General features: G+C 32.6%; 40 protein-coding genes, 2 tRNA genes, 5 pseudogenes and 1 CRISPR repeat array. Of the genes and pseudogenes, 43 read left to right on the top strand and 4 right to left on the bottom strand.

The window, feature by feature from the left end:
- Positions 1 to 424 precede the first annotated feature (424 nt).
- Entirely contained in the window at positions 425 to 970 is a 546-nt protein-coding gene (gene hpf / locus JCM14822_RS09070) for a ribosome hibernation-promoting factor, HPF/YfiA family (protein WP_054741680.1), read from the top strand.
- A 68-nt stretch (positions 971 to 1038) separates the two neighbouring features.
- Here the strand turns inward: hpf and JCM14822_RS09065 are convergent, their stop codons facing one another.
- Both JCM14822_RS09065 and JCM14822_RS09060 read right to left on the bottom strand, forming a co-directional pair.
- Positions 1039 to 2826: an ABC transporter ATP-binding protein gene (locus JCM14822_RS09065; protein ID WP_054741678.1), complete on the bottom strand. Its 1788-nt coding sequence runs from the start codon at positions 2824 to 2826 to the stop codon at positions 1039 to 1041.
- Positions 2823 to 4586, bottom strand: coding sequence for an ABC transporter ATP-binding protein (locus JCM14822_RS09060; protein WP_306307323.1), 1764 nt, complete (start codon positions 4584 to 4586; stop codon positions 2823 to 2825). Before JCM14822_RS09060 ends, JCM14822_RS09065 begins: the two co-directional genes overlap by 4 nt.
- 336 nt (positions 4587 to 4922) lie before the next feature.
- On the opposite strand from JCM14822_RS09060, the pseudogene secA reads away from it, so the two are divergent.
- The 6 genes and pseudogenes from secA (at position 4923) to JCM14822_RS09030 (ending at position 13991) form a co-directional block, all read left to right on the top strand.
- Positions 4923 to 7492, top strand: a pseudogene (gene secA / locus JCM14822_RS09055) (preprotein translocase subunit SecA).
- Between the two features lie 356 nt (positions 7493 to 7848).
- Positions 7849 to 8208: a hypothetical protein gene (locus JCM14822_RS09050; protein WP_054741674.1), complete on the top strand. Its 360-nt coding sequence runs from the start codon at positions 7849 to 7851 to the stop codon at positions 8206 to 8208.
- 390 nt (positions 8209 to 8598) lie between these two features.
- A tRNA-Met gene (locus tag JCM14822_RS09045) sits at positions 8599 to 8672 on the top strand.
- Between the two features lie 6 nt (positions 8673 to 8678).
- Positions 8679 to 8751, top strand: a tRNA-Val gene (locus tag JCM14822_RS09040).
- A 439-nt stretch (positions 8752 to 9190) separates the two neighbouring features.
- On the top strand, positions 9191 to 13639 hold the full coding sequence (locus JCM14822_RS09035; RefSeq protein ID WP_054741672.1) for a stalk domain-containing protein: 4449 nt from the start codon (positions 9191 to 9193) through the stop codon (positions 13637 to 13639).
- Between the two features lie 100 nt (positions 13640 to 13739).
- Positions 13740 to 13991 (top strand): aromatic acid exporter family protein, encoded by a 252-nt coding sequence (locus JCM14822_RS09030; RefSeq protein ID WP_054741671.1) that lies wholly within the window; start codon positions 13740 to 13742, stop codon positions 13989 to 13991.
- Between the two features lie 25 nt (positions 13992 to 14016).
- Positions 14017 to 14976: direct repeats of the CRISPR family, unit length 29 nt; unit sequence CTTTACATATCACTTAGTTAATATATAAC.
- A 330-nt stretch (positions 14977 to 15306) separates the two neighbouring features.
- Here the strand turns inward: JCM14822_RS09030 and JCM14822_RS09025 are convergent.
- The gene (locus tag JCM14822_RS09025) at positions 15307 to 16503 is read right to left on the bottom strand and encodes an RNA-guided endonuclease InsQ/TnpB family protein (protein WP_054741669.1); all 1197 of its coding nucleotides are present in this window, start codon (positions 16501 to 16503) and stop codon (positions 15307 to 15309) included.
- A 626-nt stretch (positions 16504 to 17129) separates the two neighbouring features.
- Positions 17130 to 17396 carry a transposase gene (locus JCM14822_RS09020; protein WP_054741667.1) on the bottom strand — a complete coding sequence of 89 codons (267 nt, stop codon included), beginning with the start codon at positions 17394 to 17396 and terminating at the stop codon, positions 17130 to 17132.
- Positions 17397 to 17706: 310 nt separating this feature from the next.
- On the opposite strand from JCM14822_RS09020, the gene JCM14822_RS09015 reads away from it, so the two are divergent.
- The 36 genes and pseudogenes from JCM14822_RS09015 to JCM14822_RS08850 all read left to right on the top strand — a co-directional run bounded on the left by JCM14822_RS09015 (position 17707) and on the right by JCM14822_RS08850 (position 53985).
- The gene (locus JCM14822_RS09015; protein WP_054741665.1) at positions 17707 to 20076 is read left to right on the top strand and encodes a SpoIIE family protein phosphatase; all 2370 of its coding nucleotides are present in this window, start codon (positions 17707 to 17709) and stop codon (positions 20074 to 20076) included.
- A 361-nt stretch (positions 20077 to 20437) separates the two neighbouring features.
- A pseudogene (gene tnpB, locus JCM14822_RS24965) lies at positions 20438 to 20524 on the top strand (IS66 family insertion sequence element accessory protein TnpB); the annotation flags it as partial.
- Positions 20525 to 20603: 79 nt separating this feature from the next.
- The gene (locus JCM14822_RS09010) at positions 20604 to 20990 is read left to right on the top strand and encodes an IS66 family transposase (protein WP_054741663.1); all 387 of its coding nucleotides are present in this window, start codon (positions 20604 to 20606) and stop codon (positions 20988 to 20990) included.
- Positions 20991 to 21157: 167 nt separating this feature from the next.
- A pseudogene (locus JCM14822_RS24960) lies at positions 21158 to 21274 on the top strand (IS66 family transposase); the annotation flags it as partial.
- A gap of 108 nt (positions 21275 to 21382) precedes the next feature.
- Positions 21383 to 21520: a hypothetical protein gene (locus JCM14822_RS24955; RefSeq protein ID WP_172674801.1), complete on the top strand. Its 138-nt coding sequence runs from the start codon at positions 21383 to 21385 to the stop codon at positions 21518 to 21520.
- 627 nt (positions 21521 to 22147) lie between these two features.
- The gene (gene tilS / locus JCM14822_RS09005) at positions 22148 to 23536 is read left to right on the top strand and encodes a tRNA lysidine(34) synthetase TilS (RefSeq protein WP_054741661.1); all 1389 of its coding nucleotides are present in this window, start codon (positions 22148 to 22150) and stop codon (positions 23534 to 23536) included.
- An 11-nt stretch (positions 23537 to 23547) separates the two neighbouring features.
- Complete coding sequence (gene hpt / locus JCM14822_RS09000; RefSeq protein WP_054741659.1) at positions 23548 to 24066, top strand: hypoxanthine phosphoribosyltransferase; 519 nt, start codon at positions 23548 to 23550, stop codon at positions 24064 to 24066.
- Between the two features lie 90 nt (positions 24067 to 24156).
- A pseudogene (gene ftsH, locus JCM14822_RS24505) lies at positions 24157 to 26051 on the top strand (ATP-dependent zinc metalloprotease FtsH).
- Between the two features lie 127 nt (positions 26052 to 26178).
- Positions 26179 to 27156, top strand: coding sequence for a biotin--[acetyl-CoA-carboxylase] ligase (locus tag JCM14822_RS08990; protein ID WP_054741657.1), 978 nt, complete (start codon positions 26179 to 26181; stop codon positions 27154 to 27156).
- Positions 27157 to 27266: 110 nt separating this feature from the next.
- A complete protein-coding gene (locus JCM14822_RS08985; protein ID WP_054741655.1) occupies positions 27267 to 27707 on the top strand; it encodes a DUF6145 family protein in 441 nt (146 codons plus the stop codon).
- Positions 27708 to 27865: 158 nt separating this feature from the next.
- Entirely contained in the window at positions 27866 to 28513 is a 648-nt protein-coding gene (locus JCM14822_RS08980; RefSeq protein WP_054741653.1) for an ECF transporter S component, read from the top strand.
- Entirely contained in the window at positions 28514 to 29725 is a 1212-nt protein-coding gene (coaBC, locus tag JCM14822_RS08975) for a bifunctional phosphopantothenoylcysteine decarboxylase/phosphopantothenate--cysteine ligase CoaBC (protein ID WP_054741651.1), read from the top strand.
- Positions 29726 to 29825: 100 nt separating this feature from the next.
- Positions 29826 to 30596, top strand: coding sequence for a type III pantothenate kinase (locus tag JCM14822_RS20205; protein ID WP_054741649.1), 771 nt, complete (start codon positions 29826 to 29828; stop codon positions 30594 to 30596).
- A 12-nt stretch (positions 30597 to 30608) separates the two neighbouring features.
- On the top strand, positions 30609 to 31583 hold the full coding sequence (gene dusB, locus JCM14822_RS20200; RefSeq protein WP_054741647.1) for a tRNA dihydrouridine synthase DusB: 975 nt from the start codon (positions 30609 to 30611) through the stop codon (positions 31581 to 31583).
- A 276-nt stretch (positions 31584 to 31859) separates the two neighbouring features.
- Complete coding sequence (gene greA, locus JCM14822_RS08960; RefSeq protein WP_054741645.1) at positions 31860 to 32333, top strand: transcription elongation factor GreA; 474 nt, start codon at positions 31860 to 31862, stop codon at positions 32331 to 32333.
- A 31-nt stretch (positions 32334 to 32364) separates the two neighbouring features.
- On the top strand, positions 32365 to 33888 hold the full coding sequence (lysS, locus tag JCM14822_RS08955; RefSeq protein WP_054741643.1) for a lysine--tRNA ligase: 1524 nt from the start codon (positions 32365 to 32367) through the stop codon (positions 33886 to 33888).
- A gap of 99 nt (positions 33889 to 33987) precedes the next feature.
- Complete coding sequence (locus JCM14822_RS08950; protein WP_054741641.1) at positions 33988 to 34566, top strand: rhomboid family intramembrane serine protease; 579 nt, start codon at positions 33988 to 33990, stop codon at positions 34564 to 34566.
- A gap of 218 nt (positions 34567 to 34784) precedes the next feature.
- Complete coding sequence (locus JCM14822_RS08945) at positions 34785 to 36002, top strand: putative glycoside hydrolase (protein ID WP_054741639.1); 1218 nt, start codon at positions 34785 to 34787, stop codon at positions 36000 to 36002.
- Positions 36003 to 36017: 15 nt separating this feature from the next.
- Entirely contained in the window at positions 36018 to 36434 is a 417-nt protein-coding gene (locus JCM14822_RS08940) for a hypothetical protein (protein ID WP_054741637.1), read from the top strand.
- A complete protein-coding gene (locus JCM14822_RS08935; protein ID WP_054741635.1) occupies positions 36421 to 37428 on the top strand; it encodes a hypothetical protein in 1008 nt (335 codons plus the stop codon). Before JCM14822_RS08940 ends, JCM14822_RS08935 begins: the two co-directional genes overlap by 14 nt.
- 159 nt (positions 37429 to 37587) lie before the next feature.
- Positions 37588 to 38460 (top strand): diadenylate cyclase CdaA, encoded by an 873-nt coding sequence (gene cdaA, locus JCM14822_RS08930; RefSeq protein WP_157047697.1) that lies wholly within the window; start codon positions 37588 to 37590, stop codon positions 38458 to 38460.
- Positions 38453 to 39460 (top strand): CdaR family protein, encoded by a 1008-nt coding sequence (locus tag JCM14822_RS08925; RefSeq protein WP_054741631.1) that lies wholly within the window; start codon positions 38453 to 38455, stop codon positions 39458 to 39460. Before cdaA ends, JCM14822_RS08925 begins: the two co-directional genes overlap by 8 nt.
- Positions 39442 to 39834 (top strand): YbbR-like domain-containing protein, encoded by a 393-nt coding sequence (locus tag JCM14822_RS08920; RefSeq protein WP_054741629.1) that lies wholly within the window; start codon positions 39442 to 39444, stop codon positions 39832 to 39834. Before JCM14822_RS08925 ends, JCM14822_RS08920 begins: the two co-directional genes overlap by 19 nt.
- Before the next feature lie 190 nt (positions 39835 to 40024).
- Positions 40025 to 41029, top strand: coding sequence for a LacI family DNA-binding transcriptional regulator (locus JCM14822_RS08915; RefSeq protein ID WP_054741628.1), 1005 nt, complete (start codon positions 40025 to 40027; stop codon positions 41027 to 41029).
- 363 nt (positions 41030 to 41392) lie between these two features.
- Positions 41393 to 42757, top strand: coding sequence for an ABC transporter substrate-binding protein (locus JCM14822_RS08910; RefSeq protein WP_054741626.1), 1365 nt, complete (start codon positions 41393 to 41395; stop codon positions 42755 to 42757).
- A gap of 181 nt (positions 42758 to 42938) precedes the next feature.
- Positions 42939 to 43865: a carbohydrate ABC transporter permease gene (locus JCM14822_RS08905; protein WP_054741624.1), complete on the top strand. Its 927-nt coding sequence runs from the start codon at positions 42939 to 42941 to the stop codon at positions 43863 to 43865.
- Positions 43858 to 44706 (top strand): carbohydrate ABC transporter permease, encoded by an 849-nt coding sequence (locus JCM14822_RS08900; protein WP_054741622.1) that lies wholly within the window; start codon positions 43858 to 43860, stop codon positions 44704 to 44706. The genes JCM14822_RS08905 and JCM14822_RS08900 overlap by 8 nt, the downstream gene beginning before the upstream one ends.
- Positions 44707 to 44723: 17 nt before the next feature.
- Positions 44724 to 45803 carry an SGNH/GDSL hydrolase family protein gene (locus tag JCM14822_RS08895; RefSeq protein WP_054741620.1) on the top strand — a complete coding sequence of 360 codons (1080 nt, stop codon included), beginning with the start codon at positions 44724 to 44726 and terminating at the stop codon, positions 45801 to 45803.
- 79 nt (positions 45804 to 45882) lie between these two features.
- The gene (locus JCM14822_RS08890; RefSeq protein WP_054741618.1) at positions 45883 to 46905 is read left to right on the top strand and encodes a glycoside hydrolase family 130 protein; all 1023 of its coding nucleotides are present in this window, start codon (positions 45883 to 45885) and stop codon (positions 46903 to 46905) included.
- 43 nt (positions 46906 to 46948) lie between these two features.
- On the top strand, positions 46949 to 48151 hold the full coding sequence (locus tag JCM14822_RS08885) for an AGE family epimerase/isomerase (protein ID WP_083461351.1): 1203 nt from the start codon (positions 46949 to 46951) through the stop codon (positions 48149 to 48151).
- Entirely contained in the window at positions 48144 to 49313 is a 1170-nt protein-coding gene (locus JCM14822_RS08880) for a glycoside hydrolase family 130 protein (RefSeq protein ID WP_054741616.1), read from the top strand. Before JCM14822_RS08885 ends, JCM14822_RS08880 begins: the two co-directional genes overlap by 8 nt.
- Before the next feature lie 123 nt (positions 49314 to 49436).
- A pseudogene (locus tag JCM14822_RS08875) lies at positions 49437 to 49790 on the top strand (MFS transporter); the annotation flags it as partial.
- 449 nt (positions 49791 to 50239) lie between these two features.
- Positions 50240 to 51199, top strand: a complete 960-nt coding sequence (locus JCM14822_RS08865; protein WP_054741611.1) for an ROK family protein — start codon at positions 50240 to 50242, stop codon at positions 51197 to 51199.
- Positions 51200 to 51282: 83 nt separating this feature from the next.
- Complete coding sequence (glmM, locus tag JCM14822_RS08860) at positions 51283 to 52632, top strand: phosphoglucosamine mutase (protein WP_054741609.1); 1350 nt, start codon at positions 51283 to 51285, stop codon at positions 52630 to 52632.
- Between the two features lie 181 nt (positions 52633 to 52813).
- Positions 52814 to 53398 (top strand): hypothetical protein, encoded by a 585-nt coding sequence (locus tag JCM14822_RS08855; protein WP_054741607.1) that lies wholly within the window; start codon positions 52814 to 52816, stop codon positions 53396 to 53398.
- Positions 53311 to 53985 (top strand): hypothetical protein, encoded by a 675-nt coding sequence (locus JCM14822_RS08850; protein WP_054741605.1) that lies wholly within the window; start codon positions 53311 to 53313, stop codon positions 53983 to 53985. The genes JCM14822_RS08855 and JCM14822_RS08850 overlap by 88 nt, the downstream gene beginning before the upstream one ends.
- Positions 53986 to 54120 lie beyond the last annotated feature (135 nt).

Raw genomic sequence — 54120 nt, 5'->3', positions numbered from 1 at the left:
TTTTAAGAAAAAATGTAAAATCAATAAAAGTCAATATAGCCTCAAGTTTAGTAAGGGTTTCAATTCGTAAAATTCGTCTAAAGTAATTAAAGATTGTTGCCGATACATATTTAACAGTTTACTCCTTTCGATGTGGATTATTTGCTTAAAATGTATATCGAATCGGGGGAGGCTGTTTTTTATATGCAATATAAACATTGTAAAATCAAGGGATAAAAATTATGAAATTATCTCAAATAAAATAAAAAATATTTTTAAATATAAAAGAAGGAAAATTACAAAAGACGTCGAATATATATAATATACCCAGTTACTTTAGAAGAAGTAAAAGCAGTATTTAAGCAACAGGGAGCCACTGGGTTACACTTACAGCATTGTAGATAGATAGGTAAGTGATGGCGAGTGGTTGAAAGGAGAGATACATATGAAATACAATATTATCGGAAAAAATATTGAAGTTACAGATGCATTAGAAAGTGCAGTTGTAGAAAAATTAGAAAAACTTGATAAATACTTTAATGATAGTGTTGAAGCCCAAGTAACTCTTATTGTAGAAAAACTTAGTCATATTATTGAAATTACAATTCCATTTAATGGAACTGTATTAAGAGCTGAAGTAGAAGGCAAAAATATGTATAACATTATGGATGATGCAGTAGCTGTTATCGAGAAACAAGTTAACAAATTCAAACATAAATTAAAAAATAAACATAGAAATGGTATTAGCCAATTTACACCAGACTTCCTTCGTGAAGAAGTAGAAGAAAATGATTCTGCAGAACTTAAAATTAATCGTAAAAAGAAATTTGCAATCAAACCAATGGATGCAGAAGAAGCTGTACTTCAAATGGAACTTGTAGGACACAATTTCTTCGTATACTTAGATGCAGAGACAGAAGAAGTAAATGTAGTTTACAAGAGAAAAAATGGTACATACGGATTAATCGAGCCAGTGCTTGATGAAGAATAAGAAATGTAAGGCTGTAGCATAAAAGTGCTACAGCCTTTTTTGATGTCCTAAAATATAAAAAATATCATTTAAGCAAATTGGCTATTATAAAGGTTTGCATAAAGACCGCTTTCGGCAAGCAATTCTTCATGTGTACCTTTTTCTATAATAGTGCCTTGCTTCATAACTAAAATCATATCCGCATTTTTGATTGTAGAGAGTCTATGGGCAATGACGAAACTAGTGCGCCCTTCCATAAGACGATTCATAGCCTTTTGAATATGTCCTTCTGTACGTGTATCTACATTGCTAGTAGCTTCATCTAAGATAAGGATAGTAGGATTAGCTAATATGGCACGGGCAATTGTGAGGAGCTGCTTTTGCCCTTGTGAGATATTAGAACCTTCTTCGTTAATTAAAGTATCATAACCATCTGGCAATGTTTCAATAAACTGATCCGCAAAAGCAGCTTTAGCAGCTGCTTTGATTTCTTCTAAACTAGCATTTTCTTTGGAGTAACCAATATTATCTTTGATGCTGCCTTTAAAGAGCCAAGTATCTTGAAGTACCATACCAAATAGGTTACGTAAATCACCACGTCTAAGTTTAGTAATATCTATACCATCTATATTAATGCTGCCATCTTGAATTTCATAAAAGCGCATGAGTAGATTAATAAGGGTGGTTTTACCTGCTCCAGTAGGTCCTACTACAGCTACTGTTTGTCCAGCATGAGCTATGAAAGAAATGTTTTGCATAAGTGGTTTATTTGGATCATAGCCAAATTTAACATGATCGAAGCTAACTTGTCCTTTAGGATTTGAGATAGAGTCAGGAGCGACCTCTTCAGGAACTTCATTTTCTGCATCGAGTATTTCAAAGACACGTTCAGCAGAAGCTACAGTTGATTGAAGAATGTTGGCGATGTTAGCAACTTGATTAATAGGTTGCATAAATTGTCTTGTATATTGGATAAAGGCTTGGATATCCCCTACAGAAATCTTGCCACTTATAACATATTGTCCCCCAAGTACAGCAATGAAAACATAACCTAAATTACTTGCAAGGCTCATAATAGGCATAATAAGTCCTGAAACAAATTGGGCTTTGACACTGACTTCATAAAGAGAGTCGTTAAGTTCAGTGAATTTACGCATGCTTTGATTTTCTTGATTAAAGGCTTTGATAACTGTATGCCCTGTATAAGCTTCTTCCACATGTCCATTAAGAAGTCCTAGCTGTGTTTGCTGGTTTAAAAAGTAGCTTTGAGAACGTTTGATAATAGGACGGCTTAATACAGCGCCTAATGGTAAAGTAATGAGTACGATTAAAGTAAGCACAGGATTAATAGTGAGCATCATTACAATAACGCCAATAATAGTAATAACGGAAGTAATAATCTGTGTTAAGCTTTGTTGCAGTGTGGTACTAATATTATCAATATCATTGGTAACACGGCTTAGTAAATCTCCTGTAGAATGTCCGTCAATATATTTAAGTGGCAGTTTACTAAGTTTGTGATCTACTTCTTTTCTTAAATTAAACACGGTTTGTTGGGCTACATCCGCCATAACGTATTGGGCAAAGTAAGAGAAAAGTGCACTTAAAATATAAAAGGCAGTAAGCCAAAGCAAGGTGTTTATAATGCTATTAAAATCAAAGGTACCAGTAGCTACACCTGCAAAAAGGAATGTTGTCACACGTCCTACGAATTTAGGTGCAATAACTGAAAAGATTGTACTAATAATATTTAAAAGAATAACTGCAAAAAGTTGTTTGCTTTTAGGGCCAAGATAGCTTAAAAGACGTAATAAGGAGCCCTTAAAATCTTTAGCTTTAGCAACGCTGCCATGAGATTTATTACCAGACTTCATCATAAGGCATGACCTCCTTCTAGCTCTTTTTTAGAAAGTTGAGATTCTGCAATCTCTCTATAAGTCTTACAATTTTTAAGAAGTTCTTTATGTGTTCCCTTGCCAACAATTGTATGATCATCTAGGACTAAAATGGTATTAGCATGCATAATAGAGGTAATACGTTGCCCAACAATGATTACAGCAGAATTGGTTACATCAGCAGCAAGAGCTTTGCGAAGCTGTGAGTCTGTTTTGAAGTCAAGGGCAGAAAAGCTATCGTCAAAAAGATAAAACTCTGCATTTTTCATAAGGGCTCTTGCAATAGCAAGGCGTTGCCTTTGACCACCAGATACATTGGTACCACCTTGAGTAATAGGACTATGGGTGCCTTCTGGCATACTTGAGACAAAGTCGATACCTTGAGCAGTTGTTAATGCTTTAGTCAATTCATCTTCTGTAGCATTTTCTTTACCAAAAGCTAAATTACTTGCGACAGAGCCGCTAAATAAGAAATTCTTTTGAGGCACATAGCCTATTTTTTTTCTTAAATCTGTAAGAGAATAGTCTTTAATATCTAAGCTATCTATTAAAATGCGCCCAGAGGTAATATCATAAAACCTAGGAATTAGATTAAGGAGTGTACTTTTACCTGAACCAGTTCCACCAATAATGGCTAAAGTTTCACCAGGACCTACATCAAAAGAAATATGACTTAAAATAGGTTTTTGGCTTCCAGGGTAAGTAAAGGAAACATCTTCAAAACGAAGATGGGCGCGAGTAAGTGATGAAGGCGTAGAGATATCAGAAGGAGCTACCTTGTCTGTTATGCTGTTTAAAATACCTAGAACTTCAGAGATACGATTAGCAGAAGCTAAGGCTCTTGGAATGAGTACAAAAATCATGGTGAGCATAACAAGGGAAAACATAATCTGCATGACATATTGAATAAAAGCTATAAGGGAACCTACTTCTAATAAGCCATTGCTGACTTTCCTGCTACCAAACCATAAAATAGCTACAGTTGTGAGGTTTAAGACAATCATAATACCAGGCATTAAGATTGCCATAAGTTTATTAACACCAATGGCATTATTGGTTAAGTCAAGGCTGGCTTCTTTAAAGCGTTCTTCTTCATATTTGGTTTTATTAAAGGCACGAATAACGCGGATACCAGTTAGGTTTTCACGTAAAATTAAGTTTACTTTATCAAGTTTTGTTTGAATTTGATTATAAAGGGGCACTGTCTTGCGGCCTATGACAAAGATAACAAGAGCTAAAACGGGCACAGAGACAAGAAGTGTAAGAGATAAACTGGCGTTTGTAGAAATAGCCATTACAATGCCGCCTATAGCCATAAGTGGTGCGATAATCATAAGCCTTAAGGACATAACGACTAACTGCTGCACTTGATATACATCATTGGTAGTCCTTGTAATAAGTGAAGAAGTACCGAGATTATTAAATTCACCTAAAGAGAAGCTTTCTATCTTTTCAAAAAGAGCATGTCTAAGATCTCTGCCTACGGACATGGCTACTTTAGATGAGGTATACATTGCGCCCATTCCTACAGCAGAAGTGAGAATTGCTGCAAAAATCATATAGACACCGATACGTAAGATATAATTCATATTGCCAGCAGTGATGCCGTTATCAATAATATTAGACAAGAACCTAGGCAAAGAGAGGTTACCGATTGTTTGACATAAAAGTAGTAAGCAAGTTATGACAATAAGTACGGTATAGGGTTTAAGAAAATGTAAGAGTTTACGCAAAGAGGTCACCACCTATTAAATATGAGTTAAATAATTTTAATTTACATAGGAATTATTTTTGCCATATTTAATAGGAATATCCATAATATATAGAAATAAGGAGCCTGTTATGTTATAAAAAGTAGCATGTTCCAAAAACTATCTGAAACAATTGAAAAATAATAGAATTTTAAATATAATAGAATGGCTATAATTGGCTAGGTAGTCAGGTTGTAAAAATGTATAATATTTGGTATACTTAGAGCTAACATTTATTATAAATTTACAACATTTTTATAATATAAATTTAGAGCTAAACAGAGCTAGGCATAAATGCATTTAAATATATAAAAGAGGGTGAAAAATTTGAAACTAATCGATAGAATTTTTGGGACTCACTCAGAAAGAGAACTCAAAAGAATTGAACCAATCGTACAAAAAGTTGAGTCTTATGATGAAGCCATGACAAAACTTACAGATGCACAGCTTCAAGCAAAAACACAAGAATTCAAAAATCGTCTTGCAAATGGTGAAACATTAGATGATATTCTACCAGAAGCTTACGCTGTATGTAGAGAAGGTGCATGGCGTGTGCTTGGTAAAAAACATTTCCGCGTACAAATTATGGGTGGTATTGTGCTGCATAATGGGCGTATTGCAGAGATGAGAACAGGGGAAGGTAAAACTTTAACAGAAACATTGCCAGTTTACCTTAACGCACTTTCAGGCAATGGTGTACACGTAGTAACAGTTAATGATTATCTTGCACAACGTGATGCTGAGGAAATGGGTGAACTCTATAGATGGCTTGGACTTACAGTTGGTTGTATCTTAAGCCAAATGGATAATGCAACAAGAAGAGAAGCCTACAACTGCGATATTACTTATGGTACAAATAATGAGTTTGGTTTTGATTACCTTCGTGATAATATGGTGCTTTATGCTGAAGAAATGGTACAAAGAGAACTTTCATATGCTGTAATCGATGAGGTTGATTCTGTTCTTATTGATGAGGCGCGTACACCTCTTATTATTTCAGGACAAGGGTCTAAATCAACTCATCTGTACAAAGCAGCAGATATTTTTGCTCGCCGTTTAACAAAAGGTAGACTTCTTGGGGAAGAAACAGCTATGTCTACATTAATGCGTGAAGAAATCGAAGAAGAGGGCGATTACGTAGTAGATGAAAAACAAAAAACTGTTACTTTAACACAAGATGGTATTAGAAAAGCAGAACAATACTTTGGACTTGAAAACTTAGCTGATCCAGAAAATATGGAAATCCAACACCATATTAATATTGCACTTAAAGCACATAGCTTAATGCACAGAGAAAAAGATTATATCGTAGATGAAAAAGGTGAAATCGTAATCGTAGATGAATTCACAGGTCGTTTAATGGATGGACGTCGTTATTCTGATGGTCTCCACCAAGCGATTGAAGCTAAAGAAGGCGTAGAAGTACGTAAAGAAAGTCAAACACTTGCAACAATTACTTTCCAAAACTACTTCAACAAATATGCTAAAAAAGCAGGTATGACAGGTACAGCTCAAACAGAAGAGTCTGAGTTTAGAGATATTTATGGAATGGATGTTATCGTAATTCCTACAAATAGACCAGTTCAACGTATTGACCATGCAGATGTGGTATACAAAACAGAAGCTGCTAAATTCAAAGCTGTTATTGAAGATATCAAAGAATCTAATGCAAAAGGACAACCAGTATTAGTTGGTACAGTTACAATTGATACATCAGAACTTTTAAGTAAATTACTTAAAAGAGAAGGTGTAAAACACCAAGTACTTAATGCGAAATACCATGCACAAGAAGCTGAAATTATCGCACTTGCAGGTAAAAAAGGTGCAGTAACAATTGCTACAAACATGGCTGGTCGTGGTACTGATATTAAACTTGAAGAAGGCGTACAAGAATTAGGCGGTCTTAAAATCATTGGTACAGAACGTCATGAATCAAGACGTATCGATAATCAGCTTCGTGGACGTTCAGGACGTCAAGGAGACCCAGGGGAATCAAGATTCTATCTTGCACTTGAAGATGACTTAATGAGACTCTTTACACCTGAAAGTACACTTAAAATGTTCGATGCAATTGGTCTTCCAGATGATGAACCAATTGAACATAGAATACTTACAAAAGCTATTGAAAGAGCTCAAACAAAAGTTGAAGGAAATAACTACGGTGTACGTAAACACTTGCTAGAATACGATAAAATCATGAATGAACAAAGAGAAATCATTTATGGTGAACGTTACAAAGTTCTTAAAAATGAAAATCTTGGTGGCAAAATTAGAGATATGGCAAAAGAAGTTATCTCTAATGTAGTAGACAATGCAACTAATGGTATTGAATACGCTGAAGAATGGAATTTAACAAGTATGATGGAACATCTTCGTTCAATCATTCCAATTGAAAATATAAGTTATACAAAAGAAGAACAAGAAAGACTTACAGTAGAAAAATTAAAAGAAGATTTAAATGCGGCAGCAGATAAAATCTATGATGAAAAAGAAGCAGAATTTGGCGATGAACTTCGTGAAATTGAACGTGTAATCCTTCTTAAAGTAATCGATCAAAAATGGATGGATCATTTAGATAATATGGATCAAATGAAACAAGGTATTAATCTTCAAGCATATGGTCAAAGAGATCCACTTGTAGAATATCGTTTCTTAAGTTTTGATATCTTCGAAGAAATGGTACACAACATTCAAGAAGAAACAGTTAAAGCACTTTACCATATTAGAAAAGTAAGTGATAAAGAACTTAAGCGTGAAAGAGTTGCAGAGCCAGTAGCTATAAACCATACAGATGAAAGCTTAGGAGCAAAACCAGTCGTTAAAAAAGAAAAAATCGGCAGAATGATGATTGTCCATGTGGCAGTGGTAAAAAATACAAAGACTGCTGTGGTAAATAAATAGAAGAAATAATGAGAGTCTAAGCTTGAGACTCTCATTATTTTTTTATGACTAATTATAGTATGGAAGTAATATCTTCCGATGAAGTGGTATAGAAATGTAGTGAAGCTAGGGTAGCGAGTGATGAATCTAGTATAACATGTATTAAAGTGGGGTATAGGATGTATTTTAAGTAATTGTGAGATTGTGTTTTTAGTTATATTATGCAATGGTGTTTATGCATGTTGTATAGAAAATAGAACATGTTTTGTGAACAAGATAGAAAAATAAATAAAAATCATAAATATGGACGGGTAGTACGTATACTAATAGTAAATTATAGGAAAAGGTGGTATTGAGATTGGAGGTATATTTTATGCAAGAAATTAAAAACTTATTTGAGAGAATTTTTGCACCTTGGCAAATTACTATTGAAGATAAAGAGTTATTTGTGGGTAACAGAAGGACTATTGCAGATTGTAATAATTGGCGTATTAAGTGGGTTGTAGGGAATAATGATAAAGGAAATTATTTAGAGTATTATGCAATTAATTCAACAAGGGGTCATTTACATGGGCGTATTTATGAAAATGGAAAAGAAGAAAAGTTAGAGGTACTCAAAGAATACATAGTGTATTCACCAACAATTCCTGGAGATCGTGAGAAAAGTGCACAGGAATTTGAAATCTATAATAAAAGACTTATTAAGTATTTAGAGGAGAAGGGACTTTTTTAAAAGTCTGCTTTCAAAGAATAAATGAGGTCACATGGAATGGGTGACCTCATTTATTCTTTGAGATAATAATGCCGCATGGTACTATAAGATTTCTTAGGAAGTTATCCAAGGAATTTGATATATTACCACTTAATAGGGTGAGGAATCGCTAAAGTATGACAGATAACATAAAACGGTATATAAATAAACATTCAATGTATGAAGGTTATTATTTATAAGGTCTTATGTTACAAACTTAGTATGAGATAAAACTCTAAAACTCATACAAGGAAAAATTTGAGTGACATAAAAATAAAAAACTTGTAAAAAAATAAAAAAGTACTTGCATTATGACAAGTAACAGGATATAATATATATGTGCTTGAAGCACGGAATGAAAATGAATAATATGGCGGAATAGCTCAGTTGGCTAGAGCACACGGTTCATACCCGTGGTGTCGGGGGTTCAAATCCCTCTTCCGCTACTATATGGTCGCTTAGCTCAGCTGGGAGAGCACCTGCCTTACAAGCAGGGGGTCATAGGTTCGAGCCCTATAGCGACCACTTTAAGAAGGTCCTGTCAAATGACAGGGCCTTTTGTTATGTTATAATTTTTTTTCAAAAATGAATAGAGATAAAAATGGAATTTGATATATGATAAAATTACATAAAGATATAAAAAGAATTTTATATAAAATATAAAATTTAAATTTGGTGTTTATTATGAAAAGGTTTAGAAATTGAAATAAAAAAACAATAAATTTAATAAATATTAAATATAATTATAAAAAGTGTTTTGAATTATAAAAATTATTATATAATTTAAAGAAGTTAAATTATGAATTATATTAGCCAATAAATTAAAATAAGATGTAAAAGTTCTGTAGTTAAGTAGTGAAAATCGAAGCAAGCATAAATAAATTATGAAAGTAAGATTGACTTAAGGAGGAAATAGCATGAGCAAAAGTATGAGAAAAAAGTAGCAGGTGTACTTGGAACAGCAATGATTGTAGGGAGTATGCCACTTTCAGCAAGTGTAATAGATGAAAGAAGTGCAGAAAATACTGAGGCAATGTACATTAATAAAATAGTGGCTCAAACAACAAGTAGCAGCCAAATAGAAGTGCAAGAGGGAAAGGTAAAGGTATTTAACGCAAGTAAATTAGAAAAAGATAATGCTTTAAAATCAGACTTACAATGTGGAGAATTTGTTCTTAAAGCAACATCAGAGAAAACGGTTACAATTGATGATAATGAGCAAATGAGTGAATATCATCAAAGCTTAACAAAACGCGTTAAACTTGGAGGGGCAGGAGATAAAACATTCCGAAGCTTAGCGTTTAGTGTAGAGGGACCGGCTTATGTTACTTTATATGCCCTAAGTAGTGGTAATGATGATAGACCTATTTGCATTTATGATGCAGAAGGAAATGAAGTTGCTAGGATGATAGCCTTAGGTAGCTCAAATATTTCTGATAAGGACAAAAAACTTCCAGCTCAAACTGCTTCTTTAGAAGAAGGTGGTACATATTATATTTATTCTCCTAAGAGTGTCAATTTATATTATGCAAGTATTGTAGAAGGTGAAACAAAGGAAGTTACTACTGAAGGCATTGAAAAACCTGAAGTAGTGGAAATCATAAATAATGAAGTCGATAAGGCAAAAGTAGATGTAACAGTTGCGGGAAAAATTGCAGATAAAGTTACAGATAAACTGTGGGTTAAACTTTATGCAGATGAAAAGTTACAAGCTACTCAAGTAATAGATTCATTAGAAGATGGTAAGGCAACTGTAAGTTTTGAACCCGGTAAGAGCGGAGAATATACAGTAGTATGTGATGCCATTAGAGAAGGGGCAAAAGAAGCTATTTCAAGTGATGCAAAAACAGAAATGATTAAAATTCCTTTAGGTGAAATTAACTTTACGAATGTTAAAACCGGAAAAAATGCTTCTTTAAATGTAGATTGGGATGATGTAAGAAGTGCTGTTTCCTATAAAGTATATATTAAAGAAGAGGGCGGCGCAGACTATGAGTTAGTTGAAGAAACAGGAAAATCAACATGTAGTATTTTAAATCTTATACCGGGTACCAAATACAGTGTAAAAGTTGAAGCCTATAATCAAGATGGTGAAATGGTTGTTAAAGAAATAAACAAAATATTAGCCAATCAAGAAGAACGTTTTATGTCAGCTATAGTTGGCTCTGGGGCATCTGGATATATTGATGAAAACCCAGATGGTTCTGTGACAATAAGAGCTGTAGAAGTAGGAAATGGTTCTGGAGGTAAACTGGCAGATAGTGAAGATGGGTTCCTTTATTACTACACAGAAATTGATCCAAAAACAGAAAACTTTACGCTTACAGCAACTTTCCATGTAGATGATTCGGCTAAAAAAGATAATCAATCTGGATTTGGTGTAATGGCTATTGATTCGCTTAAAGCAGGTGATTCATCAGCGCGTTATTTTAATTCTGCAGGGGCCATGTTTAGAAAATATAGCCGCACTGTAGATGGGGCAGTAAGCAGCATTATGGGAGCACCAGGCGGATATTTTGTAACGGGTTATACAGGTAAGAATACAGTTTCAAGTAGTAGCAGAAAAACGATTGATACAGTACCGTTTGATTGGAATTTCAAAAAAGACTATAAGACCTATAATGAGGATGGTACAGTTAAAAATGCCAATCCACCTCGCTTTGAAGATGGAGAAGAATATACATTAACACTTAGAAAAAGCAATACAGGTTTCCATGCTTCTATGATTAATAATCAAACAGGTGAAAAATCAGATGAAGTGATTTGTTATGAACCAGATTTATTATTAAAACAAGAAAAAGACAAATATTATGTAGGCATATGTGCAAGTCGTAAGATTACTGTAACAGCTAAAGATATAAACTTTACAACAATTACTCCAGAAGAAGATGAACCAAAGCAAGAAAGACCTATGGCTTATAAAGAACCAGTATTTATGCTTAATAGTTCAACAACAAGTGGTACTTCAGATTTTGAAGTAGGGTTTAAATCAAATTATATAGGAAAAATTGATGTTTTAGATAGTGAAGGAAAAGTAGTTGCTAAAGATATTGCCATTGATCCAACAAAAGCGGATGCAAATGCATTTAGAGGTGTAACAAACTTAAAACTCCATAAAGGCCAAAATAAATTTACAGCAGTTTATACACCAGCTGTAAAAGAAGAACAAAATGGTTTGTTAGGAGAATATGAAGATTTAACATCTTATGAAGCTATTCAATGTGAATTTGAAATTAACTATAAAGCATTTGGGACAGAAGCCAATGCGATTTATGTTGCACCAAATGGAACATCAAATAATGAGGGCACTAAAGCAAGTCCTTTGGATCTTTTTACAGCTGTAAACTATGCTCAGCCAGGTCAAGAAATCGTTCTTTTAGGTGGTACATATAACTTGAATCAAACAATTACAGTAAATCGAGGGCATAATGGAACTATAGATAAACCAATTGTATTGATGTCTAGTCCAAATGAAAGAGCTGTTTTAGACTTTAAAGAATGCAACGGTGTAGGTATTGCATTAGCTGGCGATTACTGGCATGTATATGATATGGAGATTAAAAATGCAGGCGGAGTGGGTGTACATATTACTGGTAACTCAAATACAGTAGAAAAGTTAACTGTACATGATACTGGAAATACAGGTGTACAAATTAGTGGCAGTCACTTAGATGATAAAGTGTTATGGCCAAAGAATAACTTAGTTCAAAGCTGTGAAGTGTATAATAGCTGTGATGCACAAGCTAATGATGCAGATGGATTTGCAGCTAAACTTACAGTAGGTGAAGGGAATATATTCCGCTATTGTATTTCACATCATAATATTGATGATGGTTGGGATTTATACGCTAAGTCAACAACGGGCGTTATTGGTGAAGTGCTTATTGAAAAATGTGTCGCTTATGCAAATGGTAAGTTAACATATGGCAGTCTTAATGGTGAAGGTAATGGTTTTAAACTTGGTGGTGAAAGTATGCCAGTTGCCCATGTCTTAAGAGATAGTATTTCTTTTGGAAATGGTAAAAATGGTGTATTTAGTAACAGTAACCCAAGCTGTCTTGTAAACCATGTTATTTCATTTAATAATGGCGGTAAAAATCTTGAATTTAACACAAATGCAAGTAAAACAACATGGGGATTAAATAACTTTATTTCATATAAAGGTACACAAAATGATGCAATTAATTTAAGAGAACAAAGCAGTCTTGCAAGTACTACTAATTATTTAAATGGCGTAAATAATAAAGGGGATAAAGTAGAAGATAATTGGTTCACAAGTTTAGAAACAGTAATACCTACTATTGCAGCAGATGGTAGCATTGATATGGGCGATTACTTAAAACTTACATCTTATGCAGCAGAAGGTGTAGGAACAATCTTTACAGGAAATCCAAATCCAACAGTAATTACAATTGGAAATGAAATTGGCACTAATATATCAGGTGGCACAACTGGTTCTGAAAATACAAATAAACCAAATAGTTCAAGTGGCTCTAAAGGTTCAGGCAGTAAAGTGAGTGTTGTAACAAGTGACTACAACAAAGATATTGAAACAGCTATTAAAGAAAATAAAGCGCCTGTATTTACAGTAAATGCAGATCAAAAGATAGCACTTAATAAAGAAGCTGTAGTGAACTTAATTACAAATCGATTAGATGCAGCATTCAAAGCAGAAAAACTAACTTTTACAATGAATCAAACTTTATTAAATGAAGTAACTCATAAAGAAAAAGCTTTAACAGTCCAAGTAACAAATGCTAACGAAGCAGATTACAAAAATGTACAAGAAGCATTTAGTGAGGCAGATGCACTTAAACTTGTAGGAGATAGAAGTGTAAGTGCAGAAATTAAAGTAAATACTGATGAAGTAGTAACAAGTTTCACAGAACCTGCTATAGTAAGCTTTGATTTATCAAAAGTCTCAAACATTAATCCAAGCAGGCTAACACTTGTGCGATATGAAGTGAATAAAGAGGGCAAAGTAAGTACAGTGAAATTAGGCGGTAGTTATAATGCAGAGACAAAGATATTTACAGCTAGAGTAGCGAAAGCAGGTAATTATGTTTTGGTAGAAGCTAAGGAACTTCTTAAAATTAATATGACAATTGGAGATAAGACTTCCAATGTAAATGATCAGAGTGTTACAAATGACATTGCACCTCAAATTATTAATGGCAGTACCATGGTGCCAGTAAGATTTATAGCAGAGAAGCTTAACGCTGAGGTGAAATGGGATAGTAAGAAAAAACAAGTTCAAATTTATTTAGATGGACAAGTTGTTACAGTAAACAGTGAAGATGGCATGAAGATTAAAGATTCAAGAACATTAGTTCCTATTCGTTATATATCAGAGAAACTTGGTGCAAATGTTCTTTGGGTTGGAAGTAGTAAAGCAATTGAAATTGTAAAATAATTATAAAGGGCCAGGGTATATTAATGTACTCTGGCCTTTTGTTGGCTATGAAAATTGTGTTACAATGTGGAACGATAAAAAGAAAAAGAACTGAGATGAATTGAAAAATGTAATTGGTTTTAGAACAGTTAAAACTTGGGTGGGTGCAGCAGTAGCAATGGTCTTAGCTGAAATAATGGGACTTGCATTTAGTGCTTCAGCAGGGATTATCACTATATTAAGCATACAAGATACCAAAAGAGTTTCATGCCAAATTGCTATAAGAAGGCTTATCGCCACTGTAATCGCTTTAACTATAGGTACTGTTTTGTTTGAGGTAATAGACTTTCATGCTATTGTATTTCCTTTGTAGGCCCTAGCAAGATAACATCACACGCCTTTACATATCACTTAGTTAATATATAACTAACTAGCAGGTAATTCAATTGTGCTTACTGAAGTAATCTTTACATATCACTTAGTTAATATATAACAATCAAGCATACAATACAGCTAAGAACAATAACGTAAGCTTTACATATCACTTAGTTAATATATAACTTATAAGCCTACATACATTACTTGCATCACTTTTTCTCTTTACATATCACTTAGTTAATATATAACTTTAGGTGATAGCATAGAAAATGTATCTATACTATACTTTACATATCACTTAGTTAATATATAACTAGCTGGAAAGAATCACTTGGGAAGTTTCAATAAAATCACTTTACATATCACTTAGTTAATATATAACATGGAAACTGGTAACTATAGTCCGGTACAATTTTTAACTTTACATATCACTTAGTTAATATATAACCGTCCATGTGTTCCTTGCCAAATGTTTTACTTATATCTTTACATATCACTTAGTTAATATATAACGCATCTATAAGTGCATCCAAACTTACATATTTACTACTTTACATATCACTTAGTTAATATATAACTTACATTTATTGCATTCAATACTATTACCCATACACAACTTTACATATCACTTAGTTAATATATAACGTAAATGTGTTTATTCCTACATAGTCCTCTGTAAAATCCTTTACATATCACTTAGTTAATATATAACTCATTTGTGCAAGTATATGGGGTTCGCTCCTACAAAGACTTTACATATCACTTAGTTAATATATAACGATAATTTAGACTTTGCAGAGGTTATGGATCAAGGAACTTTACATATCACTTAGTTAATATATAACTGTTATGAGTGCAATGAGTATTAGCATGAGTTATAACCACTTTACATATCACTTAGTTAATATATAACTATTAGCCATATTATCAAGCCACCCGTCAGTAGCCCTTCTTTACATATCACTTAGTTAATATATAACCCCACACATTAGGCCTTATCTATCAAAGCTTTTCTTTTGATATGTTGCTTCATTTTGCAGTGAACCTCCAATAGCGTTTTTATAATTCCACTATAAAACCCATTCTATCCCTTGTCCTACATACTGTTGTACTACTTTTTATAATCAATAGCCTCACTGCAATTTTTAATGTGATATGTCTAGCCACGTAATCTCTTGAGAATATTAGGCTAGAGTTTTTACCGTTTAGCGAGTGTCGTAGAATGTAGTTGCTATTAGCCTTACACTTTTAACCTACGCCCTCACTCTTGCCCCACTAAATCTGGACATAAAATAATTTATATTCTATTTTTATTTATCTACAATCACTTTATTACTTCTTGCAATATTAATAGCGGCATTATGATCTGCATTAATTTCAAACCCACACTCCTTACATAAGAAATGCTCTTGAGAAGGTCTATTTTCTCTATCAACATATCCACATTTACTACATGTCTGTGATGTATATGCTGGTTCTACATACTTAACCACTATGCCTTCTCTTTCAGCCTTATAACCTATCATATCTTGTAGTTCATAATAACTCCAATTTCTTAATAGCTTATTTTTAAATCCATCTTTTTCAAGTTTTTCTAAGTGAATAATTCCACATTTATTTCTAAAAGCAAAGTCGATAATTCTTTTTGATAAGGCATGATTATAATTTCTTACCCATTTTCTTTCACAATCTCTCATTCTATCTAATGCTTGTAATTTGTCCTTTCTTCCTTTTCCTCCTTTTACATTTTGAAGCTGTTGTTGTATACGTTTTCTTCTTTTATCAAATTGTATTCTTACCTTTAAAAATTCATCAATGCTACCAAAACTACGTCTTACATAAGTATTATCACTAACACAAGCATATGCTGGAAATTTAATCCCCAAATCTACGCCGAGCACTCTATTCTCCTGAAATTCTTTCTTAACTTTATCTGGAATCTCTAAAGTTAAATTTAATATGAGTTTCTTATCAATTTGAATTGAAGATGTACATACCTTATACTCACCATTAATAATTTTTTCTAGTGTATGCATCAGCTCTAAATAGTTTTTATCCTTTCTTCCTATTAGCACTTTAAAATAGATTTTATTTACCCATTTAATAATAATCTCATCACCATTGTAAGAAAACTTTAAATCTCTACCTCTAGTAATTAATGGAAATGTCCTTCTATAATTACGAATACTTCGTTCTCCTCTAGCTAATCCATTTTTTATATCTGCTTGCAAATCCTTTTTTACTTTTTGAGTAATCTGTGATTTACTGTCAATACCTGTCCCAAAATTTATATTTTGATAACACTCACACGTATTAGTTAACTTTTTCTTGGCCTCTTTAAATCGCTCTTTATCTCCACTCAAATATTCTTTTGCTAAAAATGACATTGCTCTATTTAACCCTAAATATTGAGCATATTGGCTATCTCTTAAAAACTTATATTGCTCATTTTTCTTGCTTTCATCATCACACAAAACCATAATCTTCAATTTACGTACTGCTATCATTTGCTATTTCACCCCCCTTATTTACATAGTTTTATTACCTATAATTCTACTCCTATTAGTGTTTTTCTACAACAAAAAAATGCCATATTTCGATAAGTCTAAATTATACATATATTATTACTTAATTACGAAACATAATACTAAAACTCATAGTCGTTAACTTAAGACTAAGTTTTTCCAGCAACAATAAGTTGGTCTAAATAACCTTCTATTTTAGAATAGGTGGTTTGTCTTAAACGTTTTTTATGCAAAGCCAACCTTCCTAATCCTATAAATTAAGTTAGAAAACGTCTCGTAAGTATGTAGTGTGATTCTTTTTAGTGTATAAAACTGATATAAATCTACAAGCAGTAATGTGTAAAATCTTTGGATGCTTACGCATCTCCCTTGATTCTTAAGCATGGTTTAATCTATACCATCATAAAGTGGCATTGTAAGTAATGCTCCTAGAAGTTTCCCATAAAGAATTGCTTCTACATATTTAGTTTTATCTACATGTATTTTATCTAGGGAAAGGGTGCTTTTTAGAACCTTAAAAAAGTACTTCTATTTGTCATCTTATACGATAAAGCTCTGTAATAATAGATGTATTAAGGATTTCTTTGCTGATGTTAGTAATCTAAGAATTATAGCAAAACATTTGTGTCATGGGTAACCCCTGAGGTAATTTCAAAGTCAGTAATAGAATGATGAACCGCACTATAAAGTGTTTGTATTTTTAAAGCTGATTTTGCATTGCGATCACCCATACCAGTATAATCATCTGTAACTTGATTTGGTAATGAAATAGTTGTTGCATCTAAAAGTCCTAAAGACACTGCTTTTGCAACTTTTTCTATAAAAGATAGTATAAAAAGTTTAAAAAATCTAGATACTAATCTTGCGATATGCATGGGAAATCTCCTAATCTGAGTACTATTAGACTATAGAGTTTTCCCATTTTTATTGAATTTATTACTGGAAAATTTTATTTATAAGTTAACGCTTATGAAACTTAATTTTAAAAAGACATTAATAGCAAAAGAATAAGAACAGTATGAGTGTTATTATGATATATACTAGGAAAAACGAGAAATAAATAGGAAATAAGCTTTTGTATAGTATATAATCTGTCGGAAAATTTTTAAATATAATTACCATATATTTACAAAATTAATTACACTTCCTCTGTATAATAAGAATAATATAAGGGGGAGATATAGTGTGATAAGTACAAAAGAAGAAAAAGTATCATTATTAGAAGTCCTAAAACAAATAAAATGGACAAGCATAATATTATGTATAGGTGTTTTTCTTATTAGTCATGTAGTTGTATTTAATGAGTTTTATACTTTAGTCATTTGCTATATTGGTGCATTATTTTTTGACAAAAATCTAAGACGCTGGGGGGTAGCTATAGGGCTATTAGGACTTATATTATTAGGGCTTGATCAAACTGTTACTGTAAAGTATATTTTGATGATTATACTTTTGGGAAGTATCAGAGGATGTATGGGAATTGGAAAGGCAGAGTTTAATAGGCAAAATCAAAGTATTATTACGGGGTTTTGTATATTTATTATTAATTTAATCGCCGTCATAATTGTTGGACCAACTGTATATAATGTTTTGCTAGCGGCAATAGAAGGAGCTGCGGGTATAGGAATCGTAGTGATTTTGAGCTATAGTACAGAGATTATTTATACAGGAAGATGTAGCAAACTCACAGATAAAGAGAGCATTAGTATGATTTTCTTAATAGCGTGTTTATTAGGTGGGACAGTAGACTTCTATGTACAAGCTCCTATGATTGGTCGCATTTTCTTTAGAGATGTTATGATCTTTGTCATTATGATTGCAGCAACTTACCTAGGGAGTATTCATACGGGAACTACGCTTACATTAGTGCTTAGCATTTTACTTGTATGTATAGGATATATTTCACCTGAATTTGTGGTTATTTATGCCATTGGTGCTTTTGTTGGAAGTTTATTTTCTGTACTTGGGCGATTAGGTGTTACTATTGCCATGGGATTAGGTTTGTTTTTAGGATTTAGTCTGTTTAATAATGGACAAGTAGATTTAAGTATTATGGGTGCCTATTTAAGTGCAGGTGTAATAAGTTTAATTATTCCTAGGAAATATTTTGGACTCGCAGAGTGGTTTAGTAATGTAGAAAGTAATAAAGATGAGCAATATTTTTATAGACTACAAGATGCAATGATTGCTCAAGTAGATGATTACGCAAAGGCTTTTAGTAACTTGAGTAAGTCTTTTGATAAGATTGTAGATAAGAAACTTGTATTAGATGAAAATGATATTAAGTATATTATTGAATCTACAGGAGAAAAGATGTGTATAGATTGTGCCATGCGTAATTTCTGTTGGAAAGATTATTTACAAGCAACTTATAAAAATGGTTATGAGATGATTAATCTAATAGAAAAGAAGGGAACATTGACTTTAGCAGATATACCAGAGCGTTTTGCTAAAGCATGTATTAATCCAGAAAACTTTGCTTTTACATTAAGTTTTAATTTGGAAATATTTAAACGTAATATGATTTGGAAAAATCGTTTAGTAGAAATGCGTAATCTAATTGGCAGTCAATTTGAGGCAGTGTCAAGTAGCTTGCAGAAACTATCAAATACAGTGAAAAATGATATGAATTTTAATAGAGAAGCAGAAAAATGCATTAAAGAGCATTTACATAGTAAAGGAATCAGTGTACAAGATGCTATTGTATTAGAAAATAAAGGACATATTAGGTGCATTCATCTTTTTATAGATTACCGTGTAGATAAGGATCTAAAAGAAAGACTTATAAAGTTTATAAGTGAGACTTTAGAGGAAAAGGTTGAAATAGAGAAATTCGAATATGCACAGCCTAAAGGCTATTGCTACTTTAAAATACGCCTTCAAAAGCAATTTGCCATTATAGCTAGTGCGATTATGAGACCGAAAGAAGAGGTTTCTGGAGATGTATTCAGTTATAGACAAATAGTAGATGGCAAATATTTATTAGCTTTGGCTGATGGAATGGGCAGTGGTGTAGAAGCACAAGCAGAAAGCACGGCAACTATGGAACTTTTTGAAGACCTTATGGCTTCAGGATTTGAAAGACCATTAGCTGTTCAAATGATTAACTCAATGCTAGTTTTGAAATCTGATATAGAAAGTTTTTCGACTATGGATGTAACCGTAGTTGATGAGTATACAGGTGTAGCAGAATTCCTTAAGATGGGAGCCGCTTCTAGTTTTATTTTAAGAGGTAATGAAGTGATTACTATTCGTTCAGATTCATTACCACTTGGTATATTGGAGCATATTGATGTGGAAGTGTATAACAAGCAACTTCAAGATGGTGATATTATCATTATGGTAACAGATGGTATGCTAGAAAGTAAAAATGATTTTGTGGGTAAAGAAGATACCTTTAAGCAGTTTATACTTGAAATGGAAAGTCACAATCCAGAATATATGGCTAAGAATCTGATGCAAAGATGTGTAGACCTCTTGGGTGGAGGAGATCAGGATGATATGACTATTCTAGTTGCAAGGGTATGGAAACAGGAAAAATGTTTAAAGTTCTAAGATATATAGAAGTTAGGTGAACATAATAAATATTTAATAGATGAAAAAACGTTAAGACTCTAATTTTCCCTTGATAGATATACAATTAAGCTCTTAAATTTAACATATAGAGGATATTTGAGGAAAATGAAAAGGTTAAAATAGCTAAACTGAATTAAAAAATGATAATTTTGTTAAAAAAAGTCAAATTCAATTAATTAAAGGGAAGCGGTAAATAGTTCGTACCTCGAAAACTAGTAGTTTTTTGAGACAATGATATAGAACTTTAATAAACTTAGATCCATTCAAGCCACACATCCTGTTTATGTTTTGTGGCAAGCGAGCTGATCGCATTAAGTGTTTATTATGAGAGGAAGATGGCTTTTTACTTCTTTACAAACGTTTAGAGGCTGGACGTTTTCAATGGCCTAGAACGGAAAATGATGTATTAAGTATTACGCCCGAGTAATTTCAATGGCTTAGCAAGGATTGGCTATTGAACAGAAAAAATAATTCCAAAGGTTATACCTACAAGATCATTATAAGTTTTGTGCAATATAGAGAAATTTATAGATGAACAGCTTACACAGATTTTTGGTAAAGATAACTGGAAAGAACTTCCCAAAGAAGTATACAAGTGCCTTACCTTCCATCCAGCTGTTTTTGAGGTTGAAGAACATCATGTATCTGTTTATGCTGGAAAAGATAATGAAACGATTGTACGTGCTGATCGTCCTGCAGATCTTTTACGTAATAGTATTGTGACATCATCATTAGCAGCTGCAATCATGAATGCAAAGTATGTAAACGCCATTCCGATTTATCGTTTAGAGCAACAGTTTAAACGCGCAGAAGTCAATATCTCTAGGCAGTGTTTGTTAATAAAGATGGACGTTCTGCAGGAGCCAAAAGCTATATGTGGGTCTATCGTATAGGAAAAATGTATGATGCAGCACTTCAACAGATCAGTGCCATCTATAAGATTGAAGAAGAACTTAAAGACCTTTCTCTTGAGGAAAGAGTGAACAGGCGTTAGCTCAGTGTCAAGCCACTAGTAGATGCTTTCTTTGCATGTGTAAAAGCTAATCAACATAAAGTACCTGAGAAATCTGCAACAGGAAAAGGATTTACTTACTGTATCAATCAGGAGCAATATCTCAGAGCCTTTTTAGAGAATGGAAATGTTCCGGTAGATAATAATGCTGCTGAACAATCTATACGAAGCTTCTGTATAGGCAAGGCTAACTGGCATTTAATCGATACGATCAATGGTACAAAAGCTAGTGCAATCATCTATAGTATTGAGGAAACAGCTAAAGCGAATCAGTTGAAAGCATACCACTACTTTGAACACTTACTGATTGAGCTGTCAAAACATCAAGATGACACAAATTTAGATTTTATAGATGAATTATTGCCATGGTCAAAAACACTACCAAAAGAATGTCTAAAAACAGAACAATAACAAATGTGCCATCCAAGACGGGTGGCATTTTTAATATCCAGTACTTATGATTTACCGTTTACGAAATGGTTATTTATAATCCGGATATTAAAATAAGAGATATGGGTTGTGAAGAGCAAAGAAATTCTATTGGATTTGATGATGATTTAGAATTTGATTTTTAATGCAGCATAACAGGAAATATATATAGGCTGTAGTAAAGTTAAAGTGTCCTAACTTTACTGTGGCCTTTATATATTTTGAGAGTCTATAAAATTAAATCTGAATATTTCTTGATAAAAGTGGCAATTTTTAAAAGGGTAAGTTATTTTGTTAACAATGAAATCAGTATAATAAGACAATTGATATGATAAGCTATATTTATTAGGCTTAAGAATATTATTCTAAAAGAAGAAATATTGAAATTTGGATTAAGATTGATTTATAGTATAATAGATAGCCAAAAATAAATTATGCATAAGTAATAAAATTAATATTTATTAATGTAGGATAAAATGTTATAAAATATGAGATTGATGAGTAAACATTTACTAATACAAATTTATAGGATAAGTCTATTAAGATATAAAATATGGCTATACTAAAGATGAGCCACTTAAAATGGCTAGGCTATAAAGGAGACAAAAGATGTCTAATAAAAAGATAGAGTATAAACTCCAACAATATATTAAGCAGCATAAGCTTTTACAAACAGGAGATGACATAGTCATAGGCGTATCTGGCGGTGCTGATTCTATGATGCTGTTTCATTATCTATATACTCATAGAGAAGAGTATGGGATTCATATAAAAGTAGCACATGTGAATCATGGGATAAGAGAAGAAGCTGAAGGAGATGCAGCCTATGTAGAAGAAGTGTGCAGAAAGTGGCAAGTTCCATTTTATAGACAAGATTGTAATATTAAAGACTTAGCTAAAAAAAAGCAACTTTCAGAAGAAGAAGCTGGCCGAGAGGAAAGATATAATTTCTTTATATCTTTATTAAATCAAAATGGTAAAATAGCAACAGCACATAATATGAATGATCAAGCTGAAACATTAATTATGCGCTTCATAAGAGGTACAGATATTAAAGGACTAGGTGGTATTTCTCCTAAAAGAGGAGAAATTATAAGGCCGTTATTATGTCTTACAAGAGCCGAAATAGAAGAGTATTGCAGATACTATACATTGTTTTACAAAGATGATCATACTAACTTTCTACCGATTTATACAAGGAATAAAATTAGACTCAAATGCATTCCGTATATTGAGAAAGAAATAAGTCCAGGTGTTATCAAAACATTAGGTCAACATAGCGAGTTGTATAGAGAAGAAGAAAACTTTTTAAGAGAACATACAGAGCTTCTATTTAAGGATTGTAGCAATATAAATAATGATTTTGAGATGAAGAGGATTGAATTAGATGTAGAGAAGCTAAGTGTTTATCATAGTTATATGCAAAAGCGTATTATTTATCTGACACTCTTTAAGTTGACAGGCAAAAGCAAGAACATTACATCTAAGCATATAGATACAGTATTAAAGCTTATAAATGGTCAAAGTGGTAAAGAGGTGCATATGCCATATGAAACAGTGGTAGAAAGAGAATATAATACACTCATATTTAGGAAGATTGAAACATTACCACACACTTATTGTTATCCTCTTAGCCTTGGAAAACATTATATAAAAGAAGCAAATTTGGAAATAGAGTTAAGAATTCTAGCAAATGAAAGAATTCATCAAAAAAGTGAAAACATGTATACTAAATATATTGATTATGGTAAAATGAAAAGTGACTTTTGTATTAGGACTAGACACCCTTATGATTATATAAGACTAGGAAGTGGAAGCAAAAAGCTTAAAAAGTTGTTTACAGATGATAAGATTCCAAAAGCAAAAAGAGACAGTATACCACTTATTGCAACAGGAGATGAAATCGTGTGGGTTGTGGCAGGAAGATTAAACACAGATTATTATATTACTGAAGAAACGACACAAATTTTACAGATTAGAATAACTTACAGGAATTAATAGGAGGAATTATGTTAAACTTAGATACACTTATTTCAGAGGAACAATTACAAGCTCGTATTAAAGAATTAGGAGCTCAAATCTCAAAAGATTATGCAGGTAAAGAAATTATTGTTTTATGTATTCTAAAAGGTGGAGTTATGTTCATGACAGACCTTGTAAAACATATTGATGTACCATTAAAAATGGAGTTTATGGTAGTATCTAGCTATGGAGACGAATACAAAAGCAGTGGGGTTGTGAAAGTATTAAAAGATTTAGATGAACCTATTATTGGTAAAAATGTCTTAATCGTAGAAGATATTATTGATTCAGGTAGAACATTAAGTTGTATTCAAAAAATGCTTCAAGAAAGGGGTGCTGAAAGTATTAAATTATGTACATTACTTGATAAAAAAGAAGAACGCGTTACAGAGGTTCGTGTTGATTATGTTGGTTTTCCAATTGGAAACGAATTTGTAATTGGTTATGGACTTGACTATAAACAATATTATAGAAATCTTCCTTATATTGCTGTAAATAGAGGTTAAATATAAAAGAGGGGAAGAGAAAGGAGGAATTTACGAGTGAAGAAAAAATTTAAAGGCACTTATATATATTTATTATTATTATTAGTGTTGATGATGTTTATTTTCTATAGCACAAGTAGAGATATAAATAGCACAACTAAGACTATGTCTTATAGCGAAATGTTAACAGCTATTGAAAATGGGCAAATAAAAAGCATTGAACAAGTTGTATCAGATGGTGATTTAGGAGAATTTATTGTAGTCGATAAAGAAAATAATAAATCAACTGTTGAAGCACCTCAAAATGCATTTAGTACTTATTATTTAAGCTTATCACCAGAGGTAAGAACACAATTTACATTTGTAACCCGTGCAGTACAAGCAAATATGTGGTTACCAATTTTACAAATCGTACTTATCGTAGGAATGTTTATTTTCATTATGGTATTCTTTGTACAACAAATGCAAGGTGGCGGAGGCGGCGGAGGCCGAATTATGTCATTTGGTAAAAGTCGTGCGAAGATGACAATTGATGATAAAGGAAATGTTACATTTAAAGATGTAGCTGGTTTAGATGAAGAAAAAGAAGAGGTTGCAGAAATTGTAGATTTCCTTAAAAATCAAAACCGTTATGTACAAGTAGGGGCTAAGATTCCAAAAGGGATTCTTTTAGTAGGACCTCCTGGTACAGGTAAAACACTTTTAGCAAAAGCTATTGCAGGTGAAGCAGGTGTACCATTCTTTAGCATTTCAGGTTCAGATTTCGTAGAAATGTTCGTTGGTGTAGGGGCTTCTCGTGTAAGAGATTTATTCGAGCAAGCTAAGAAGAATGCACCTTGTATAGTATTCATTGATGAAATCGATGCTGTAGGACGTAAACGTGGCGCTGGACTTGGCGGTGGACATGATGAAAGAGAACAAACACTTAACCAACTCTTAGTTGAGATGGATGGTTTCGGAGCAAATGGAGGGGTTATCGTTATGGCGGCTACAAACCGTGCTGACGTACTTGACCCTGCGCTTCTTAGACCAGGACGTTTGATAGACAAGTAACAGTAGATAGACCAGATATCACAGGTCGTAAAGCTATTTTAAAAGTACATTCAAAAGGTAAACCACTTAGTGAAGATATTGATATTGATGTTATTGCAAAAACAACATCAGGTTTTACAGGTGCAGATCTTGCAAACCTTATGAATGAATCAGCACTTCTTACCGCGCGTCATAATAAACGTGCAATTGATATGGAAGAAGTACAAAAAGCACTCATTAAAATTACAATGGGTACAGAAAAGAAAAGCCATATTATCACAGATGCTGAAAGAAAACTTACAGCATACCATGAAGTTGGGCATGCGCTTACAAGTGAGTTATTAGATGAGATGGAACCAGTTCATACAATTTCTATTATTCCAGTTGGCCGTGCAGGTGGATACACAATGCAGCTTAATGGAGAAGATAATTTCTATACTAAGAAAAAAATGCTACAACATATCATTGTATTCTTAGGTGGTCGTGCAGCAGAAGAATTAGTATTAGATGATATTACAACAGGTGCTTCTAATGATATTCAACGTGCAACACAACTTGCAAGAGATATGGTTACAACATATGGTATGAGCCGTCTTGGACCTATTAAATATGGTGATGAACATTCAGAACCATTCTTAGGTAGAGATTATAATCATACACGTAACTATGGTGAAGCTTTAGCTACTGAAATTGATACAGTAGTAAGTGAAATCATTGAAGAGTGTTATGAACAGGCTAAAAAACTTTTACAAGATCATATGGATGTACTTCATAAAGCTTCACAAATCTTAATGAAAAAAGAAAAACTTACAGGTCAAGAGTTTAGAAAGATTATGAAGGGTGAAGAAATAGATGAGGAAAATATTGCAGAATTTAATATTTTCGAATCTATAGAGGAGGTAGAAAAAGAAGGTAAAGTTCTTGAATCTAAAGTATCGATAATACTTTTGAAAACTCAGATGAAGTATAGTTAAAATAATAAAAGTCAAAAAGCCGAAAATTATTTTCGGCTTTTTCTTTTATTATAAATTCGTCAAGTAATGTGCTTAATAGATTTAAGTAATTAAATAAGTAAATTTTAAACTATGGGGAGATGCGAGGATGAAGGAAAAGGTTTTAAAATACTTAAAAGAGCAAAAAGAGTATGTATCAGGAGAACAAATTAGTAAAAAATTAGGTGTAACTAGGGCTAGTATTTGGAAAATCATAAATAAACTTAAAGAAGAAGGTTATATGATTGAATCGAGTACTAAGAAAGGATATAAGCTTATGGAAGTACCTAATATTATTACAAAAGAAGAAGTGCAATCTATTATAAAAACTCAGTGTTTAGGAAAAAATATAAACTATTTTAGTGAGATTGATTCTACAAATGAAATTGTTAAGAAGTTAGCTCGCAAGGGAGAGGCAGAAGGCACCATTGTTATTGCGGATAAGCAAACTGCTGGCAAAGGAAGATTAGGAAGAGTATGGGAGTCACCAAGTGGTGTCAATATTTTTATGAGTATTTTACTACGTCCACAAATTAAACCAGACAAAGCTAGTCAAATCACACTTATTGTAGGACTTGCAATGTGTGAAGCAATTAGAGAAGTTACAGGGTTAGATGCTAGAATCAAGTGGCCTAATGATATTGTTGTAAATGGGAAAAAGGTATGTGGCATTTTGACTGAAATGAGTGCAGAAATTGACTGTGTGAATTATGTAGTTGTAGGAATAGGTGTCAATGTAAATCAAATGGAGTTTTCTGAGAATTTACCTCATGCAACTTCTCTAAAAATTGAAGGAGGAAAAGAATATCAAAGAGGGAATATTATTAGTGTGTTCTTTGATAAATTTGAATCATATTATATGGCATATAAAACTGATATTACACTAGAGCCAATTTTACCTGCATATAAAACATATTGTATAACACTTGCTGATAAGGTAAAAATAATAGATAGTATACAAGAGTATATTGCTGAGCCAGTAGATGTATTAGCAGATGGAAGCCTTGTAGTTAAAAATGAGGAAGGCGAAGAAAAACGTATTTTTACAGGTGAAGTATCTGTACGAGGTATTTATGGTTATGTATAAAATATAAGAAAGATGCATAGGAAAAAATTACAAGCAAATAAAGGATGAATATATTATAATAAGTAAGACTGTATAAATATAATTTAGGAAAGACAAGAGGAGAATTTAAAATGGAAAAGCATGTATTAATATCAGTGTCACCATATGTGCACAAATATTATCTAAATGAACAATATAAGGATTTACCAGAAAGTATCGTGGAAACACTTCGTGCAAAGTTAGGAGTAATTGCAGAAAAGACTAACTGCATTATCTCTATTGGATTTTATGATAATGGTGAACTTTTCATTGAAGAAATGCAACAAGATCCAATGTTTTATGATGATATTGGCGCAAGTCTCGAGATTAAAAAGCTTCAACAAGAAGAAGCTGAGACATTTAAATCTATTAAAATGTGGTATATGATTTATCATACACCAAACGGTATGATTATGAGAGATGTACTTTTGCTTCAAAGCGAGAAAAAAATATCATCTGAAATTATTGAAGCAGTAGTCCAAAAACACGGTGAAGAATATCGTCAATTTGTACAAGTTTTATTAGAAGATTAATAAAAATCATGTAGGGAGATATGGTGTAATTAAAGTATAATTGTATACTAGTTTGGAATATTATGATATAATTTATGCTGTTAAAAATAAGCGTTGCATCAAGAGAGGGGCTAATTATAAGTACCTATCTTAATTTGAGCGACAGCTAGGAGGAAAAAATGAATAAGACTAGAAACACAAAAACATTGACTTTATTGGGTGTACTTATAGCCATTCAAGTAGTTCTTACTATGGCTAATATAGGACTTATACCACTTCCGTTTATAAAGGCAACCATTTTACATATTCCTGTTATTATAGGAGCTGTTTTATTAGGTCCTACGGAGGGAATGATTTTAGGATTGTCATTTGGAATCATGTCAATTGTGATGAACACAGTACAACCGGGAGTTACCTCTTTTGTATTTTCACCATTTATAACAGTAGGTGACAATAGTGGTAATCTTACAAGTTTATTCGTGGCTATTGTACCTCGTATACTTATTGGTGTAACAGCTTATTATAGTTATAAGCTTGTTTGCAAATTTGATAAGACTAAGGTGATAGCATACAGTGTAGCTGGTTTAGTGGGGGCTTTAACAAATACGATTTTAGTAATGGGAAGTATATATGTATTATTTGGTAATCAATATGCGGCTGCAAAAGAAATTCCTTTTAGTGCACTATTTGGTGCAATTATGGCAATTGTAGGAACAAATGGCGTACCAGAAGCAATTGGTGCAGCTATTATTGTACCAGCGTTATGTAAGCCACTTAATATGATTTTTAGATTAAATACAGCCCGTGTAAATAAAGGAAGAGCATAGATGAAAAAACATGTTTTAATTGGCGTAACAGGAGGAATTGCGGTCTACAAAATACTAGATGTAGAAAGCAAACTTAGAAAGTTAGGCTATGAAATGAATACAATAATGACGAAAAATGCTTGTGAGTTTGTACAGCCGATGGCATTTCAAACTATTTCAAATAATTATGTTGTAACAGATACTTTTGAAAGACCACATAAATGGGAAGTTGAGCATATTTCTTTAGCGAAAAAAGCAGATATTATGCTGATTGCACCAGCAACAGCTAATGTAATTGGCAAAATTGCTCATGGTATTGCAGATGATATGCTTACAACAACGGTAATGGCTGCTAAATGCCCAGTTGTGATAGCACCAGCTATGAATACAGCTATGTATGAAAATGAGATTGTACAAGAAAATATAGCGTATTTAAAATCAAAAGGATATTTATTTATAGAACCAGTATCGGGAATGTTAGCTTGCGGTGATGTGGGTTCTGGAAAACTTGCATCTCCAGATGAAATAGTAGCATTTGTAGAAAAAACAATAGAAGAATCTTTAGTGAAAGAAGAGATTTCACAAGATTTAAAAGGTAGACATATTCTTGTAACAGCAGGACCAACAGTAGAGGCGATTGATCCATTTAGATATATTACAAACCACTCATCAGGTAAACAAGGTTATGCGATTGCTGAATCTGCTGTTAAAAGAGGAGCAGAAGTAGTTTTAGTTTCAGGACCAGTACAAATTCCAGCACCAGAAGGTGTTAAGGTAGTAACTGTAAAAAGCGCGAGAGATATGTATGAAGTTGTACATGAATATTTTAACTGGTCAGATGCAGTTATAAAAGCTGCTGCAGTTGCAGATTATAGACCTAGGGTAGAAAGCCAGCATAAAGTGAAAAAGACTGGTTTAGATGATATGACATTAGAACTTGTAAGAAATCCAGATATTTTACAAAGTCTTGGTGAAATAAAATCGCATCAAGTACTCGTAGGATTTGCGGCAGAAACGGATAATGTGGTAGAATATGCAATGCAGAAGATTGCAAAGAAGCATTTAGATTTTATAGTTGCAAATAATATTGCACAACAAGGTGCAGGATTTAAGGGCGACACAAATATCGCTACAATTATCGAAGCAAATGGACAGATTACAGAAACAGGGCAAATGTCAAAGCATGCGCTTGGCGATGCTATATTAGATAAAGTAAAATGTTATTTTAAGTAATTGTAAGCAGGTGCAAGGTTAAAAGTAATATTCTTAATCTAGCCCTGCTTTCTTTGAACCTGTTACAATAACATAAGAAGAAATGAAAAGAGGTAGAAAAATGTTATTAGCCATAGATATAGGGAATACTAATATAGTAATAGGGGTTATGAAAGGTTTAGACTTAATTACAAGTTTTAGGCTTACAACACAAACGCCACGTACATCTGATGAATATGGTATTATGATGGTTGAGATGTTAAGAGAGAAAAAAATTCATATAAATGATATTACAGCTGTTATCATGTCTTCTGTAGTACCTGATATTATGTACTCTGTAAATAACAGTATTAAAAAATATCTTCATCATAAACCACTTATTGTAGGACCAGGTGTGAAGACTGGACTTGCAGTTAAGACAGATAACCCAAGAGAAGTAGGAGCAGACCGAATTGTAAACTGTGTAGCTGCCTATGAAATGTATGGTGGACCTTGTATGGCCATTGACTTTGGTACATCTACTACTTATGATATTGTTAATGCCAAAGGTGAGTTCATTGGTGGTCTTATTACACCAGGAATTAGAATTTGTGCAGATGCTTTATGGCAGAGAGCAGCACAGCTTCCACATATGGAAATCAAAAGTACAAAAGGTATTTTAGATTGCAAAAATACAGTGACAAGTATGCAGTCAGGTCTTATATATGGATATATAGGGCAAGTTGAATATATTGTTAATAAAACTAAGGAAGCTATGGGCTGTGATAATCTTAAAGTTATTGCAACAGGTGGACTTGCGAAAGTTATTCAAGATGGCACTGATGTAATTCAAAAATATGATGGTTTATTAACCTTAAAAGGACTTGCGTTAATTTACGAAAAGAATAGATAGGATGATATAAAAATGAAATTTGGCAGTGTAGAAACGGCTAATAACGTCTTTTTAGCCCCTATGGCCGGCATTACAGATTTACCGTTTAGGATAATTTGTAAAGAATTTGGTTGTGGGATGATGACCACTGAAATGGTAAGTGCAAAAGGCTTACTTTATGAAAATGGTAAAACAAATCAATTATTATCAATTGATGAAATAGAGCACCCAATTGGTGCACAACTATTTGGGAGTGATCCTAAAATTTTAAGCGAGATGGCAAAACAAGTAGAACAAAGCGCTGTAGATTTCATTGATATTAATATGGGTTGTCCTGCACCTAAAATTACTAAAAATGGAGAAGGTTCAGCACTACTTAAAAATCCGGAATTAATAGGTGAAATAGTATATGCGGTAGCAAATGCATTAACAAAGCCTTTAACAATTAAAATTAGAAAAGGTTTTGATGATAGCAACATTAATGCAGTACAAGTAGCTAAAATTATTGAGCAGGCAGGTGCAAGCGCCATTGCACTTCATGGTAGAACAAGAGAGCAATTTTATAGTGGAGTTGCTGACTGGGATATCATTAAAGAAGTAAAACAAAATATTAGCATTCCACTTATCGGAAATGGTGATATTAGAAAGCCTGAAGATGCAAAACGTATGATTGATCAAACAGGATGTGATGCAGTACTTATTGCAAGAGGCGCTCAAGGAAATCCTTGGATTTTTAAAAGAACTGTACACTATTTAGAAACAGGTGAGTTATTGCCAGAGCCTACTTTTGAAGAACGTGCAGAAGTTATTTTACGACATGCTAAAATGTTAGTAGAATATAAAGGTGAATATGTGGGTATTCGTGAAATGCGCACACACCTTACATCGTATGTAAAAGGCTTACATGGAGCAACAGATCTTAGACGTTCACTTACATCAGTAGAAACTTATGATGACGTTAAACGTATGTTAGAGTATTGCGATGCAAGACTTAAAGAATTATTATAAAGGATACTAGGATAAAGAATAGGTACAGATAAGTTATTAGTAATACTTACTTGTACTTATAAAAGCTTTGTGTATAGAGATTTAAAATCATGGTAACCTATATACACAGGGCAGATATTATCATATATTATAAAGTAAGTGAAAAACTGCTCTAAAGTTGACAAAACAGAGGTAATTACGGTATAATTGTTGAATTAAAAAATGTACTATTATTACACTAATTATACAAAACGAAAATATAAAATATAGTAGTAGGCTAAGAAAGGGAGTACAGATATGGCTGGCAAAAAAGTATTACTCACATATGAGGGGATTAAAACATTAGAAGGAGAACTTGAGAACTTAAAAACAGTTAGACGTAACGACGTTGCTGAAAAGTTAAAAGAAGCAAGAGCTCAAGGTGACCTTTCTGAAAATGCAGAATACGATGCAGCAAAAGAAGAACAAGCAGAAATTGAAGTTAGAATCGTAGAACTTGAAACAATGCTTAAAAATGCAATCGTTATTGAAAATGAAGAAAAAGTTGAGGTTGTTAAACCTGGTTATAGAGTTAAACTTTATGATTATACTTTTGAAGAAGAAATTGAATATCTTATCGTTGGTTCAACAGAAGCTGACCCAGTAAATGGTAAGATTTCTAATGAATCACCAGTAGGTATGGCATTACTTAACCACAAAGTTGGGGATGAAATTGACGTTGATACTACTGATGGTGTAGATAAATATAAAATCTTAGACATTACAAACTAAGATAGCGTAAAGCACAAAGGAGGAATCAGTTTTGTCTGATCAAAATCAAGTACAAGAAAATGTTAGTGAATTAATCAAAGTAAGATATGATAAACTTGCTACTCTTCAAGAAAAAGGAAAAGACCCTTTCAAACAAACTAAATTTAATGTAACAGCACATAGCGAGACAGCTAAGAAAGTTTTCGAAGCTTTAGAAGCTACTGGTACACTTGAAGAACATGAAATGTCAGAAAGAACTAAGCTTTCTGTAGCAGGTCGTATCATGGCAAAACGTGATATGGGTAAAGCATCTTTCATCACAATCCAAGACCAAGAAGGTCGTATTCAATCTTATGTAAGAAAAGATGAGATTGGTGAAGATGATTATGTTGATTTCAAAAAATATGATATTGGTGATATCGTAGGTATTACAGGTTATATCTTTAGAACTCAAAAAGGTGAAATTTCTGTTCGTGCAAAAGAAGTAACACTTTTATCAAAAAGCTTACAAATCTTACCTGAAAAATATCACGGTCTTAAAGACGTTGAAATGAGATATCGTCAACGTTACGTAGACCTTATTGTAAATCCAGAAGTTAAAGAAACATTCTTAAAACGTAGCGCAATCATTCGTTCAATGAGAAACTACTTAGATAAACAAAACTTCGTAGAAGTAGAAACACCAGTACTTCATGATATTGCTGGTGGTGCAGCTGCTCGTCCATTCGTAACTCATCATAATGCATTAGATATTGATATGTACATGCGTATCGCTCCAGAACTTAAATTAAAACGTCTTATCGTTGGTGGATTCGATAGAGTATACGAAATCGGTAGAGTATTTCGTAACGAAGGAATGTCAATTAGACATAACCCAGAATTCACAATTATGGAATTATACCAAGCATATGCTGATTTCCACGATATGATGGACATCACAGAAGCACTTATCAGAAATGCATCTATGGAAGTTAATGGTACAGGTATCGTTGAATATGATGGTGTAACAATTGATCTTGAAAAACCATTTAAGAGAATTTCAATGGTAGACGCTGTTAAAGAATACACAGGTGTAGACTTCAGAGCTATTGAAACTTTAGAAGAAGCAAGAGCTATTGCTAAAGAGAAAAATGTAGCATTTGAAGAACACCACATGAAAGGTGATATTTTAAACTTATTCTTCGAAGAATTCGTTGAAGAAAAACTTATTCAACCAACATTTATTACAGAACACCCAGTTGAAATTTCTCCACTTGCAAAACGTAAACCATTAGATCCAGATTACACAGAAAGATTCGAGCTTTTCATCGTTGGTCGTGAACATGCAAATGCATTCTCAGAATTAAATGATCCAATCGATCAAAGAAGCCGTTTCAAACGTCAAGAAGAGCTTCGTGAAGCTGGAGATGATGAAGCTTGCTTAATCGATGAAGACTTCTTAACAGCTCTTGAATACGGTTTACCACCAACAGGTGGACTTGGAATTGGTGTAGATAGACTTGTAATGTTACTTACAAATTCAGCATCAATCAGAGACGTATTATTATTCCCAACAATGAAACCAGTAGAGAAATAATATAGGAAGACCCGTAAATACGGGTCTTTTTTTATTTTTTGAAATGAAAATGTGATATAATTATATATATATATATTTGAGATATAAGGAGGAAGAGCTATAAACGTAAAGGAAAGTAAATTAAGACTATCATTCAATTCACCAGTTGTGCTAGGGTTTACAATTTCATGTTTTATTGTATTAATTCTAGATAAGCTTACAAGAGGTGCTTCAACAAATATGTTATTTAGTGTTTATAGAGCACCCTTAGTAAATCCATTAACATATATTCGATTTTTCGGACATGTGGTTGGTCATGCTGGTTGGGAACATTTATTTAGTAACATTATGATGTTGCTTGTAATAGGACCTTTGCTTGAAGAAAAGTATGGTTCGATTAATATTCTTGCTGTTATCTTAGCTACTGCATTTATGACAGGTGTTTGCAGTTTTATTTGTTTTCCACATATACACTTATTAGGAGCAAGTGGTGTTATATTTGCTTTTATATTACTTGCTTCATTTACAAGTGTTAAAGAAGGTAAGATACCGCTTACTTTTATTCTTGTGGCAATAATTTATATAGGACAACAAATATATAAGGGTATTTTTATTCAAGATAACATTTCTAATCTTACACATATTTTAGGTGGTTTAGTTGGTTCAGGGTTTGGTTATTTACTAAATAAAGAAAAATAATAATTGAAAAAGTGTGATGTAGCTTATGTGTATCACACTTTTTGTTGGAGATATATAATGAGAAATAATATATTTATATAATCATGTCCATGCATAAAAAAAAGAAAATTCTGTAATTGTATATATTTAAATGGAAAAATATTGTAATATATATATATAATCGAATATTAATTTTTACTATGATATAATAAAGATAATATATTTAGGGGTGCTTACAAATGAAAAGGTATAAAATACAGCCATTGAATAGTTACTACTATTATAAAAAGAGAAAAAATTGGCTTAAAGAGATACTATTGTTTATTATTGGCATGGGTGTGATTTGTCTTGGCATCGTAGGTAATGGAAACTTGGGAGATGACTTAAAGGCATTAAGATTGAAAAAGGAAATAAGTGCTGAATCTGTATATATAGACGGAAATAAGGTGGCCTATGGTTTATATAAACAGAAGCAAGAAGTAAAGGGGATTTATATTCCTGCTAGTAAGATTGATAACTACGAAGAATATATTGCTATGGCAAAACGTACAGATGTAAATAGTTTTGTAATTGATGTAAAAAATGATCAGGGTTATTTAACTTTTACATCTGATAATGAGAAACTTGTTAATATGGGATGTGTGTTGGCTGATCCTCCTATTGAAAATATCGGTGGCGTAATGAAGCGATTATATGAGGAAGATATTTACCCTATTGCACGTATTGTGACTTTTAAAGATAATGTAGCAACAAAACATTTCCCTAACTTGGCAGTTAAGAAGTTAGATGGTAGGGTGTATGAATTAAAATCTGGGGATAGATGGCTTGACCCTTATAATCAGGAGAATTGGGATTATATATTAGAAGTCTGTAAAGAAGCTATTAAAATAGGATTTAAGGAAATACAATTTGACTATATTAGGTTTCATGAATCAATGGACGAAGAAATCGTACAATTACCTCCTAATAAAACGAAATCTGAGGTGATTACAGAATTTGTGACCTTTATAAGTAAACAGCTTGAAGAGTATGGTGTAAGTGTATCAGCCGATGTTTTTGGAACAATTATAATGAGTAAGATAGATGGTGAAAATGTAGGTCAGGATTTTAAAGAGCTCTGTAAGCATTTAGACTATATTTGTCCTATGATTTATCCTTCTCACTATGCAGACGGAACATTCGGAATACAGTATCCACATATACAATGTTATGATATAATATTAAAGTCTATGGAACTTGCACAGGATAAGATTTTAGAGAATCCTAGGATAGAGCGCAAGGCTAAAATTAGACCATGGTTACAGGATTTTACCTTAGCAGGAATGAAACCATATCAATTTTATGGAGAAGAACAAATTAGGAGCCAGATTCAGGGTACATATGATGCAGGGGTGAATGAATGGCTATTTTGGAATGCATCAGGTAAATATACAGAGGCAGGATTAGATGAAGAATAAAGGATGTGAATCTTTTTGGTAGATCAAAATAAAATTATTCTTATGACAAAACTTGAGATGTATAATAAAAAGCATGGCAATATAGATAGGGAACGTTGTAAATATTTCCTTGAGGATTATATATATACTAAAAACTTTATAACAAGAATATATTTTAGTTTAATAATATTATTTTTTATGAGCGTAGGTGCAATTAAAATTTTAACAACACAGCTTATTATACCAGAATCATTAGAACAACTTATGGATGTATATGTGAACCCATATATTCTTCCATGGGTTAGTGGACTTGTTATTTATACACTTGTATCTTCATGGGTACATACAAAAGCATATAAAAGGTCTAAAGAAAGATTAAAGATATATCGTAAAACCTTAAGAGAATTAGATGCTTATGAAGATAAAAAGGAGGAGTTAAATGAGGATTCTTGAAAACCTATTAATGATAAGACAAAATGTGATTAAGATGTACAAACAATATGATTATATTGCAGGGCCAATCTTAAAGTTCATTATGATATATATTATTATAAATATGTTTATATCTAAAATTAGTTATGAGGGGGCATTTACTAACCCAGTTTTAGTATTATTTATAAGTTTAATAGGTGTAGTTCTCAATGATAAGGGGATATTATTAGGTACAGTTGTTTTAGTTCCGCTTTATGTTTTGACACTTAACCCTATATTAGCAGCTATTTTGTTTATATTTTTAATTGTGATATATATATTATTTATGCGACTATTTCCTAAAGAAAGTTTGCTTATTATTGTAACATTAGTTGCTTTTTCGGTGCATATGGAAAATTTAATACCAATTGTTGTAGCTTTATTAGGAGGATATGTAGGTCTTATAGGCATTCTATTAGGTGTATTTATATGGTTTTTGATTCCTAATTTAGCAGAAGCAGTTGTGATAACTGGTGTAGGAAAAGATGCGTTAGTGGAAGCAGCAAAAAATTTGACGACAATTAAACTGGACACAGTTATACTTGATCAAAAAATGCTTTGCGTTATGATTATATTTTTTGTAGTTTTTAATACTGTTTACTTTATTAGAAGATTAGCAGTAGATTATGCCCCATATATTGCAATTGGTATGGGGGCTATTATGAATATGATAGGTTTTAGTTTAGCAATATTATTTTTAAAGATAGATATAAGTCTGTCAATTATGCTCATTACAACAGTGGAATATGCACTTATAACTATAGTAATAGAATTCTTTTCTAAAGTGTTAGATTATGAACGCTCAGAAATATTAAATTTTGAGGATGATGAAAACTATTACTATGTTAAAGTAGTTCCTAAAATTTATTTAACAACTACTAAGAGAAAAGTAAAACGTGTTTATAACGGTAAAACGAATAAAAATAATCATATACCATATAATATGAAAGAGGAAAATAAAGATACAAGCCTTTAATTAAGGTTTGTATCTTTTATTTTGAAGTTGTTTAAATAATGTGTATGGATTAACAAAAATAAAAAATAAAAAATAAAAAATATTTTAGTGCTTCAATACACGAGAAGTATAAAACATGCTATAATAAATTATAAATAAATGATAAAGGAGTTTTGGCCAGTGGATGTAATAAAAGAAGCGATTAGTAAAATACCGTATATAGGCATTCCACATATTGGCATTCGAGATATAATAGATGTATTAGTAGTTGCCTATCTAATATATATTGTGCTTAAATGGATCAAAGACACAAGAACATGGGCATTGTTTAAAGGGGTAGTAGTTGTTCTAGTAGTAGCAATTGTCGCTTATGTTTTTCAGCTGCATACACTTTGGTGGGTAATTTCTAATACAATTACCTTTGGTGCAATGACATTATTAGTTGTATTTCAACCAGAATTAAGACGTGCACTTGAGCAAATCGGACGAGGCAATATGTTTGCTACTATGTTTAATATAACGGACAACGAACAAGATGGTATGACAGATGAAGCAATTGAAGGCATTGTGAGAGCATCTTTGCATATGGCAAAATATAAAACTGGCGCACTAATGGTAATAGAGCAGGAAACAAGGTTAGGTGATGTAGAACGTACAGGGATAAGCATAGATGGGGTATTAACGAGTCAATTGCTTATCAATATATTTGAAAAAAATACACCACTACATGATGGTGCAGTTATTATAAAGAATAGCAGAATATCAGCAGCTACATGTTTTTTACCACTTACAGATAGTATGGATGTAAGTTTGGATTTAGGGACAAGACATCGTGCAGCTATTGGGATTTCAGAAGTGACAGATGCTATTGTTATCGTTGTATCTGAAGAAAATGGTGTGATTTCATATGTTAGAAATGGTAAGATTAGACGAAATTTAGATGCAGATATGATTAGAAAAATATTACTTTCAACACGTAAGAAAAAACGTAATGAGAAAAAAATACTCGATCGTAAACGTGCGATGTGGAAAGGAAGGGTCAAAGATGAATAAGATATCAAGGGAAGACCTTTCATGGAGAATATTATCGTTATTATTAGCAATGACATTATGGCTATTTGTTATTAATACGCAAAATCCTACACAGCCACAAACTATTAAAAATATTTCTGTTACAATTAAAGGGTTAGATGCATTAGAAGCACAAGGTTATGTGCTAAAGAATGAAGAAGAAATTAAAAATCAAATGTTTTCTGTTACAATTAGAGGACCTAGATTAGAAATTGATAAGGTTTATAATGAAAATGCAATTACTGCAACGCTTAATCTTAATCAATATTTAAGTGATTTAACGCAAGATTCAGTACAGTGTATAGCTAATTATACTGTTGATATTATATTAGATGGCCATTCAATTACTGTAACAGAGAAGAAAGCTCAATATACAAGTATTGTACTTGAGCGTGAAGCATCTATGACAACTAGTATAAGTTATAAAATTGCAGAAGGCACTACAAAGGATTATGAACTTTTAGCAGATCCTGTACTTAATCCAACAACTATTGAGATTAAGGGTGCAAGATCGGCTATTAGTGAAGTGGCTACAGCAGTAGTAAATATTGATGGTAGTGCATTTTCAGAAGAGAGTTTAGTACAACGTTTACCAGTAACTATTTATAATAGTAAGGGTGAAGAAATTACAGGGCTTGTAACTTCACCACAAACGGTAGAAGTAAGATTACTTATTGGGAAATTTAAACGTGTACCACTTAAGGTGCGTGTAATTGGTAAGGCACAAGAAGGTTATGTATACAAAGGAACTCAGTGCGAGCCGCAGGTGCTTACAATTGTAGGTAAAGCTGAAGTGGTAGATAAAATTAATGAAATTACATTAGAGTCTATAGATATAAGTCAATTTGTAGAAACGAGCACTGTATCTGCAAAACTTAATTTGCCAGATGGTATTACCACAAGCAGTGCTAAGGCAGTTAATGTAACAGTACAAATTGATAAAAAAATAATTATATTTATAATGTGCCAGTTTCATTATTAAATATTGATGTACAAGATCCGGATAACGGATTTAATTATGAGATATTATCTAGTGAAATTCAAGTAGGTATTTCAGCTACAGCAGATGAGATTCTAGCTTATAATGCAGCTCAAATTGCACATCAGTTAAAAGGCAGCTTAAATTTAGCTGGCTATGATGAAGGGGAATATACATTGCCGTTAAAATTACAAGTTACAGATAAGTTTAAGGTGTTAAATGACTCTGTAGATTTAGAGATAAAGATTACAAAAGACAAGACTCAAGAAGAAGTGGAAAATCCTAATCCAGAAGAAACATCTGAAACAACAGAGGCAGCAGCTCAGTCAGAAATTTCACAGCCAGAAAATAACGGTAAAACAGAAGAAGAAAACTAAAAAACGGTTACTTTAATGATTTTAAGCATTAAAATAACCGTTTTTTTTTGTATTATATTTACTTGATGAGAGATTGAAAATAAAGTAAAGTTATAATAATATATTATTATACGAAATTAAGCGGATGAAAGAAGCTATATAATAGATATATGAGAAGTCGAAAATAATGGGCCTCAGGAGTGTGAGTATAATGAAGAAAAGTGTAACAATGTCAGATATAGGCAAAGTCTTAAATGTAAGTACTGTAACCGTTTCTAAAGCATTAAGCAATAAAGAGGGAGTCAGCCAAAGTGTAAGAGAACAGATTATAGAAATGGCACATCAAATGGGCTATGTTTATAATGGGAATAGTAAGGAAGATGGAAAAGAAACATATTACAATATTGGAATCTTAGTACCTAATCATTTTATGAATGAGACAGGTAATTCATTCTACTGGAAAGTATATCAGAACATTACAAGTAGCCTTAAAAAGCACAATAGCTTTGGGATATTAGAGTTGTTAGATCGTAACTATAAAAGTCATTTACCTAAAATAATAAGTGGCAATAAAGTAGATGGTATTATTTTATTAGGGCAAATGGATAATGAATATATAGATGTATTGTATGAAACAGGCATACCTATGATGTTATTAGACTTTTACAATCAGGATGCTAAATATGATAGTATTATTAATGATAGTTTTTATAGTGCATATATGCTGACAAACCATTTAATTAATATGGGACATAAGAAAATAGGGTTTATAGGAGATATATATGCGACAAGCAGTATATTAGACCGCTATCTAGGTTATTGTAAATCACTAATAGAACATAAGATACCTTTAAGAGATGAATATGCTATTTGTGATCGTGATGAAGATGGATTATATATAGAATTTGAACTGCCACAGGATATGCCAACTGCTTTTGTATGTAACTGTGATGAAGTGGCATATATATTTATTAATAGATTAAAAGAAATGGGATTTAGTGTACCGGATGATATTTCCATAGTAGGTTTTGATAATTATATGTTCTCTAACTTTATTAGTCCAGCACTTACAACTGTTTCAATTAATGATGAAGAAATGGCAGAAGTAGCTGTCACAAGTATTTTAAATAAGATAACAGGAGATAATAAAAAAATAGGAAGAAGAATTGTTACAAGTAATATTATTTATAGAGATTCTGTAAAAGATATTAGATAATAAATGAAAAATAGTCTAATAAGTTAAGTAAAAGAGATGCTGCTCAAGGTGAGTAAGTATCTCTTTTTAGTTTAATAAAGTAAATCAATGAAATGATGAAATATAGACTAAAGTTAAGTAAACATATAAAGTAAAAACTTTCTAAGATTAAAGTACTGGATATAATGTAAAGACTAAGATAAAGTCTATTAGGTAAAATGCTATAAAATATATAAAATAATAAATAAGCATTGATTTATTTTGGTTGATATTTTATAATAAATTCAGAAATTTAAAAATTACTTAAAATTAGATTTATTACTTAAATCTAGAATAAGGCTAGAAGGGATGACGGTATAAATATATATATTGGGAGGGATACATATGAAGTTAAAAAAGGTACTATCATTAGCTTTAGGCGTAACAATGGCAATGACTACATTTGTTGGATGTGGCTCAAATGCAAAAAGTAATGAAACATCAAGCAAAATGGCTGAAGGGGCAGCGGAAGGAAAGGAATCTGTAGATATTAAAGATATGAATCCAGAAGATGTAACTGGTGAAATTAACTTTATTACGCATAGAACGGATCTTACAGATACTTTAATCCAAGAGTATATTACTGAATTTAATAAAGAATATCCAAATGTAAAAGTAAATGTAGAGGGAATTACAAATTATCAGGATGACATTAAAGTACGTATGAGTACAACAGAATATGGGGATGTATTAATGCTTCCTGATGTTAATAAAAATGAATACTCTAATTTCTTCTTACCATTAGGTACAGTAGATGAATTAAGTCAAAGTTATAGAGATGTACAGGGAAAATCATTTGAGGGTGACGTTTATGGTATCGCTTCGATGCTTACAGCTCCAGGTGTACTTTATAACAAAAAGGTATTTGAAGCAGCAGGTATTACAGATATTCCTAAGACACCAGATGAATTTTTAGCAGCTATGCAAAAAATCAAAGATAATACGGATGCAATTCCTTATTATACAAACTATGTTGCACAATGGACACTTACACAATGGGAGGCAAATAGATGTGCATATGGTGACCCAAAAGTACTTATTAATATGTCACATGATAATGCACCATTTGCTCAGGGAACAGTACATTATGAAATTTATAAGTTAATGTATGATTTAGTTAAGCAAGGATTAGTAGAAGATGATCCTATGTCAACAGACTGGGAATCATCTAAACAAATGATTGCAGATGGACAAATTGCTACCATGGTACTTGGTGAGTGGGCTGTTTCACAAGTCAAAGCATTAGCTGCAAATCCAGATGATATTGGTTATATGCCATTTCCTATTACAGCACCAGATGGCAAACAATATGCTGAGATTGCTTCAGACTTTGCATACTGTATTAATAAAAATACAAAATGTCCAGAAGCAGCATTAGCTTTCTTATGGTGGATGGTAGAAAAATCAGGATATGCACAACATGAAGATGGCATTCCAACACAAATAGATGCAGACTATCCAGAAGCCTTAAAAACTTTCGAAGATGCAGGGGTACAATTCATTTCGGTTACACCAGCACCAGCAGGGGAAGAAGATTTATTCGACAACATTGATAATGGTTCAGAAGTTGGTACATGGCAGCCAAAATGGAAACTTACTATGGTTGAAGCTGCACTTGGTAATAGAAGTGAAACATATGATGAAATCTGTAATCAAATGAATGCAGATTGGGCAGCAAGTAGAGCTGAATTAAAGAAAAAAAATAATTAATAACAGGTAGTTCTTTTATAAGAAGGAAGTTTTAAATCTTTCTTATAAAAGGACTGTCGTTCTTAAAAGATAAGACATTGTACACGTATACAGATCTTGTAATCAAAATATAAATATAAACTATGACATTGTAGCGAGACAAAAAATATATTTTAGATTAAAGAGGATAGGGGGAGAGAGAATGAGTATAATTGCAACTGTTAAAAGCAAAAAAGTTGTTGATTATAAAAAGCAAAGGCAAAGGGAAAAAAATATAACGATTATAACATTTACATGTATTCCATTAGTACTTCTAATTTTGTTTTCATTTATTCCATTAGGGAGTATGTTTTACTATGGTTTAACGAGCTGGAATGGTACAGCGCCAAATAAAGAATTTGTAGGATTTCAAAATTACGTCACAATCTTTACTAAACCAGAGTATTTTGAGGTGTTTAAAGTCTCTATTTACTACTTTGTAGGTTCATTTGTGCAATTGGCATTAGCTTTATATTTTGCAACCATATTAACTTCAGGCGTAAGATATCAAAATTTATTTAAAGGCTTTTTATTTTTCCCTTATTTAATAAATGGTGTTGCTATTGGATTTATCTTTTTATATTGCTTAAAACAAGGGGGAACTTTAGATATTATTTTAACTAAGATAGGTCTTGGAAGTCTGATTCAGAAATGGCTAGGTAATGCAAAAATTATTAACTATTCTATGGCAGGGGTATCTATATGGCGTTATATGGGGAATAACCTTATTATGTTCATTGGCGCAATTCAATCCATCTCTGATGAAATCTATGAAGCAGCTGAGTTAGATGGTGCTAGCAGGTGGCAGCAGTTTAAATATATTATTATGCCAAGTATCAAACGTATTGTACAACTTAATTTATTACTTGCTATTAATGGCGCACTTGCTGTATTTGAAATTCCATATGTCATGCTTCAAGGGGCAAATGGTTCTAAAACATTTGTTATTCAAACCATTGAAACAGCATTTCAATTTAAGAAAGTTGGACTAGGTTCAGCTATGGGTATTGTTTTGTTAATGATTGTTGTAGTGATTGCAATTATTCAAAATGTATTCTTTAAGGAAGAGGAGGCTGAAATGTATGATTAGAAGAAGGCATTTAACAGTTAAAGATATGTTTTTTAGTATATTAAAATATGTTTCACTTATTATTGCGTCATTAGTAGCACTTATTCCCATAGCTGTTGTATTTTTTGCAGCATTTAAGGATTCAGAGGAATTTAAGAAAACTAGTGCTTTAGCACTTCCGAAAAGTTTCTTTAACTTCAGTAATTATATAGAAGCTTTTATAAAAGGCAAGATGTTAACAGGTTTTGTTAATACAGTAATTATAATGGGGGTTTCATTAGCTGGTGTTATTTTTATTGGTACAATGCTTGCTTATGTTTTACATCGCTTTAATTTTAGATTTAAAAATGTCATCTTAGGGGCCTTCTTACTTGCAACATTAATACCAGGGGTTACAACACAAGTTGCGACTTTTCAAGTGATTAATGCTTTAGGTGTTTATAACACCAGATTTGCACCAATCTTGCTTTATATGGGCACAGATATTATTTCAATTTATATTTTCTTGCAGTTTATGGACAACATTTCAATTTCTATGGATGAAGCAGCTATGATAGAGGGCGCATCCTACTTTACAATTTACCGAAAAGTTATTTTACCACTTTTAAAACCGGCTATTGCAACAGTGGTTATTATCAAAGGCGTTGGTATTTATAATGACTTTTATACACCATTTTTATATATGCCAAATACGAAGCTCAATGTGCTTTCAACAGCACTCTTTAAATTTAAGGGGCCATATTCAGCTAAATGGGAAGTTATTTGCGCATGTATTATGATCGTTGTTATACCAACATTCTTAGCATTTTTATTCTTACAAAAGTATATTTATAATGGTTTTACTTCTGGATCTGTTAAATAAGATGGGAGGGAAAATGAATGAAATATCATTATTATGATTATACAGAGAAGTTAAGTTTAGTTTTGCAAAAGGCAAGAAATGGACAATCGATTACAATTGGTTTCTTAGGGGGGTCAATTACACAGGGCTGTAATCCATCTGTACCGGAGAATGCCTATGCAGTGAGAACTTATAATTGGCTTAAAGAGTTTTTGACACCTACAAAGGTGAAATATATTAATGCTGGTATTGGCGCAACAGGTTCACTTATTGGGGTACACCGTATGGTGGAGGACTTACTACAATATAAGCCAGACATTATCGTTGTAGAATTTGCGGCAAATGATGTACCACCTACAGATGGTAGCAAAAAGTCTTATGAAAGTGTCATAAGAGGGATTATAGAACATTTACCTGAGACGGCAATTATTGAACTTATGATGACACTTGAAGATGGAACAAGTGCTTATGCACAGCAAACTCAAATAGGTCATCATTATAAAGTACCTATGATTAATTATAGACAAGAGATTTTAGAAGGCATGGCAGTAGGGGAATATACATGGCAGGATATAGAAACAGATGAAGTTCATCCTAATGATAGAGGACATAAAATAGTAGCTGATTTACTTGCTAACTTATTTGAGGTAGCAGCTAAAAATAAAGTACCTGCTGGCTATCATTATGAGATGCCAGAGGAAGTATTGTTTAGTAAAAAATATAGTGATGGCATTATTTTAAATCGCAATAATTATAAACCACTTTATACAGGAAGTTTTTATCCTTGTGATGATGGATTTAAATCTTTATGTGCAGGCTGGAAGGCAGAGCAGTGTGAAAATAATAAAGCACTTGTTTGCAAAGTGGCAGCTAAAAATATTCATCTACTTTATAGAAAAAATGTAGGAGAGCAAATGGGGATTGCTGAGATTACTATAGATTATGATAAAAAGCTAGAAGTAGATAGTTCTTTTACAAATGGTTGGGGAGATTATGCTGAAGTTTTTATGCTTCTTGAAGAGGAAGAATGTAAAGAGCATATCATTGAAATTAAGCTTAAGGAGGGCAAAGAAACAGATACGTTTACAGTACTGGGATTACTTGTATCTAAGGCTTAATGAAACAGCTTATAATGGCAACATGAGCAATTATAAATAGATAAATAAAAAAATATAGAGCTATAAAGGAGAGTTACATATGTCAGAAATTAAAATGTTTACAAATTCATTACCTAATATTCCATGGCAAGATCGTCCAGAAGGCCTAGAAACACCTGTATGGCGTTATAGTGAAAATCCTATTATTCTTAGAAATCCACTCAAAGGAGTAGCACGTATTTTCAATAGTGCTGTAGTACCTTATGAAGGAAAATTTATTGGTGTATTTAGAGGGGAAACTTTATCTGGGGTATCTTATTTATATTTAGGTTATAGTGAAGATGCAATTCACTGGACATATGAAGAAGAAAAAATTCAATTTGTTGATAAAGAAGGTAAATCTTTTATGCCTGGTTATGCTTATGATCCAAGACTTGTAAAAGTTGAAGACACATATTACATCATCTGGTGTACAGACTTCTATGGTGCAGCACTTGGTATGGCTAAAACAACTGACTTTAAGACATTTGTAAGAATTGAGAATCCATTTATTCCATTTAACAGAAACGGTGTACTTTTCCCAAGAAAGATTAATGGTAATTTCATGCTTCTTTCTAGACCTAGTGATAGCGGTCATACACCATTTGGAGATATTTTCTTAAGTGAAAGTCCAGATATGGAATTTTGGGGTAGACACAGACACGTTATGACAAGAGGATATAGTAACTGGTGGGAATCTCTTAAAATTGGTGGAGGTGCAGCGCCTATCGAAACAAGTGAAGGATGGCTATTGTTTTATCATGGTGTAGCCGGTACTTGCCAAGGTTATGTATATAGCATGGGTGCAGCAATCTTAGATATTGATGAACCATCTAAAGTAAAATATCGTTGCCAGCACTTTGTATTAACACCAGAAGAATGGTACGAAGAAAGAGGTTTCGTAAATAATGTAGTATTCCCATGTGCAACACTTCAAGATGCAGACACAGGTAGAATTGCAATTTACTATGGCGCAGCAGATAGTTACGTAGGACTAGCATTTACAACAATTGATACTATCGTAAATTATGTGAAAGAACATAGCAATATGATAGGTGATGATGATCAAATTGGTATCAAATAATAAGTTGAGGAATTTGAGAGAAGTTGTAGGGGAGTGTGTGAAAATGATTAATAGTCCACAAATGGTACAAGAAATTAAAGGCCATTTACTTTATAAAATTAATCCTTTTTGGAAGAAACTCAAAGATGTAGAAAATGGTGGGTTCTACGGCTATATGAGTGAAGAGCTTGAGTTAGATAAAGAGGCAGTAAAAGGGGGCATTTTGAATTCGAGAATCATGTGGTATTTTTCAAACTTATATTTAACAATGAAAAATACTGAAGACCTAGAATATGCAAAGTGGGCCTATGTATTTTTCAAAAACCACTGTTTAGATAGGGAATATGGTGGTGTGTATTGGATGATGGATTATAAAGGTAATGTGGTAGAAGATATGAAACATACTTATAATCAAGCCTTTGCAATTTATGCATTATCGACTTATTATGAGGCGGCTAAAGATCAAGAAGCGTTGGAGATGGCTATGAGCATCTTTGAAAAGATAGAGACAGTTGCAAGAGATGAATATGGTTATTTAGAAGCATTTACGAGGGAATGGTCACCTCTTGAGGAAAATATACTTTCAGATGATGAGTATTTATGTTCTAAAGGAATTTATGCAGAAAAGACAATGAATGTACTTTTACATATTTTAGAGGCTTATACGGAGCTTTATCGTGTAAGTCATCATAAAGCAGTAGGGGAGAAACTTAGAGATTTACTCATCGTATTTGCTAAAAAAGTATATAATCGAGATAAACATTTATTAGAAGTATTTTTTGACCGTAAGATGAATACCATTGTAGATATGCATTCTTATGGGCATGATATAGAAGCTGCATGGCTGTTAGATAGGGCGGCTGAAGTCTTAGGAGATAAAGAGATTATAGAATCTACCAAGGTTTTTACAGTGGATATAGCTTATAAGATTAAAGAGGAAGCATTTATAGATGGTGCCCTTAATAATGAACGTATTGGAGAGTATATTGATACTACAAGAATATGGTGGGTGCAAGCAGAGACTGTCATAGGATTTACTAATGCCTATGAAAAAACGGGAGATAGAGAGTTTTTAGTCCTAGCAGAGAGAGAATGGGAATTTATAAAGAAATATATTATTGACTTACGAGATGATTCAGAATGGCATTGGCAAGTAGATAAGGAGGGCAAACCTGTGTTACCAAGTCCAATAGTGGAACCTTGGAAATGTCCATATCATAATGGTCGTATGTGTATGGAGATTATAAGGAGGAACAAAAATGTTTAAGGAAAACTACGAAAGAGAACTTGCAAAATATGAGCAGCTCATTACACGTAAAAATGTAGTTTCAGATGAGTATAACGGCATTTATGATCGCTATACTTATCCAGTACTTACAAGAGAACATGCGCCTTTATTTTGGCGTTATGATTTAAATCCAAAGACAAATCCATATTTCATGGAGAGACTTGGCATTAATGCGGTATTTAATGCGGGAGCTATAGAACTTGAAGGGAAGTTTTATGTAGTTGCTAGAGTAGAAGGATATGATAGGAAATCTTTCTTTGCTGTAGCAGAAAGTCCTAATGGTATTGATAACTTTAGATTTTGGGATTACCCTATTTTACTTGAAGATACATGTAAAGAAGAAACAAATGTGTATGATATGAGACTTACAAAACATGAAGACGGCTATATTTATGGTGTATTCTGCTCTGAAAGCAAGGATTCTAATAATGCAGATTTATCTGCGGCTGTGGCTCAAGCTGGCATTGTGCGTACAAAAGATCTTAAGAAGTGGGAGAGACTTCCTAATCTTAGAACACAGGCAGAGCAACAGAGAAATGTAGTCCTTCACCCTGAATTTGTAGATGGTAAATATGCTTTTTATACAAGACCACAAGATGGTTTCATTGATGCAGGAAGTGGTGGAGGAATAGGCTTTGGACTTTGTGAGGATATTACAAATGCCTATATTAAAGAAAAAGAAGTAATTATTAATACAAGAAAATATCATACAATTACAGAAGTTAAAAATGGAGCAGGAGCAGTACCTATAAAAACAGATAAAGGCTGGCTTCATATTGCTCATGGCGTACGAAATACAGCAGCAGGACTTCGATATGTTACTTATGTATTTGTAACATCCCTTGAAGATCCAACGCAATGTATTGCAGAACCATCTGGATACTTTATTGCACCATATGGTGAGGAACGTGTAGGAGACGTAAGTAATGTAACTTTTATAAATGGTGCCATTGCTAGAGAAAATGGAGATGTATATATTTATTATGCGTCTTCAGATACAAGGCTACATGTAGCAACGACTACTGTAGATAAATTATTAGATTATGCATTTAATACACCAGGAGACCCACTTAGAAGTGTAGAGTGCGTAGTGCAAAGATGTGAACTTATTAAGAAGAACTTAGAAATTATGAATAAGTAATGATAAAAATGAGTTGTTGTATTATTAACAGCTCATTTTTTATGAATTAATATATGAGAATATTGAAGTGTGGAATAAATATTTATACAATCGTAATGATAAAACAGGAAAAGGAGATAATATATGACTTCAATATTACTAGTTGTGATTTACATTGCATTTATAAGTTTAGGGCTACCTGATTCTATATTAGGCTCTGCTTGGCCATCTATGTATGATGAGATAGGTGTATCTATATCATCTGTGGCCATTATTAGTATGATTATTGCTAGTGGGACAATTGTATCTAGTTTATTTAGTGATAAGATAATTCGTAAATTAGGAATAGGTAAAGTAACTGCTATAAGTGTGGGGATGATAGCAGCATTATTAGGATTTTCATTTTCAAATCAGTATTGGTAACTATGCATAGGGGGAATACCGTATGGATTAGGTGCGGGAAGTGTAGATGTAGCACTTAATAACTTTCTTTGCATATTACAGCGTCGAATCAACAACAGGATTTTTGGTTAGTAGTTATTTTAATCTTATCATTTAATAATACTTTGATTTTAATTGGTTTAATTATGATAGGAGTCGGATGTGCACCTATTTATCCAAGCTTATTGCATGAAACACCTGTTACTGATGGCTTTTCAAGTAAACTTATGGCTAACTTTAATGAAGATATGCCTATACTTTGATGTAAAAATTCTAACTAATTCTGATGTTCTAAATTCAATTCATTCTGGAAAAGATGGAAGAAAAATATATAATCTTTTACATATAACTGCATTGTATAATATAAATCATTCTATTTATTTAATGACATTGATAAATAATAACCTGTATTTTTATTTTAATAACAAAAAATATAAAAAATAAAGATAAAATATTCATAATTTGATATAATTTACTTAAAAATAAAAGACGAAGGGAGAAACTACATGTTTTATATTGGTGTGGATTTAGGCGGAACAAACATCGTGGTAGGGCTTGTAGATGAAAAGGGGAATATTATAGAAAAAGTACAAAAACCCACGTGCAGAGAACGGGGGATTAGAAGAATTAGTGATGACATTATAAGGTTGTGTATGAGCATCATAGAAAAGTATAATTTAGATGATATGAATTTAGTAGGGATTGGTATTGGGGCGCCAGGAACGATTGACCGTAAAAAGGGTCGGATAGTGTATTCTAATAATATTGCAGTAAGAGACTTTGATATCGTAAGTTATATAAGGAGAAAGTTAGGGAATTTAGGCAAGAGAATATTAATAGAAGTGGCTAATGATGCTGATTGTGCAGCATTAGGAGAAGTAAAAGCAGGAAGAGCTAAAGGATATAATAGTGCAATTGTGATTACACTAGGAACGGGTGTAGGAAGTGGGATTGTCATAGATGGCAGATTATTTAGTGGATGTCAGCCGGGAGGAGGAGAACTGGGGCATCAAATTATTGTGAAAGATGGTAAGCCCTGTACTTGTGGTAATAAGGGGTGCTTTGAAGTGTATGGTTCGGCTTTAGGCTTTACTAATATGGCAAGGGAGATAGCTGAAAAATATCCTGATTCAATAATGAATAAGATGGTAAAGGGGAATTTGGATAAGATGAATGCCAAAGTGCCTTTTGATGCGGCGAAACAGGGTGATGAAGTAGCAGTTAAATTGTTAGATCAATATATTACGTATTTAGCTATAGGATTAAATAATATTATTAATGCTTTTAAGCCGGAAATTATATTAATAGGAGGGGGTGTTTCCAGACAAAAAGAGAGTTTGATTTTTCCACTGAGAAAGAAATTAAAAAATATGGTTTTTGGTGGAAAAATGATGACAGAGATTCAAGTGGCAGCATTAGGAAGTGAAGCTGGAATAGTTGGTGCTGCTATGCTTTGTGAGAATTAAATTATTGTAAGAATAGTAAAATCGGTTTATAATAAATGGGATAGACTATACTATACCTCAAAGAGAAAGTGAGGAGTTTTTTAATGGGTAAATTATTTGGAACAGATGGTGTACGTGGCGTTGCTAATACAGAACTTACAGGTAAGCTTGCTTATCAAGTAGGTCAAGCAGGTGCGTACGTTTTAACAAAAGAAACTAAAAAACAACCCAAAATTATTGTGGCTAGAGATACAAGAATTTCAGGAACAATGTTAGAAGCTGCACTTGTAGCTGGTATTTGTTCAGTAGGTGCTAAAGCGATTTCAGTTGGCGTTGTACCTACACCAGCAGTAGCATATTTAACAAGAGAATTAGGTGCAGATGCAGGTGTTATGATTTCTGCTTCACATAATCCGTTAGAGTTTAATGGAATCAAATTCTTCAATAGTGAAGGATACAAATTACGTGATGAATTAGAAGAAGAAATCGAAAACCTTATTTTAACAAGAAGTGATAATATTCCAGCGCCAACAGGTGAAGAAATTGGAACATGGGATATGGATCATTCAGTAATTGATAAATATATTGATTATGTATGTAATACAATTCCTGGTGACTTAAATGGTCTTAAAGTACTTATTGACTGTGCAAATGGTGCAGCTTCAGAAGTGGCACCTATCGCATTAGCACGTTTAGGTGCAGATGTTGAAGTGATTCATCATAAACCAAATGGTGTAAATATCAATAAACTTTGTGGCTCAACACATATGAAAGATCTTCAAAGTCAAGTGGTAGGACGTAAAGCAGAAGTAGGTATCGCTTTTGACGGCGATGCGGATAGATGTCTTGCAGTTGATGAAAATGGTGAAATGATTGATGGTGACCAAATTCTTAGTATCGTTGGTTTAGATATGAAAGAAAGAGGCATTTTAAAACGTGATACAATTGTTGCAACAGTTATGAGCAACTTAGGTTTCACAGTTATGAGTAAAGAAAAAGATATCAATCTTATTCAAACAAGAGTTGGTGACCGTTACGTGCTTGAAAAAATGCTTAAACATGGTTATAACCTTGGTGGTGAACAATCAGGGCATGTGATTTTCTTAGACTATAATACAACTGGTGATGGACTTATTACAGCAATCCAATTATTATATGTTATGAAGAAAACAGGTAAACCATTATCTGAACTTAAACAATGTATGCAAATCTTCCCACAAGTACTCATAAATGCACATGTTAAAAATGAAAATAAACATGCATATATCGAAGACTTAGAAATTCAAGAAAGAATTGCTGCCTTAGAAGAAAAATTCAAAGGTGAAGGTCGTGTACTCATTAGACCATCAGGTACAGAACCACTTGTACGTGTTATGATTGAAGGTAAAGATCAAGCTGTTATTGAAAAAGAAGCGCAAGAACTTGCTGCTTTCATTGAAGAAAGATTACAATAATATATGAAGTTATAGAGGCATAAACCCTAAATTGGTTTTATGCCTCTTTTGTGTTAAAGAATATAAAAGAGGCATAAACTTATTTAGAGACATGCTATATGGAAAATGTACAGAATAAATACTGAATGAAAATATTATAAGTGGCAACACTTAGAAAAATGCTAAGAAAAAGGAGAAGGAAATGGCTACGTATAAGAGAAGGTTTGTGAGTTTGATGATATTAGTTATAGGATTTTTTTTAGGCGGCTTAGGACAATTAACTATAGAAGGAAAGAATATAGAAAGCACAGGAGGAGAAAAAAATCAAGAAGATGTTAAAGGATATAAGGTATATTTTAATTTGGCAGAAAGAAATCTAGAAGTTACAACATCAGGACAATATTATGTAATATGTACGACCACAAGTACTCCTTATAGAATTATAGTTGAAAATGCGGTGAGAGATGTAGAAATTATTATGCAAGATGTGAATATAGATGTTTCTAAACAAAAGGATGTTGGTGGTATAGAGATTCATGGAAGTGCAACATTGACACTTAAGGGAACTAATAGTGTTATGGGAGGTAGAAAACAAACATGCATATTGGTTACAAAATATGGCGATTTAACTATTTCGGAGGAGAGTACCGGGAGTTTATTAGTAGAAGGAGGAGAATTTGCCAGTGCTATAGGTGCACAATGGAGGGAATTGGTGGAAAGTTATATATTAAAGGCGGAAGTATACAGGCTTATACAAAAGGAATCGGAGCAGTTATTGGAAGTATAGCAGGAACTCAAGATTATGGTATGAAGCATATTACTATTACTGGTGGAGATGTTTATTGTGAAGTTTTAGAAAGTGGTGGTGCAGCTATAGGGGGAGGTATGAAGAGTACAGTGCCTAATATAGAGATTAATGGAGGACATGTGGTTGTAAAGGCTGGGCGAGACTGTAGGGCTATTGGGAGTGGCAGATATTATACGGGAAAAGAAGGACTCCTGAAAATAGGGGGAGGACAAGTGATTGTCTATCAGGGAGAAACTGCAGGTAAGGAATATATTGCACCTATTAAGTTAGATAAGAATACGGTTTTAGAAAGCCAAGCAGTTATTATTTCTATTGAAAGGATGGCAGAATCAAGGGATATAGATTATGTGACATCCATTGATGTAAGTGAATTAAATAAAAGAGTAAGGTTAATAATCAAGGAAATAGATATGGATGAAGAAATAAATTTAAAAGAGAAGGGATATTTTATTAATGTTTATTCACCTGCTAAAAAGTACTGTATAGTATCGCGTGATGAAGAATGTATATATTTACAAAGTGAGTCTAATGAGCCTAGAGAGCAAGAAGATAAAGAAGTATATTAGATGTAGGAAATGAGGAGAAGGATAAAGAAAGTATATTAGATGTAGGAAATGAGGAGAAGGATAAAGAAAGTATATTAGATGTAGGAAATGAGGAGAAGGATAAAGAAAGTATATAGATGTAGGAAATGAGGAGAA

The sequence above is a fragment of the Cellulosilyticum ruminicola JCM 14822 genome (assembly GCF_001311925.1).
Classification (GTDB): Bacteria; Bacillota; Clostridia; order Lachnospirales; family Cellulosilyticaceae; genus Cellulosilyticum; species Cellulosilyticum ruminicola.
The sequence above is the reverse complement of the archived record's forward strand: the minus strand, read 5'-3'. Positions and strand labels throughout refer to the sequence as shown.

Bases quoted from the DNA above. Each gene is read 5' to 3' on its own strand.
- hpf (WP_054741680.1), top strand. From the start codon at position 425: ATGAAATACAATATTATCGGAAAAAATATTGAAGTTACAGATGCATTA.
- JCM14822_RS09065 (WP_054741678.1), bottom strand. From the start codon at position 2,826: ATGATGAAGTCTGGTAATAAATCTCATGGCAGCGTTGCTAAAGCTAAA.
- JCM14822_RS09050 (WP_054741674.1), top strand. From the start codon at position 7,849: ATGCAAGAAATTAAAAACTTATTTGAGAGAATTTTTGCACCTTGGCAA.
- JCM14822_RS09035 (WP_054741672.1), top strand. From the start codon at position 9,191: ATGATTGTAGGGAGTATGCCACTTTCAGCAAGTGTAATAGATGAAAGA.
- JCM14822_RS09025 (WP_054741669.1), bottom strand. From the start codon at position 16,503: ATGATAGCAGTACGTAAATTGAAGATTATGGTTTTGTGTGATGATGAA.
- JCM14822_RS09020 (WP_054741667.1), bottom strand. From the start codon at position 17,396: ATGCATATCGCAAGATTAGTATCTAGATTTTTTAAACTTTTTATACTA.
- tilS (WP_054741661.1), top strand. From the start codon at position 22,148: ATGTCTAATAAAAAGATAGAGTATAAACTCCAACAATATATTAAGCAG.
- hpt (WP_054741659.1), top strand. From the start codon at position 23,548: ATGTTAAACTTAGATACACTTATTTCAGAGGAACAATTACAAGCTCGT.
- JCM14822_RS08990 (WP_054741657.1), top strand. From the start codon at position 26,179: ATGAAGGAAAAGGTTTTAAAATACTTAAAAGAGCAAAAAGAGTATGTA.
- JCM14822_RS08985 (WP_054741655.1), top strand. From the start codon at position 27,267: ATGGAAAAGCATGTATTAATATCAGTGTCACCATATGTGCACAAATAT.
- JCM14822_RS08980 (WP_054741653.1), top strand. From the start codon at position 27,866: ATGAATAAGACTAGAAACACAAAAACATTGACTTTATTGGGTGTACTT.
- coaBC (WP_054741651.1), top strand. From the start codon at position 28,514: ATGAAAAAACATGTTTTAATTGGCGTAACAGGAGGAATTGCGGTCTAC.
- JCM14822_RS20205 (WP_054741649.1), top strand. From the start codon at position 29,826: ATGTTATTAGCCATAGATATAGGGAATACTAATATAGTAATAGGGGTT.
- dusB (WP_054741647.1), top strand. From the start codon at position 30,609: ATGAAATTTGGCAGTGTAGAAACGGCTAATAACGTCTTTTTAGCCCCT.
- greA (WP_054741645.1), top strand. From the start codon at position 31,860: ATGGCTGGCAAAAAAGTATTACTCACATATGAGGGGATTAAAACATTA.
- JCM14822_RS08945 (WP_054741639.1), top strand. From the start codon at position 34,785: ATGAAAAGGTATAAAATACAGCCATTGAATAGTTACTACTATTATAAA.
- JCM14822_RS08935 (WP_054741635.1), top strand. From the start codon at position 36,421: ATGAGGATTCTTGAAAACCTATTAATGATAAGACAAAATGTGATTAAG.
- JCM14822_RS08925 (WP_054741631.1), top strand. From the start codon at position 38,453: ATGAATAAGATATCAAGGGAAGACCTTTCATGGAGAATATTATCGTTA.
- JCM14822_RS08915 (WP_054741628.1), top strand. From the start codon at position 40,025: ATGAAGAAAAGTGTAACAATGTCAGATATAGGCAAAGTCTTAAATGTA.
- JCM14822_RS08910 (WP_054741626.1), top strand. From the start codon at position 41,393: ATGAAGTTAAAAAAGGTACTATCATTAGCTTTAGGCGTAACAATGGCA.
- JCM14822_RS08905 (WP_054741624.1), top strand. From the start codon at position 42,939: ATGAGTATAATTGCAACTGTTAAAAGCAAAAAAGTTGTTGATTATAAA.
- JCM14822_RS08900 (WP_054741622.1), top strand. From the start codon at position 43,858: ATGATTAGAAGAAGGCATTTAACAGTTAAAGATATGTTTTTTAGTATA.
- JCM14822_RS08895 (WP_054741620.1), top strand. From the start codon at position 44,724: ATGAAATATCATTATTATGATTATACAGAGAAGTTAAGTTTAGTTTTG.
- JCM14822_RS08890 (WP_054741618.1), top strand. From the start codon at position 45,883: ATGTCAGAAATTAAAATGTTTACAAATTCATTACCTAATATTCCATGG.
- JCM14822_RS08885 (WP_083461351.1), top strand. From the start codon at position 46,949: ATGATTAATAGTCCACAAATGGTACAAGAAATTAAAGGCCATTTACTT.
- JCM14822_RS08880 (WP_054741616.1), top strand. From the start codon at position 48,144: ATGTTTAAGGAAAACTACGAAAGAGAACTTGCAAAATATGAGCAGCTC.
- JCM14822_RS08865 (WP_054741611.1), top strand. From the start codon at position 50,240: ATGTTTTATATTGGTGTGGATTTAGGCGGAACAAACATCGTGGTAGGG.
- glmM (WP_054741609.1), top strand. From the start codon at position 51,283: ATGGGTAAATTATTTGGAACAGATGGTGTACGTGGCGTTGCTAATACA.
- JCM14822_RS08855 (WP_054741607.1), top strand. From the start codon at position 52,814: ATGGCTACGTATAAGAGAAGGTTTGTGAGTTTGATGATATTAGTTATA.
- JCM14822_RS08850 (WP_054741605.1), top strand. From the start codon at position 53,311: ATGGAGGGAATTGGTGGAAAGTTATATATTAAAGGCGGAAGTATACAG.